Genomic DNA, 57,671 nt, shown 5'->3' with positions numbered 1-57,671 from the left:
AAATCCGTTCTTCCGGCATTGGCAAGGCGCCATGACGGGCCGACCGGATCTGGTTGAATTCGGCCTCTACAATTACCGTGGCGGCGGCGGGTCCGTCTGGTTCTCGCCGTTGGCGCCGGCCCGCGCGGAAGATTTCAAGAAGCAGGTTGGCCTGGTCAAGACAACGCTGGCCGAGTTCGGATTCGATTACCTGGCCGGTTTTCTTGTCGGGGGACGGCATATGGAGCATGTCTGCGAGATTGCCTTCGACCGGACCGACGGCGAGGAGATGCAGCGCGCCTATCTTTGTTATGACAAACTGCTGAGGGTCAATGCAGAGGCCGGGTACGCGGTCTACCGGACGAACACTGCCTTCATGAACAAAGTTGCCGATATTTATGGACCGGCACAAAAGAAGTTCAATCAAACCTTGAAACGGGCTCTCGATCCGAACGGCGTCATTGCGCCCGGCAAGTCTGGCATATTCGTGTAGAGCGGCGATAGCTCACCGGAGCGGCGCCGCAGGCAGACCTGAAGAACCCTCGTGATCCAATTTTTGGCTTCTAAAGCTCCCGCTGAAAGAGATCGAAGTGATGAAAGCAACTGCGACTTTGGAGCTGCTGTGGACCCCGTCCGAGGACAAGATCGTCGGGTCTCGCTTGTGGGATTACATGAGTTGGCTTGATGAGCGCCAGGGTCGCGAGTTCGAGGACTACGAGGACCTCTGGCGCTGGTCGACGAGCGACCTGAACACCTTCTGGGGATCGATCTGGGACTATTTCGACGTGCGGGCAGACGGCGACCCGACCCCCGTGCTGCAATCGGACGCGATGCCCGGCGCCGATTGGTTTCCGAATACCCGCCTGAACTATGCCGAGCACATCTTCCGCGCTGCTCGGCCCGAATCGCCTGCGCTCGTTGTGCTCAGTGAAACGGGCGAGGCCCGGGAGGTTAGCTGGGAAGCTCTGCGAAAACAGACGGCTGCGCTGGCGGCAACACTGCGTCGTCTCGGCATCAAGCGGGGTGACCGCGTCGCGTCCTACCTGCCCAATCGTCCGGAGACGGTCGTTGCGCTTCTGGCGTGCGCCAGCATTGGCGCCATCTGGTCCAGCTGCTCCCCCGAGATGGGGCGAACCATGGTGCTCGATCGTTTCGGCCAGATCGAACCGAAAGTTCTGTTTGCGGCCGACAGCTACACCTATAACGGCAAGACCCACGATCGCGCGCCTATCGTCGAGGATTTGCGCGAGGGGCTTCCGAGCGTCGGTCACATCATCCATGTCCCCGGCCCGCTCGCGGCGGAGCGGCCGATCCGATGGCGCAACGTGATGAGCTGGGGCGATGCCCTCAGCGGCGACGCCGAATTGCAATTCGATCGAGTGCCGTTCTCGCACCCGCTCTGGATCGTCTATTCCTCGGGAACGACGGGCTTGCCGAAGGGAATCGTACACGGCCACGGCGGTATCGTCGTTACCCATCTCAAAACCATGTCGCTCCAGCACGACCTGCGTCCCGGCGAACGCCTGATGTTCCTGGCAAGCACTGGATGGATCGTGTGGAACCTGCAGGCCGGCGCGCTGCTGACGGGTGCCTCGATCGTACTGTACGACGGCAATCCGGCCTGGCCGGACAATCGGGCGATCTGGAAGCTGCTGGATGCGTACGGCGTCACGCATTTCGGCTGCGGCGCCGCGTTTCTCACCAACTGCATGAAGGACGGCTTGCGCCCAAAAGAATTCGTCGCGCTGGAGAAGCTGCGGTCGATCAGCTCGACCGGCTCGCCGCTGCCGGCCGAGGCCTATCGGTGGGTCTACGACGCGATCAAATCAGATCTTTGGCTTGCGTCGATCAGCGGCGGTACCGACATAGCTTCGGGCTTCGTGAGCTGCAGTCCTGTGCTGCCGGTCCATGCCGGAGAAATCCAATGCCGTGAACTCGGCGTCGCAGCATTCGCCTTCAACGAGGCGGGTGAATCGGTCATCGACGAGGTCGGCGAGCTCGTCATCGTCAAGCCGATGCCGTCGATGCCGGTTTTCTTCTGGAACGATGAGGGCGGCCGACGCTACCGGGAGAGCTACTTCGAGCAGTTTCCCGGCCGTTGGCGACAGGGCGACTGGATCCGTTTTTCAGCCGCCGGGACCAGCCAGATCTACGGTCGCTCCGATACCACCATCAACCGGTTTGGCATCCGTATCGGAACCGCGGAGATCTACCGCGTTGTCGAGGACATCGCAGAAATTCGCGACAGTCTGGTTGTCGATCTCGAGTATCTCGGGCGAGAATCCTACATGCCGCTCTTCGTCGTGCTGCAGCCGGGGCTCATGCTCACCAATGAACTCAAGGCGAGGATCGCCACCCAGATCCGCACCTACGGATCCGCTCGCCACGTGCCGAGCGAGATCTTCCAGGTCGAGGAGATCCCACGCACCCTGACCGGCAAGAAGATGGAGCTTCCGGTGCGCAAGCTGCTGCTTGGCACTCCCGCCGAAAGAGTGGCGAGCCCGGATTCCATGGCGAACCCGGCGAGCTTCGAATACTTCGTCCGGTTCGCGGAACAGTTGAACCTGCCGCAGCGGGTGTAGGGCGGGAATGGCACTGCGATGATGATGTCGCATTGCGACATGCAGTTTGTGTCAGTTTTTTGCAAGCCGGATCGATTTGTGCAGGCGGCGGTATCCAGCCTCTCCTAAATTTCTTCGATAAACGCTGCGCAAGAACGACGCGGAATTCTTGGGGGAGACGCGCATGGCATTGTCCAATGCTGGCGAGCGACCTCGCATTGGCTTGCGAACAGCTAGACATCCCAGGGGATGGCATAGGCTGTTCGATTAGGGAGGCGCTGATGATGTTCGAGAGGTTCTCTGTCGAGGGCTATGGCGCGATTGTCACGGGCGGTGCCAGCGGCATCGGTCTCGCTTTTGTCGAAGCACTGGCCGATAGCGGTGCACGGGTCGCGATCCTTGATATGGACTCGGTCTCTCTGGGTAAACAGGTGGACCGGCTCTTCGCAAGAGGTTTGGACGTTCGAGGTCACAAGCTTGATGTGACTGATCGCAAGGCGGTCGATCAGGTCTTCGCAGAAGTCGCAGCAGAATACGGACGCCTCGACGTGGTTTTTGCCAACGCGGGCATCGATCCCGGAATTGGCTTTTCCAACCCGGACGGCAGCCCGTCCGAGGCAGGTGCTATCGAAAACTACGAGGACGAGCGGTGGAACAGAAACATTGAGGTTAATCTCAATGGCATCTTTGCCACCATTCGCGCTGCCGCGCGCCACATGAAACGAGGCGGAGGAGGCGGGAGCATCGTGGTCACGACATCGATCGCCGCCTACTTGAATGAGGGCATGATAGGGGCGGCCTACATGGCCGCGAAGGCGGGAGCAGCACATCTGGCGCGCAACGCTGCTCTCGAACTGGCCCCACACAAAATCCGCGTGAACGCAGTCGCGCCCGGGTTCATCGTCACGAACATAGGAGGTGGGTGGCTAAAGCAACCCGAGGTCCAGAATTCAATAGGAGCCACGATCCCGATCGGCCGCATTGGAGACGCTGACGACCTGAAGGGATTGGCTCTTTTCCTGGCGTCCCCCGCGTCCAGCTACATTACCGGTGCGCAAATTCCGATTGATGGCGGTGTGAGCCTCGGAAAGAGGCTCGCTTGAATCGGCGGCGAATGCTGGAAGGCGGCCGCGGACGCTGTCAAAGACGCTCATGCTCGAGAAGGCGCGATGACGTCGAGGGGCGTGCGCAAGGAATCAGGAGCACCATCGAATGAAAGATATCGAAGACAAGGTCGCGTTCATCACGGGAGGCGCGAGTGGGATCGGGTTCGGAATGGCCCGCGCGTTCCTGCAACATGGGGTGAAGGTCGTTATCGCGGACGTCCGTCAATCGCATCTCGATGCGGCGGCTTCCGCCCTCGATCGCTCCAACAAGAACTACCATCTGATCCGTCTGGACGTTACCGACCGCGAGTCAATGGCGCGGGCCGCGACGGAGAGCGAGAAGGTATTCGGCAAGGTCCACATACTCTGCAACAATGCAGGCGTATCGAGCATGGTGGCTATGGAAGACGCGAGCTTCGCGGATTGGGATTTTGTCATGAACATCAACGTCGGGGGCGTCGTCAACGGCGTCGCGACGTTCGTTCCCCGGATTCGGGCGCATGGAGAAGGTGGTCACATCGTCAACACCTCCTCGATGGCCGGCATCCTCGCGCTTCCAAATCCCGGCGGCATCTACTCGACATCCAAATTCGCGGTGCGCGGCCTGACGGAGTCCTTGCGAATGGCGCTCGGACCTCACAACATCGGCGTTTCGCTCCTTTGTCCCGGCCTGGTTCGCAGCAATCTCGTCGACACGACGCTTGCCCTCAACACGTCCAGTTCTGCTCAATCGGCGGGCGGCCCGTTCGCGGCCGGCGGTTCGCCGTTGGAAGCCGGGATGGATCCTCTCGCCGTAGGCGAACGGGTGGTCGAAGGAATCGTCGGGAACGAGCCATACATTCTTCCGCACGGGGAATTCAAAGACGAAGTCGCAGAATCGTTCGGAGAGATACTTCAGTCGTTCCCCACCGATCGAGACGTCGATCCGAAACGGCAACAATTCGAGGCGATGCGCCGGCAAGCGACGACGGAGGCCAAGCGCTTGGCTGCAAGCATTGGTTAGAACTTCGATCTGGCACGCGAAGGCCGCGCCGATCTCCGTTGGACGCCCGCTCGCAGCCGAGTAATTCGACAGACGTCGCAAGAATCGGGGGAAAGCTATGCCCCGGACAAACAGCCGCTCTCAGCGCGGCCTATCAGGGAGGTGTCGATGCGAAGCGCTATCGCAGCTGCAGGGCTGTACGTGGTCTGGTCCGCTCTCGCGGCGCCGGCTGTAGCGGAAGACGAGCCCGGCATCACCGCCACCGAGATCCGCATCGGACAGACCATGCCCTATAGCGGGCCAGTGTCCGCCTTCGGCATCCTCGGCAAGGGCGAAGTCGCATATTTCAAGATGGTGAACGACCGCGGCGGCATTAACGGCCGCAAAGTCAACCTGCTCTCGCTCGACGATAGCTACGTGCCACCCAAGACCGTGGAGCAGACGCGCCGGCTGATCGAGAGCGACCAGGTTTCGTTCATCTTCTCGACAATGGGCACCGCGCATAACACGGCGATCGCCAAATACCTGCAGGGCAAGAAGGTACCCCAGCTGTTCGTCGCCTCGGGCGCCTCGAAGTTCGGTGACCCTACGCAGTTTCCCCTGGGGCTGATGGGCGTGATGGCGCCGTTCCGGAACGAGGCCCGCATGTATGCGCGCTATGCGTTGCAGAAGAAACCCGAAGCGACCTTCGCGGTGCTGGCGCAGAACGACGATTTCGGGCGCGACTACCTCGCCGGGCTCAAGGACGTGCTCGGTGATCGTTACGAGACGGCAGTCACGGCGGCGACCTACGAGCCGACCGAGCCGACGGCCGACTCCCAGATCGTGAAGCTCAAATCGACCGGCGCGGATGCGCTCGTGATCGCCGCGACGCCGAAATTCGCTGCGCAAGCGATCCGCAAGACTTACGAGATCAACTGGCGTCCGATGACGTTCCTGACCAATGTGTCGGTATGGATGTCCTCCGTGATGGAGCCCGCCGGGCTCGACGCCGGCACCGGCATCATCTCGAGCGCCTATGTCAAGGATCCGCTCGATCCGGCCTGGGCGGACGATCCCGGGGTGAAGGGATGGCGCGACTACATGGCCAAATACGTGCCTGACGGTGACATCCGCGATTCCAACTACGTCAACAGTTACAACAACGGCATGGTGCTGGAGCACGTGCTCAAGGCGGCCGGCAACGACCTCAGTCGCGAGAACATCCTGCGGCAGGCGCTGTCGATCAAGGACCTGGAATTGCCGATGCTACTGCCCGGCATCAAGGTCAATACCGGCGAGAGTGACCATCTGCCGGTCGAGCAGCTGCAGTTCATGCGCTTCACCGGCAAGCAGTGGGAGCGGTTAGGCGAGGTGCTCTCCACCAAGTAGCGTCGATATCGAACCGGATGCAATGATGTCGAGGCAGGTTGGTCCGCGGGTGTTGCCATTGCGCTGCAGCAACGATGGGAGCGATCGTATTGAAAATTGAGGGCCATTGGGTTTTACTCCGCGGCACCGAAGCTTCGAGCCCTTGGTCTGTCGGATGCAGGCGACGTCGAATTTTGGGGTGCAGGAGACGCACGGGATCCTGAACCGCTTCCAGGCCGAATTCCGCGGCTCGAGCGAAGGGCTCGGCTGGTCGTCCGCATTTGCCTCGGTTCAGCGCGAAAGGCCGTTTGAGGGGCACTTCCACGCACTTTCAGACAATCTGATGGTGTTACATCGGGGCGGCCCGGTCGACATCACGTATGTGATGGACGGCAAGTCGGTTGCCCGGCACATCCCGCGCGGTGGGGTTTTCTTCCTGCCGGCCGGCCATGCATGCAACGTGCTCCTGCGCGAACCGCTGGAATCCACCCATATCTATCTGCGTTCCGCCCTTTTCGCCGGCCCTGACGGGTCGTCAGGCGTGATCGGCGGCCTCGCGCCGATGCTCGGCGATCAGGACGCTGTGCTGGAGCATCTTGCCTCGGCGATCGGTGATACCATCACCGGTGGTTTGCCGGCCTCCTCGCTGTTCGTCGATCCGATCGCGCAAGCGATCGCCAACCGTTTCGTGGCGATCAATTTCCACAAGCCGAGCACGGAAGCCGGCAAGCATCCGAACCTGCTCGGTGGCAGGCAGATGGCACGCATTCGTGAATTCGTCGATGCCAATATCGATAGCGATATCCGTCTCGACCAGCTGGCGGAGCTGTGCGGTCGCAGCACCGAGTATTTCGTGCGGATTTTCAAGGCGACCAACGGCGTCTCGCCTTATCAATACGTGCTCAATTTGCGCATAGAGCGCGCCAGGGCGCTGCTTGCCGACGAGACCTTAAGTCTGGCCGAGATCGCGCTGGCTTGCGGCTTCTCCCATCAAGAGCATTTCACGCGGATGTTCCGCCGCTTTACTGGCATAACACCCGGACGATACCGACACAGCCACTAGATTTCGCTGATTGTGGCCGCGGCTGTCGAAGGCCCGATCCGGCCCTGCATTATTTTTCCGGTTTTGTGCAGATTTTCTTCGGTTTCGTGCAGGCCCACCGCGCTAGGCCGACCCTAACTTCCTCCCAACGACATCAGATCGCCGGTTCGCCGGCTTGGGAGGATTGCCATGAGCATCGCGCTGGCCGATGCCGGAGGCGCGTCCGTTGCGACGGCCGGTGATGCCGGCAAGGGTGCGTTTGCCTACTGCTCGCGGCAATATCGCGTCCTGTTCGGTACCGGCACCTCGGCGCGAATCGGCGAGGAGGCAGAGCGCCTCGGCATCAAGCGGGCGCTGGTGCTAACCACAAGCGAGCAGCACGACCTCGGGCGGCGGCTCGGCACGGGCCTCGGTAACAGGCTCGCCGGGCTGTTTGCCGGCGCACGCATGCATACGCCGGTTGAAGTCACCAACGAAGCGCTTGGGATTGTGGAATCCCGCGACATCGACGGGCTGGTCGCGATCGGCGGCGGCTCGACGGTCGGACTCGGCAAGGCGCTCTCGCTGCGCACGGGGTTGCCGCATATCGCGATGCCGACCACCTATGCCGGCTCCGAGATGACGCCGATTCTTGGCGAGACGAGCAACGGCATCAAGACCACGCAGCAATCCCAGGATCTGGTGCCTGATACTGTCATCTACGATGTCGATCTCACCGTGAGCCTGCCGCTGCATATCTCCGCCGCGAGCGGCCTGAACGCAATCGCTCACGCGGTGGAGGCACTCTATGCGCCAGACGCCAATCCTCTGACCTCGCGGATGGCGGAGGATGGCATCGCCGCGCTCGCCCGCGCGCTGCCGCGCATCATGGTGGCGCCCGCCGATCCCGGCGCCCGTCGCGATGCGCTCTATGGCGCCTGGCTGTGCGGCATCTGCCTCGGCGCGGTCGGCATGTCGCTGCACCACAAGCTCTGCCACGTGCTGGGCGGCATGTTCAACCTGCCGCATGCCGAAACTCACGCGATCGTGCTGCCGCACGCCGCCGCCTACAACGCGGCTGCCGCGCCTGAGGCCATGACTCGCGTCGCGCGGGCACTGCACAGCGCCAATGCTCCGCAGGGCCTGTTGGACCTTGCCCGGCAGCTCGCGCTGCCGCGCGCGCTCGCCGACATCGGAATGCCCGAGGACGGCATCGCACGCGCCGCGGAGATGGCGGTGCGCAACCCCTATGCCAACCCCAGACCGATTGATCGCCCCCCGATCGAGCAATTGATCGCGGCAGCCTGGCGCGGCGATGCGCCCGCGCAGGACTGAATCTCAGGGATCCAAGGACAACACCATGGCCAATTTCAACGAGCATAACCTCACTGACGAGGTGATCAGCAGCTTCGCCAACACGCCGAACAAGCGGCTGAAGTTCCTCATCGAGGAGACGGTGAAATCGCTGCACGATCTGGTGCGCCGCACCGAACTCACCTTCGAGGAATGGAATCAGGCGATCGAGTTCCTGACCCGCACCGGCCAGACCTGCACGCCGCTGCGCCAGGAGTTCATCCTGCTCTCCGACGTGCTCGGCGTCTCGATGCTGGTCGACGCCGTCAATCACCGCGAGCGCGAGGGCGCGACCGAGACCACGGTGCTCGGCCCGTTCTATGTCGGCGAGCACCGCGTTACGCCGCACGGTGGCAATATCTCCGAGGGTATCGACGGTGAAGTGATGTTCGTGCAGAGCCGCGTCACCGACCTCGCCGGCAAGCCGCTCGCCGGCGCCGAGATTGACGTCTGGCATGCCGATGACGATGGCTTCTACGATTCGCAGAAGGCCGATTACGCGAGCCACGGTCCGTCGCTGCGCGCGCGCTTCGTCACCGATGCCGACGGCCGCTTCTCGTTCCGCACGATCTTGCCGTGCAGTTATCCGATCCCGACCGACGGCCCGGTCGGCGCTCTCATCACCGCCACGCAGCGGCATCCGATGCGCCCCGCGCATGTGCACTTCCTGGTCAAGGCCGAAGGCTACGAGCCGCTGATCACCCACGTCTTCCTCGATGGCGACCAATATCTGCGAAGCGACGTGGTGTTCGGCGTCAAGGACGAGCTCATCGCGCGCGTCGAGCCGCGCAACGAAGCCGCGCTGCCGAACGGCGAGCGGGTCTCCGGCCCGTGGCACCTGATGACTTACGACTTCCAGATGAAGCCCGGCGCAGGGCTGGTGCCCCGGCCGATGATGGCCGCGGAATGACGATTGCAACCAACAACACGACGAAGGAGAGAATGATGACCAGCAAACCGATCGAGACCGACGTGCTTGTCGTCGGCAGCGGCCCGGCCGGCGCGACGGCGGCGGCGCTGCTCGGCATGTACGGCGTCAGGCACATCTTGGTGACGAAATATGGTTGGCTGGCTGACACGCCGCGCGCCCACATCACCAACCAGCGGGCGATGGAGGTGCTGCGCGATCTCGGCCTCGAGGACAAGGCGGTGGCGCAGGCGGTGCCGCAGCATCTGATGGCCAATAACGTGTTCTGCGAAAGCCTCGCCGGCGAGGAGTTCGGCCGGCTCTATTCCTGGGGCAATCATCCCTCCCGCAAGGCGGATTACGATCTCGCCAGTCCGACCCGGATCTGCGACCTGCCGCAGAATTTGCTCGAACCGATCCTGATCGAGGCCGCCGGCCAGCGCGGCACTTCGCTGTGCTTCAACACCGAGTTCGTCGACCTGGTGCAGGATGCCGACGGCGTCACGGCAACGGTAAAGGATCGGCTATCCGGCGAGACCTACCAGATCCGCGCGAAGTATCTGATCGGCGCCGATGGCGGCCGCAGCCGGGTTGCCGAGGTGATCGGGCTGCCGATGCAGGGTCAGATGGGCCGCGCCGGCAGCATGAACATCATCGTGCAGGCGGACTTGAGCAAATACGTCGCGCACAGGCCGAGTGTACTCTATTGGGTGCTGCAGCCTGGCGCTGAGATCGGCGGCATCGGCGCCGGCCTGATCCGCATGGTGCGGCCCTGGAATGAATGGCTGATCATCTGGGGCTACGACATCGAGCAGGGCGAGCGCAAGCTCAGCAATGACGAGGCGATCTCGATCGTGCGCAATCTCGTCGGTGATGAGACGCTGGAGGTCAAGGTTCGCTCGACCTCGACCTGGACCGTGAACGAGATGTATGCCGGCCACTACGCGTCCGGCCGCGTGTTCTGTGTCGGCGATGCCGTGCACCGCCATCCGCCGACCAACGGCCTCGGCTCCAATACCTCGATCCAGGACTCCTATAATTTGTGCTGGAAGCTGAAGCTGGTGCTCGAGGGCCATGCTTCGCCGTCGCTGCTCGAGACCTATTCGGCCGAGCGCCAGCCGGTCGGCAAGCAGATCGTGACCCGCGCCAACAAGAGCATCGGCGACTTCCCGCCGATCTTCGAGGCGGTGGGACTTGTCGCCTCGACCGACCCGATTGAGGCGCGCAAGGCGATCGCCGCGCGCAAGGCGCCGACCGCCGAGGGCAAGGCGCGCCGCAAGAAGCTCTATGAGGCCATCGCCAACAAGAGCTACGAGTTCAACTGCCACGGCGTCGAGATGAACCAGCGCTATGGCTCGACCGCCGTGGTGTCCGACGGCACGCCGATGCCGGCCTTCAGTCGCGATCACGAACTTTATTATCAGGCCACCACCTGGCCCGGGGCGCACTTGCCGCACGTCTGGGTCGAGCATCGGGGCCAGCGCAAATCGACGCTCGATCTTGTCGGCAAGGGCCGTTTCACGCTGCTCACCGGGATCGGGGGCGATGGCTGGAAGGCGGCGGCTGCCGCGATCGAGAAGGCCTACGGCCTGCCGGTCGATGTCGTCACCATCGGCCCGCAAGGCTGCGATGCGCTCGACATTTATGCCGACTGGTATCGCCAGAGCGAAGTCGACGAGGACGGCTGCGTGCTGGTGCGTCCCGACATGTATGTCGCCTGGCGCGCCAGAGAGGCGGCCGTGAATGCCCCAGACGTGCTGCTCGACGTGTTCGGCCAGATCCTCGGCCGTAGCGCCAAGGCGCAGGAGAAGTCCGTCGCCGCCGCATGATGCGACGCTGCGCGGATAATGTTCCAGAACGGAATGAACGGCAGCCGGCTTGAAGACCGGCTTGCCTCAAGGGAGGGGAAAATGACCAACGACCTGTTGAATATAAAGTCTTTCGATCGCCGCCGTGTGCTGCAGGGCATCGCCGGTGGGCTCACAGCCGCAGGCACGACGACTTTGTTCGCGCCGGCGGTGCGGGCGGCCAACAAGCCGATCAAGATCGGCTATGTCTCGCCGAAGAGCGGTCCGCTGGCGGCCTTTGCCGAAGCCGACGATTTCGTGCTCGGCGAGTTCAGAAAGTTCATCAAGGATGGCGTCAAGGTCGGATCACAGACCTATGCGGCCGAGGTGGTGACCAAGGACAGCCAGTCGAATCCGAACCGAGCCGCTGAAGTGGCAAAAGAGCTAATCACCCGTGACAATGTCGGGCTGATCGTGGTCGGCGCCACGCCCGAAACCAACAATCCGGTGGCGACGCAGTGCGAGCTCGAGCAGGTGCCGTGCATCTCGAGCGTGGCGCCGTGGCAGACCAACTTCATCGGCCGGCAGGCCAATCCGGGCGATCCCAAGAGCTGGAAGCCGTTCGAATACACCTTCCACTATTTCTGGGGGCTGGAGGACGTGATCGGCGTCTTCACCAGCATGTGGAGCCAGGTCGCGACCAACAAGTCGGTGGGCGCGCTATTCCCCAACGATGCCGACGGCAACGCCTGGGGCGACACCACCATCGGCTTCCCGCCCGTGCTGGCCAAGCAGGGTTTCAAGCTCACCGATCCCGGCCGCTTCCAGAACCTCACCGACGATTTCAGCTCACAGATCGCCGCGTTTCGTGGTGCCGATGCCGAGATCGTCACCGGCGTGATCATCCCGCCCGATTTCACCACGTTCTGGAACCAGGCACGACAGAAGGGGCTGAAGCCGAAAGTCGTGTCGGTCGCCAAGGCGCTGCTGTTCCCGGCGTCGGTGCAGGCGCTCGGCAAGGGCGGCAACAACATCTCGACCGAGGTGTGGTGGACGCCGACGCATCCCTACAAATCGAGCCTCAGCGGCGTCAGCGCTGCCGATCTCGCCAAGGGATATGAGCAGGCCTCCGGCAAGCAATGGACCCAGCCGATCGGCTTCGTGCATTCGCTGTTCGAGGTCGCAATCGACGCCATCAAGCGCTCCGGCGACCCAGCGGATGGCGCGGCGTTCGCGAAGGCGATCGGCGCCACCAGGCTCGATACGATCGTCGGCCAGATCGAGTTCGGCTCCAGCGCCGTGCCGCCGTTCGCCGCGAAGAACATCGCCAAGACGCCGCTGGTCGGCGGCCAGTGGCGGCTCAGCGACGACAAGTACAACATGGTGATCACGGACAACAAGCTGGCGCCGCAGATTCCGCTCGGCGGCGACATGCAGGCGCTGAGTTAGCGCAAGCCAGCTGCTTCATCGAAGGAAGAGGATGCGTGGCGTCGCTGCGCATCTCCTCTCCGCCGAAACCAGATGTGGGCGAACCATGCTCGAACTCCATGCCATCTCGAAACGGTTCGGCGCCATCGTCGTTGCCGACGCGATCGGCCTGTCGCTGTCCTCGGGCGAGGCGCTGGGCGTGATCGGGCCGAACGGCGCCGGCAAATCGACCCTGTTCAACCTGATCACCGGGCTGCTGCGGCCCGATGCCGGCCGCATCGTTCTCGATGGCGTCGACATCACGGGTCTCTCGCCCGAGGCGCGCTGTCGCGCCGGCATCGGGCTCGTTCCAGATCCCGCAGCCGTTCGACCATCTCTCGGTGTTCGAGAACCTTGCGGTCGCCGCGCTGTTCGGCGGCGGCCTGTCGGAGGCGGATGCGATCCAGCATTGCGGCCGCATGCTCGATCTGACCGGCCTCGAAGCCAAGGCCAATCGGCTCGCGGGCAGCCTGCCGCTGCTCGATCGCAAGCGGCTCGAACTGGCGCGGGCGCTCGCCACCCGGCCGCGCACGCTGTTGCTCGACGAGATCGCGGGCGGCCTCACCGATGCCGAATGCCGCGAACTGGTCGAGACCATCCGCACCATCCATGCCGAAGGCATCGGCATCATCTGGATCGAGCACGTGGTGCATGCGCTGCTCGCGGTGGTGCAGCGGCTGGTCGTCTTGAACTTTGGCAAGGTCGTCGCCCAGGGCGCACCAGTCGAGGTGATGCGCTCGCGCGAGGTGCAGACCATCTATATGGGCGTGCCGGCATGACCGCGCTGCTCAATGTCACGGCGCTCGATGCGTTCTACGGCGACTTCCAGGCGCTGTTCGGCATCGACTTCGAACTGAACCAGGGCGAGGCGGTCGCAGTGATCGGCGCCAACGGCGCCGGCAAGTCGACCATGCTGAAATCGCTGGCGGGGCTGGTGAAGAACCGTCCCGATGCGATCCGCTTCGAGGGACGGGCGATCGGCGATGCGTCCGCCGCGAGCATCGTCCGGCTCGGCCTCGCCCTGGTGCCGGAGGGCAGGCAATTGTTTCCCTCGCTCAGCGTCGAGGAGAATCTCCTGATCGGCGCCTATGGCGGCGAACGCAGCGCGCCGTGGGATCTCGCCGCGGTCTACCGCATGTTCCCGGTGCTGAAGGAGCGGCGGCGCGGCGCCGTCACCGCGCTGTCGGGCGGGCAGCAGCAGATGGTGGCGATCGGCCGCGCGCTGATGTCCAACCCACAGGTCCTGCTGTGCGACGAGATCAGCCTCGGCCTCGCGCCCATCGTGGTGGAGGACATCTACCGCATGCTGCCGCAGATCCGCTCCGGCGGTACCGCCGTCGTGCTGGTCGAGCAGGACATCGCCCGCGCATTACGGGCTTCGGATCGCTTCTACTGTTTGCAGGAGGGACGGGTGACGCTGAGCGGACGGCCGGGGGATGTCGATCAGGACACCATCCGCGCGGCCTATTTCGGAGCATGAGGGAGCGATGAGCGGGTTCGACACCATCATCGAAGGCGTGCTGCTCGGCGGCGTCTATGCGCTGTTCGCGCTCGGCCTGTCGCTGATCTTCGGCATCATGCGCCTGGTCAATCTGGCGCATGGCGATCTGATCCTGCTTGCCGCCTATCTGGTGCTCAGCGCCACCACCGCGCTCGGTCTGCCGCTTGCGGCCGCATCCCTGCTGGTCGTCATCACGATGTTCGTGCTCGGCTTCGTGCTGCAGCGGCTGGTGCTGGAGCGGGTGCTCGGCGACGACATCCTGCCGCCGCTGCTCGTCACCTTCGGCCTGTCGATCGTGATTCAGAACGGACTGCTGCTTGGCTACGGCGCCGACAGCCGCCGGCTGCAGGCAGGCGCCTTCGAATCCTCGTCGGTGGCGCTCGCCCCCGGCCTGAGCGTCGGGCTGGCGCCGCTGACCGCGCTGGTGACGGCGGTTGCCGCCGTCGCGCTGCTCCAGCTCATCTTCTATCGCACCTCGCTCGGCCGCGCCTTCCGCGCCACTGCGGATAATCCCGCGATCGCGCAGTTGATGGGCGTCAACGAGCGCAATGTCTACGCCATCGCGGTCGGACTGTCGCTCGCTGTGTCGGTGATCGCCGCTGTTGTGCTTGGTATTCGCGCCAGCTTCGATCCGTCGATCGGGCCGGCGCGGCTGCTCTACGCATTCGAGGCGGTGATCATCGGCGGGCTCGGCAGCCTGTGGGGGACGCTGGCGGGCGGCATCGTGCTCGGGCTGGCTCAGGCGATCGGAGGGCGGATCAATCCGGAATGGCAGATCTTGGCTGGCCATCTCGCCTTCCTTGTCGTGCTGATGGTGCGGCCGCGAGGCCTGTTCCCGGCGAGGCGGCCATGAGCGTCGAAAGCATCCATATCCCGGCAAGCCGCGAGCAGCGCCCGGTGGACGCGCCGGTGTGGCAGGTTCGGGTCGGCACACGGCTGTCGCATGTCGCGGCCGTCGCCGGCATCGCGTTGATCGTGGCGCTGGCCGCGCTGCCCGCGATCGCCTCGCGCAACCTGATCCAGGATCTGATCTTCGTCTTCACCATGCTGACCTTGGCACAGCTCTGGAACGTGCTGGCCGGGTGGGGCGGGCTGGTATCGGTCGGGCAGCAGGCGTTTGTCGGGCTCGGCGCCTATGCGCTGTTTGCCGGCATCGTGATGGCCGGGCTCGATCCGGTTGCGGCGATCCCGCTGGCCGGACTGTTCGCGGCGCTGGTCGCGGCGGTGCTTGGGCCGCTGCTGTTCCGGCTGGAAGGGCCATATTTCGCGATCGGCAGCTGGGTCGCCGCCGAAGCGCTGCGGCTGATCTGCGCCCAGTTCAAGTCGCTCGGCGGCGGCACCGGGATGTCGATCTCGCCGGGCGAACTGTCGCGGATGGTCGGGCTGAAGACGGTGCAGGCGCTGCTTGGCCTGCGCCCGGCGGCCGCGCGCGACGTGCTGGTTTATTGGCTGGCGCTGCTGCTCGCCGTGCTGGTCACGCTCGGCATCTACGCCTTCATGCGCTCGCACCACGGCCTTGCGCTGGCCGCAAGCCGTGACAACGCAGCGGCGGCGCGCAGCGTCGGCGTCCGCACCGCGCGGACTCGCCACGTGCTGTGGATCGCAGTCGCGTTCGCCACCGGCATGGTCGGCGCCGTGGTTTATTTGCAGAAGGCGCGTATTTCGCCTGATGCGGCCTTCAGCGTCACCGACTGGACCGCCTATGTCATCTTCATCGTCGTGATCGGCGGGGTGCGCACCATCGAAGGTCCGATGGTCGGCGTGCTCCTGCTGTGGGGACTCGTCACCTATCTCGCCCAGTATGGCAGTCTCTATCTGGTCGTGCTCGGCACGCTCGCCATCCTGATCATGCTGTTCATGCCCAACGGCGTGTGGGGCGCGGCAGCTCGACGCTGGCAATTGCAGCCGTTCCCGACCCAGCGCTGGCTCGGCCGCAGCGAGTCCGGCCCAATGCCATTATGACCAACGGATAGATATTCGACATGACAGCAACAGCCTCCGTTTGAACAGGCCGTGCACCGTGGCTCAACCATTGCGCGATATCATCTACCCTGCGCGCATCCCGGGGTAGTCATTTCGATACCAAAGGCCGTCAGGCTCCTTCAGAACGCCGTCGTCGAGCAGGCGGGCTATCGCGATTTCGTGTTCGAGCGCAGCCGAACGCCAACCACCTCTTCAGGTCGTCGGGCAAAACACCCCACCACCTCCGTCAACCCCTCCTTACAAAAATATTCCACTTTACCGAAATTCGGAAATATCGTATATATCGCGCCATCCCGGCTCATCCTTGAGGGGCGGTCTCGAGTCGTCTTGATTGCGAGCCGGGCTTGCGGTGGACGCGGGCAGCGTTGGGCGCGAGAGGAGCGGGCAGGGCGGGTAGTCCCTGTGAGCCCGAGACCTTCGCGCAGACGAACGGCGCTGTCAGGTTCGTCTCGCCTGCATGCTTCCGGCAACGTCGACAAGGCCGGACGATCATGCGGCGAACGCGCGAACCCCAGCGTACGGCAAAACCGTGTGGTCCTGGCCGTCGTCGCTACGGTCAAGCTTTCGCGGAGGTGTGGGGAGCCCAACCGGGTGAAGCGCATCGTCAATCCGCGGGGCGAGGGAGGCCAGAAGGAATTCGGCTCCCGGGAGAGCGCGGCATAAGCCGTCAAACCACTGCGCAGGGAAGGCCGAGTGTTTGGCCACACCTGTATGCTGCTGTGCGGTTCTTCCTGCGCTACATCTTCGCGCAGCGGACCGCGGGTGCGAGGTCGGCACCCGGTCTTCCCTGCGCCCTCTCGGCTCTACGAGGGCGGAACGATGAGCAAGGCTCGGGCGAATATGCGCCGCGAGAACATAAGCGCGCGTCTGCGGTTGCGCTGCCGTCCAAGATTCCTGTTGTCCCCGGACTCCGACGCCTTTAGCATCGCTCAAAACGGGCATCGGGACGAAATTCGCCGCGAGGACATCATGCGCTGCATCAGTCCATTGCTGCTGGCCGCTTGTGTGCTGGGATCGCTGCAGTTCGCATCAGTGGAACCTGGTCATGCGCAGGGAATTCCGCAAAACATTCCGAGGAAGGATCTGCTGATCCTGGAAAACCCGGAAGGCACCGTCAAGAACGCCGGCTGGTTCAACATCTGGGTGATCAACGCCAACTCGCAGTCCAACGGGCTGCAGCAGGCCGCGCTTGATACGCTCTGGTACATCGATCCCGAGAGCGGTCTCGACGGCGTCTGGGACAATTCGCTGGCCGCCGACAAGCCGCAATACAATGCCGACTTCACCGAAATGACGGTTAAGCTGCGCAGCGGCATCTTCTGGAGCGACGGCGTCGAATTCACCGCCGACGATGTCGTCGCAACCGTGACGACCCAGATCAAAAATCCGGCGATGCGCTTCAGCGCAGTGTTGACGAGCAACGTCGCCTCGGTCGAGGCGCCGGATGCCCACACCGTCGTGTTCAAGCTCAAAAAGCCCAATTCACGCTTCCACGCCAACTTCACGGTGCGCTGGGGCGCGGTGTGGATCCTGCCCAAGCACGTCTTCGACAAGGTCGAGGATCCCGTCAAATTCGACTTCAACAAGCCGGTCTCGCTCGGCGCCTATGTGCTGCATAGCTACGATCCCGACGGCAAATGGTACATCTGGCAGCTTCGCGATGACTGGCAACGCACCACGCTGGCGCGCTTCGGCAAGCCGGGTCCGAAATATCTCGCTTATGTCGATCCCGGGCCGCCCGACAAGCGGGTGATCGCGCAGCTCAACCATGAGCTCGACGTCATCCACGACATCGCGCCGGAAGGCATGTTCGCCCTCGCCAAGCAGAGCAAGACGACGCGGGCCTGGTTCAAGGGATTCCCTTACGGCCATCCCGATCCGACGCTTCCCGCCGTCATCTTCAACACCCAGAACGAGAACTTCAAAAATCCGGACGTGCGCTGGGCGCTGGCGCTGTTGATCGACATCAAGGCCGTGGCCATGGCGGCCTATCGCGGCGCTGCCACCATATCGGCGATCGGCGTGCCGCCGACCGGAACCCATCCGGCCACCTATCACGCGCCGATGGAAGACTGGCTCAAGAGCTTCGAGATCGACACCGGCAAGCGCAAGATCAAGCCGTACGACCCGACCATCGGCAAGCAGATCGCCGACATGCTGCGGCCGTCCATGGGCGAGCAGATTCCGACCGATCCGGCGGAGATCGCCAAGGCGTTCGGCCGGGGCTGGTGGAAGACCGATCCGGTCGCGGCGCAGGAGCTGCTGGAGAAGGCAGGCTTCAGCAAGCGCGGCGGCGCCTGGGTCACGCCGGACGGAAAACCCTTCAGCGTCCGAATCATGGTCGAAGGCGATCTGCGTCCGGTGATGACGCGCGCCGGAACGATGATCGTGCAGCTGTGGAAGCAGGCGGGCATCGATGCCAAGATCGACGTCGCGCAAGGCACGCTGCCGACGCGGCGTGCCGCCGGCGATTTCGACAGCTTCATCGGCTGGAGCGTCGAGACCTGGGGCGGCCACCAGGACCTGTCCTATTTCCTCGACAGCTGGCATTCGCAATTCGTCGCCGAGCCGGGCAAGCCGCAGCCGCTGCGCAACTGGCAGCGCTGGTCCAATCCCGCGCTCGACAAGATCATCGAGGAGATCCGCACCGTCGGCTTTGACGATCAGAGGTCGATCGAGCTCGGCAAGGACTACGTCAAGCTCGCGGTGAAGGAGATGCCGACCATTCCGCTGATGGCCTACAACGTGTTCACCGCGATGGACCAGACCTACTGGACCGGCTTTCCGACATCGGAAAATCCCTACACCAATCCCGTGCCGAACTGGGGCAATTCGCGTTACATGTTCGTGCGGCTGAAGCCGGCAAGTTAGGTCGCGATGACATTAAGGCGACCGCATCTGCCAGAGCGACCTTGCCGAGCGTCCCGGGTGCTGCCATGAGCGGGTACGCCGGCTATGTCGGCCGCCGGCTCGCGCAGTTCGTGCTCGTCGTCTTCATCGGCATCAACATCGCCTATGTCGTGACGCATGCCTCGCCGATCGATCCCGTCGAGCAATCGATCTCGGCGGTGACCTCCTTCGGCAACACCGCGCCCGATGCGATCGAACAGATGCGCAAGTCGTTGCGAGAGCTCTATGGTCTCGGCGGCACGCCCGTTCAGCAATATCTGGCGTTCTGGAAGCGGATCCTGAGCGCCGATTTCGGTCCGTCGCTGTCGGCATTTCCGACCCCGGTCGGCACCCTGATCGGACGCGCGCTGCCCTGGACGGCGGGCCTGCTCACGGTTTCAATCCTCATCGCCTGGGTGCTTGGCAATCTGCTCGGAGGACTTGCCGGCTATTACCGGCAGAGCCGCGGGCTGAAGCTGATGGGGGTGATCGCCATGGGCCTTCATCCGATCCCCTATTACATCCTGGCCATGCTGCTGCTGATCCTGTTCGGTTTCATCTGGCCGGTGCTTCCGATCAGTGGCGGGGCGACGATGAATCTGCCGCAGACCCTGACACCCGAATTCGTCTGGAGCGTGCTGCAGCACGCGATCCTGCCGGCGCTGTCGCTGATCCTGATCGGCGTGGGCAGCTGGTTCCTCGGCATGCGTTCGCTGGTCGCCAATGTCCTCGCCGAGGACTACGTCGTCTACGCCGAGCTTGCCGGCGTGAAGTCCTGGCGCATCCTGACATCCTACGTGATGCGCAACGCGCTGGTGCCGCAGGTCACGGGCCTTGCGATGTCGCTCGGCGGAATCTTCAACGGCGCCGTGATCACCGAAAAGGTGTTCGGCTATCCCGGGCTCGGCTCGTTGCTGGTCGATGCCGTCTATGCCGGTGATTACGGCCTGGTCCTCGGCGTCACCACCATCTCGATCCTCGGCGTATCGGTCGGCGTGCTCGCGATCGATCTGCTGTATCCGCTGCTCGATCCCCGGGTGAAGGTCAGCTGATGGTCGTCTTTCTCCGCGACCTGCTGCGCTACAGGGCCGAATTCCGCATCGGGCTCGTGCTGGTTGCCGTCGTCCTGCTGCTGTCGGTGCTGGCGAACTTTTCGCCCTATCCGCCCGACAGCGTCTATGTGGTGCCGCCGGACCTGCCACCGTCGTTGACATATTGGTTCGGCACCACGTCGCGCGGCCAGGACGTGTTCTGGCAGTTGAGCTTCGCCATCAGGAACACGTTGCTGTTTGGCGGTACGGTGGCCCTGGTCAGCCGCCTGGTTGCGCTCGCGGTCGGGCTCGTCAGCGGCTACAAGGGCGGCTGGATCGATCGCGCCCTGATGTCCGTGAACGACACCTTCATCGTCATCCCGCTGCTGCCGATCCTGGTGCTGTTCTATTTCGTGATGCGCGACCGCATCTCCTGGCTGATGCTGGCGCTGATCATGGCCTGTTTCGGCTGGGCCTATGATGCGCGGCTGATCCGCTCGGTGGTGATGAGCCTGCGGCAGCGCGAGTTCACCCAGACCAGCATGTTCTCCGGAATGAGCACGCGGCAGATCCTGACCGAGGAACATCTGCCCTATGTCCTGCCGATCCTGTTCTCCACGACCATGAACAACATGGTGTGGTCGATCGGGCTCGAGGTGACGCTTGCGGTGCTCGGCTTCACCGACATCAACATCCCGACGATCGGCGGCATGATCTATTGGGCCAACCAGCACACGGCGATGGTTGCGGGCATCTGGTGGTGGATCGCGTTTCCGACCATCGCGGTGATCATGGCGTTCATAGGGCTGTTCCTGCTCGCGGTCTCGGTCAACGCCCATATCGATCCGAGAAGCCGGCTCTGGAACGTGGGAGAGGCTTTGTGATGCACGCGAGCGTCGAGCAGCCGCACGGGGAGCAGGATGTGCAGCCGCTTCTCGTCGTTCGCGACCTGCAGGCCTATTACCGGACCAGCCACGCCGGCGTCAGGCGTGCCATCCGTGCGGTTGACGGTGTCAGCTTCGCCGTGCGTCGCGGCGAGATCTACGGTCTCGCCGGGGAATCGAGCTCGGGCAAGACCACGCTGATCAAGAGTATCGCCGGCGCGATCAAGCCCCCGCTCGAGATCGTCGGCGGCAGCATGGAGTTTGCCTTCCTGCCCGGCTATGGCGGATTGCACCGTGCGCCGCCGGTGGAATTGGAGCGGATTCGCTGGCGGCATCTATCCTACATCATGCAGGGTTCGATGAACGTGCTGAACCCGGTGCGTCGCATCCGATCCTCGTTTATCGATTTCGCCTATCCGCATATCGGCGGCAGCCGAAAGCAGTTCGAGCAGCAGGTGGTCGCCCATCTGGCGCGCGTGAGACTCGATCCGTCGGTGCTTTCAGCCTTTCCCCACGAGCTCTCGGGCGGGATGCGGCAACGCGCCGCGCTTGCGCTGGCGACGATCTGCCGTCCCGGATTTATCATTGCCGACGAGCCGACCACCGCGCTCGACGTGGTGGTGCAGAAGGAGGTGCTGGGCATGATCCGCGGCATTCAGCGCGAGACCAGCTCCTCGGTGCTGTTCGTCACGCATGACATGGGCGTGCATGCGCATATCACCGACCGTCTCGCCATCATGTATGCCGGGCGCCTCGTCGAGGAGGCCGCGACGGCGGAAATCTTCCGCAACCCGTTGCATCCCTACACCCAGAACCTCATCTCGAGCCTTCCGCGCATCGGCGAGGACGCGCCGCGCGCGGGGCTTGGCGGCGCGCCGCCAAATCTGGCCGATCCCCCGTCGGGTTGTCGCTTCCATCCGCGATGCCCGCTCGCACGCGAGATTTGCAGCCGCGAGGTTCCTGTCATGCGCGAAGCGACCGCCGGGCATCGCGTGGCATGCTTCGCCGTCAACGGGGACGACAGGTCATGAACGATCTGCTGCTCGACGTCATGGAGGTCAGCAAGACCTTCGTCCGCGGAAGGCTGTTCTCGCGGGAGAAGATCGTTGCGGTGGACAAGGTGAGCTTGCAGCTTGCCGCCGGGCGGCCGGAGATCCTGGCGATCATCGGCGAATCCGGCAGCGGCAAGACGACGCTTGCCCGGATGATCCTGAACATGGTGACGCCGACCAGCGGCAGATTGCTGCTCGACGGCACCGACCTTGCGGCCATCAGCAGCAGTGCCGGCCGCCTCGCGTTCATGCACAAGGTGCAGCCGATCTTCCAGAATCCGTTTGAATCCTTCAATCCCTTGAAGCGGGTTGAGCGGTATCTGCTTATGACGCGACGTCGATTTGCGGCCGCGGCAGGGGAGAGCACGGCTGCGACGGCCGTCGATGCGGCGCTGCACAAGGTGGGCTTGTCGCTTGAGGAGGTGAGCGGCAGATACCCGCATGAGTTGTCGGGAGGACAGCTGCAACGCGTCGCGATTGCCCGTGCGCTGCTGGCCGAGCCGAAATTGATCGTGGCGGATGAGCCGGTCTCCATGATCGACGCGTCCTTGCGCATGTCCATCGTCAATCTGTTCAAGACGTTACGGGACGAACTGGGGATATCGATCATCTATGTCACGCACGATCTGGCGACCGCCTACTACATCAGCGATCGTATCATGATCATGCATAAGGGCAGCGTCGTCGAAAGCGGTGATGCGCGAGCGGTGCTGAGGGCGCCGCGGCATCCCTGTACTCGCCAGTTGCGCGAAGCCGCTCTGTTGCCTCAAATTGCCGGCGGCGGCGCAAATGCCTCCGGTACGACCCAAGTCATTTGATCCAGGACATTCGAAGGCAGGGTATGAGAAAAGCTAGAGTTCTGATGGATCGGGATTTTGCCATCGCCCACACCGATCCTCGCTTGTTCGGGGCCTTCGTCGAACATCTCGGACGGTGCGTCTATGGCGGCATCTACGAGCCGGGCCATCCGACAGCAGACGACAAGGGATTTCGCGGCGACGTGCTCGCGCTGGTGAAGGAGCTTGGCCCGACGATCATCCGATATCCCGGCGGCAATTTCGTCTCCGGCTACAATTGGGAAGACGGGGTCGGCCCAGCGGAGAAGCGGCCGGTGCGGCTCGACCTCGCATGGTTCAGCACCGAGCCCAACAGCTTCGGCACGAATGAATTCATGGACTGGTGCAAGGCTGCCGATGTCGAGCCGATGCTGGCGGTCAATCTCGGCACGAGGGGCGGCGAGGCCGCGGCCAACCTCGTGGAATACTGCAATCACCCGGGCGGATCGGCCTGGTCGGATCTGCGCCGCTCTCACGGCTGGGAGAAGCCGCACGGCGTCAGGTTCTGGTGCCTCGGCAACGAGATGGACGGCCCTTGGCAGATTGGACACAAGAGCGCGGCCGCGTACGGGCCGGTGGCGCTCGAAGCCGCCAAGATGATGCGGTGGGTGGACCCGAAGATCGAACTCGCGGTCTGCGGCTCTTGCGGGCGCAGCATGCCGACGTTCGGCACCTGGGAAGACACGGTGCTCGATCAAACCTTCGATCATGTCGACTACGTTTCGCTGCATACGTATCTCAACAACTATCGGCGAGACAGCGCAGCCTTTCTCGCCAGCCCCGACCTGATGGACCGCTTCATCGACGAGGTCGTCGCATTGGCGGATGCCGCGGCGGCGCGACGTCGATCCGACAAGCGCCTGATGTTGAATTTCGACGAATGGAACGTCTGGTATCGAACCCGCCGCAATCGGGCCGATCGGGTCAAGGAGGGCTGGCCCGTAGCGCCGCCGATTCTCGAGGAGATCTACACGATGGAGGACGCGCTGGTTTTCGGCGGCGCCTGCATCTCGCTGCTCAACCATGCCGATCGGGTGAAAGCGGCCTGCCTGGCGCAGCTCGTCAATGCCATCGCGCCGATCATGACCGAGACCGGCGGAGCCGCGTGGCGCCAGACCATCTTCTTCCCGTTCGCGCACATGAGCCGCTTCGGCCGTGGCAAGGTGCTACGCATCCAGGTCGAGTCGGACACCTACGACACCACCTACTATGATCCCCGGGGACCTCTGGAGCTGACCTTTCCGATCGCCAATGTGCCGTACCTCAAGATGGCTGCCGTCGCGGGAGAGGCCGGCACTGTTTCGCTGTTCATGCTCAACCGCGACCTCAACCAGGAGATCGAGGTTAGCATCGATGCACGGAATTTCGGCGGGCTCGCCGTGGCTGATGCCTTTCAATTGTGTCACGACGATCTTCAGGCGACGAACACCAGGGACGCGCCGGCGCGGGTGAAGCCTCAGCCGTTGCAGGGCGTGAGCATCGTTGGCGCGCAGTTGCGCGCGGTGCTCGCGCCGGCGTCATGGAACGTGGTTCATCTGTCGGCGGGCTGAGGTTGGCGAGCGGACACTGCCTATTGCGCGACGACCGGACCTCCGCGCGACTCCAGGACCTGGCGAATGGCATGTGCCAGATCCGCCGGCCGGTACGGCTTGCTCAGCAGGGTGATATCAGGGTCGAGCCGACCGTCATGCATCATGGCGGCTTCCGGATAGCCCGACATATAGAGCACGGGCACGCCGGGACGCCGCTGGAGCACGGCATCGGCAAGTTGGCGGCCGTTCATGCCGCCGGGCATGACGACATCGGTAAAGAGCAGATCGAACGCCGTGCCCAGGTCGACGAGAGCGAGGGCCTCCGGACCATTGGGGGCCGCGATCGTGCGATAGCCGAAGCTCTTCAGCTGCGCTTCGACATAGTTGCGGACCAGTTCGTCGTCCTCGACCAGGAGGATGGTTTCCCTGCCGCGCTGCAGCTCGCCCTTCGTCACTACGCGTGTGGAGGCTGCGGCCTGGGTCGAGCGCGGCAGGTACAGGCTGAAGGTCGTCCCTGATCCTTCTTCGCTGTCGATTCGAATATGTCCGCCGGACTGCTTGATGAAGCCATACACCATGCTCAAGCCGAGGCCTGTTCCCTTGCCAAGCTCCTTGGTCGTGAAGAACGGTTCGAAGATCTTGTCCCGGATTGTCAGCGGAATACCCGAGCCGGTGTCGCTCACCGTCACCAGGACGAAGTCGCCGAGCGCATTGTCCGGTCCTGGATTGTCGGGGCCAAAGCTCACATTCGCGGTGCCGAACGAGATCTTGCCTCCGCCCGCCATCGCGTCGCGGGCATTGACGGCGAGGTTGATCAGGGCGGTCGAGAGCTGGCCCGGGTCGATCAGCGCATGCCAGCAATCGGTCTGCAGCGTCGAGCCGACCTCGATGTGCTCGCCCAGCGTTGGCCGCAGCAGCTTTGCGGTATCGACAATGAGATTGTTGACCTCGACGTTGCGGGGTTGCAGCGGCTGCCTGCGCGCGAAGGCGAGGAGCTGCATCGTCAGATCGGCGCCGCGGGTGGCGGCGTCGTCGATCATATGTGCAATGGCGAGGAGGTCGGGCCGATCCGCAAGATCGTCGATCAGGATCTGGATGGTTCCGGTGATCACCGTCAGGATGTTGTTGAAGTCATGAGCGACGCCTCCGGTGAGCTGGCCGACGGCGTCCATCTTCTGCGCCTGGCGCAACTGCTGCTCGAGGCGCAGCCGCTGGCTGATGTCGCGTCCGATCACGATGATCAGCTCCTGGCCACCCGTCGAGACGTGAGCGGCAGACATTTCGACATCGAGGCCCTTGTCGTCGGCGCCGTCCAGGCGAAGCTGCAGCAGACCCGTCGAATCCCGCGCCAGCAATCTGGCGACCTCGGTTGGGTCGGCAGCAACGAGCATGGATCGGAACGGCAGGCCGATGATCTGCTCCCGCGGCCGTCCCAGCATCACACCGGCAGTGCGGTTTGCCTCGATCACAAGGCCGCTTTGGTCAAGCACCAGGATTGCGTCATGCGCCTGCTCCATGAGCAGGCGGTATTTTTCCTCGGCCTGCTTTCGCGCGGTGAGGTCGAGCACGAACGAGACGCACTGATCGGACGACCCGGCCAGCGAGGCGGACCCGATCAGGACAGGAACGCGGCTGCCGTCTTTCCTGATGAACTCCTTCTCCCGCGAGGCGGTCTGCCCCGATGTCCTGAGCTGTTCGACCCGCTGCGTGTCTTCGTCGCGATATTCCGCCGGGGTCATGTCGTTCCAGCGGATGGCCTTCGAGACCAGGTCCTGCCTGGAATATCCGGTCATGTTCAGGAAGGCGTCGTTGGCGTAGCTGATGTCGCCGCTGCCCTCCCAGAACAGGATGCCGATAATATTGGAATCGACGAGCCGGCGGATGCGCGCCTCGCGCTCCTGAAGATCGCGATAGAGCAGCGTGTTCTCCAGAGAGATCGCGGCCTGTGCCGCCAACAGGTCCAGCACCGCCACCCGATCCGGCGTGAAGGCGTGCGTCGTCAACGTGTTCTCCAGATACAGCAAGCCGATCAGCTTGGCTTGTTTCAGCAACGGCAGGCAGAGCATGGATCTCGGGTGTCGGCGACGCACATAGTCGTCACCGTAGAGCGGATCGGGCCGCGTTGCGTCGTCGACGATGAGGGGCTTTTGCGCGCGAATGACGTAGCGCAGCAGGGCCTCCGGACAATCCGGTGTCGAGAGCGAGGTTTGACGCATCGCGACCGTGAACGCGTCGCCCCTGGATTGGCCCTCCGCCTCGATAAGGAAGTCGTCGTGCCGCGACAGGACCAGCAGGCCGCGGTCGGCACCAGCGTTCTGCAGAACGATCTTCATCAGTGTCTCGATCAGCTTCGGCAGCTCGATTTCACTTGAGACGGCCTGAGACGCCTTCACCACGGTGGTAACGTCCATCTGCTGGATGGTCGGCCGGCTGCCGGAGCTGGTATCTTCGGCGACGTGGAGGCGCGGATAGAGGTGTTCGAGCTGCCTGACCTTTGGCTCGGCTCCCCAGCGGATAAATCCGTAGTGGGCATCGCGCAGATAGGCATTGGCGATCTTGTCGAAGCCGCGCGTCGTGTAGAATCGTCCGGCGAGCTCGTTTGCGATGGCTTCATTGTGAGGAAAGCCGTTTGCATGCGCCTCGGCGATCGCCCGGTCGTAGTATCGCATCGCATCGACCTCGCGACCTTCGATGCGGGCGATTTCAGCCGAGATGAGGGCGGCCCGGTCGGCGAAGTCTTCCGGGCTGATCTCGTCCAATTGCTGAAGCTCGCGGTGGTGGCGGGTCAGAGCGTCGTGATGCCGGGCTCGTTCGGCTGGGATGGCGACTTCGCAACACGCGGCCTCGGCCAAGGCCGCATAGAAGTGAAAGTCAACCCGATCGAACAGGGCTTTCGAGGTCCACAAGAGCTTGTCGGCCTTTGCTGCGGCGGCGACGGCGGCGGGATCGTTGGCAAGCACGCGTGCCTGCAGCTTGCGGGTCCAGTACCAGAATCCGGCCTGCTCCAGGTATGGCTCGGTCTCGAGACGACGTTCAAACTGCGTCTCGTTGAAGCCGGCGTCATCGAAGCTGCCGAATTTCGCGGTGAGGCCGCGCAGCGACCGGATGAGCTGCAACTGCCCAATAATTCGATCCGCAGCAAGATCGACGTGCGCCCGGCGTGCGTAATCGAACCCCGCTTCGGCCTCCAGCTGCACTTCGGCAAGCGGATCGCCGCAAGCGAGAAGGTGCGTCAGGTGATGATGGCGGGTGAAGCTCGCATAGTTCACGTCGCCGACTTGCTGCGCAGCGTCGAAGGCGCGCTTCAGCCACGGGCGTCCTGTCCTCACATCTCGCGTCCAGCTGCCGAAGCCGAGATAGACGCGGGCCTTGAACCGGTCCAGTCCGTGCGTCTCGACCAGATCGAGGCCGAGCCGGGCAAAGCGATAGCCGGCAGCGTAGTCGCCAAAGTCGGGACCGAGCACGGTGGCGAGCACGATGTAGGCGAGGCACGAGGCATCGGAGTTGCCGTATTGCAAGCTGAGATTGGCCATGCGTCCGATGATCAGGCGTCGCAAGCTCTCATCGATGTACCAGGCCGGCGAAACCAGCACCGTAAGGACATCCATCGTTCCGCGCGCGACCGGATCAGTCATCTGCGGCAGATCGAGCAGGGCCTCGATCGGGCGGTCGCCGATCGCCTGCCACATCCGCTGATATTCTCGCTGGACTTCATCCGGCGTTGGATGCTCGGACCAGTCGATGCCGACGCGTCGCAGATAGTCGAGCGCGGTCTCGACGTTGCGATCGCTTGGCTCCATCCGCAGCCGGGTGACCGCCGCGAGATCGGGCAGGGTGGCCGCTCGTTCCGCCAATTCGGCGAGGCGCGTGTTCGCCGTCGCGTGGTCGCCTGTGAGGAATTCGCATTCGGCGCGCTGCAGCGCCAGCGCGAAGCTGAGCGTGTAATGTTGCTCCCAGCGATCCTCGGGCAGCATGGCTTCGCCTGCCGCGAAGTGAGCGTGCGCCATGGCGAAGGCCGTTGCGGCCTTGGCGCGGCGACCGGCGAGCAGATTGAGCTCCGCCAGCCTGACGCGCTCCTCCGGTGCCGTGATCAAGGCTGCGCCGCGGTTGAGCTGGCTGACGATCTCGAAGACGTCTTCCTCGATCGTTTCAGGCGCGGCTCTCGCTGCGAACAAGCGGCCGATGCGCAGATGCGCCGCGGCCCGTCCTTGCTCCGGAATCAGTGCATAGGCCGCCTCCTGAAACCGGTCGTGGACGAAGCGATAGGCGCCAGCTTGCGGCTCGACGAATTCCTGGCGAACGGCGGGCCACAGATCGGCGTTGACCTGATCATCGGAGGCGTCGAGCACGATCGAAAGCACTGCCACCTCGGCGACATTTCCGAGGCAGGCCATCTGCTGCAGAGCCGTGCGTGTCGCCAGGGGCAGCCGGGTGAGCTTCCCCAGCATGAGGTCGATGACGTTGTCGGTGTATCGCTTGGCGTGAATCCGCTCGAGGTCCCAGGCCCAGCGCACGGCATCATGGTCGAACGCAAGCAGGCCTTCGTCGACCAGCGAGAACATGAACTGGATGGCGAAGAACGGATTGCCTGCGGTCTTCTCGTGCACGAGCTGGATCAGCGGCGCAGCGTGACTCGGCTCGCAACGGAGCGTGTCCGCCAGCAACTGGCCGAGGTGCCTGCGACCGAGCGGCGCGAGCTTGATCTCCACCAGCCCTCGTCCGCGCGCCTTGATGGCCTCGCGCATGCGCATGACGGGATGAGCGGAATCCACCTCGTTGTCCCGGTAAGCACCGATCAGCATCAGGTGCTTCAGCTCTGACCGCGTCAGGATGTCCTCGAGCAGCTCGAACGTCGCCATATCAAGCCATTGCAAATCATCGAGGAACAGCACCAGGGGATGTTCGGCCCGCGCAAACACGCCGATGAACTGTTCGATCACGCGGTGAAAGCGGCTTTGCGCGTGCTGGAGCGGCAGCTCGGTGACAGGCGGCTGCTCGCCGATGACGGCCTTCAGCTCCGGAACCAGATCCACGACGAGCTGTCCGTTCGGACCAAGCGCGCCGAGCAGGGCCTGGCGCCACTCGCTCAGCTCGGCGTCGCGTTTGCCGAGAAGAGGACGGACGAGGCCCTGGAATGCCTTGGCGAGCGTGGCGTAGGGGATGTCGCGTTTGTGCTGGTCGAATTTGCCTGACGCAAACAGGCCGTGCGACGGCACCAGCACCTTATGCAGCTCGTTGACGACGGATGACTTGCCGATGCCGGAATATCCGGCGATCAGCGCAAGCTCCGGCGCGCCGCTCTTGGCGATGCGTTCGAACGAGGCAAACAACGTCTCGCACTCGGATGTCCTTCCGTACAGCTTCTCGGGTACGAGAAGTCGGTCCGGCGTGTCGTGCTGGCCCAGCGGGAAGTCGTCGATGGAACGCCGAAGCTCCCATTCTGCGAGGCAGCGTTGCAGATCCCGCTCGGCGCCGCCGGCGGTCTGGTAGCGCTCCTCCGCCATCTTGGAGAGCAGCTTCATGATCAGCCTGGACACCGTGCCGGGCACGTTGCTGCATCGCTTGGCCGGCGCATCGGGCTCCCTTGCGACATGACAATGCACCCATTCCATCGGATCATCAGCGGCGAATGGCAGCGAGCCGGTGACCATCTGGTAGAGCGTGACGCCGAGCGAGTAGAGATCACTCCGCGAGTCGATCGAGCGGTTCATGCGTCCCGTCTGCTCGGGAGAGATGTAAGCGAACGTACCGGCGATCTGCTCGTGCGCTGCCGCGGACAGCCGTTCGCGGGGGCGGCGTGTTGCGAATCCGAAGCCGGTGAGATGCACGCCGCCATTGTTGCGGCTCACCAGGATATTTGCCGGTTTGATATCCTTGTGCACCAGGCCCTGTTGATGGACCTTGCCCAGCGCGGCGGCGATCTGGATCGCGAGACGCAGGAAGCTCCCCGTCTCCATGGGCGCGTCGGTCAGCCAGGTCAGCGGCTCGCCGCCGCGATCCTCGAGGATGAGAATGGTGCGGCCGTGATCCTGCAGCAGCTCGAGCGGCTTCGCCGCCCAGGCACCATCCAGTTCGTCCTTCAGCGCAAATTCGTGAGCCAGCCGGTCGAGGCTTTGCGGGCTTGGATGTTCCGCGGCCGGAACGACGGCCAGCACGACCTGCCGTTCACCGTCAATGCGTTCGCGGGAGGTGCGGCACAGCAGAATCCCGTCTTCGTCGCAGAGAACCTGCGGAGCGTGGGCCCAGCCGGTGCCCATAAACGACGAGAGATTCATATCCGTAGACCGTGCCGTCGCCGGGTTCAGGTCCGAACCGTAACAGGCTCGCCCGGTCCCCCACCTCATCCTCCACAAGACTGCCCCGATGCGGCAACTCGCGCCGTTGTCGGTGCTTTAGTTTCCGCGTGCGGGACGCATGAAGGGCAGGACGCACGTGCAACGCTTGGCACGATAAGGCTGGCCCCTCACGCCGTCATTCCGGTACCCGGTTCGATCGACGCAGGCCGGACACCGTTAAATCGTATCATTTGCCTCAATCTCGTCAACGGACGGCCGACGAGACTTCGCAGTCCATTCGCGCACGCCGGCATGCAACAGAGGTCTGCTGCGGGTGACATCGCAACCTAAAGGAGAGAACAGGCGTCGGTGCTGGGCTGAAGCGACAGTTCAGTTTTTTCAATTGGTTAGATGTTGGTGCCGGCCGAGCTCTCGGACCAGCTGAAAACGTCAGGTCCGGATCACGAGGGCAGAGCACTTGCGAAATCCATCGTGTCTCGATGGGTTTCGTTACGCTCGACTAACCTATGTGCTCCGATACCAGCTCGCAATATTCCACGTCGTGACGTCCCACCCCGAGATATCAGTCATCAGGCCATTGACGGCGCCGCCGACGATGTAGCGTGAGAGCAGCGGCAGGAAGATGTTGGCCTCGCAGAAAATCTCGTCGACCTTGATCAGCAGCGCGGCGCGCTTGACTGGATCGAGCTCGTTCTGCGCGGCCTTGTAGGCCTTGTCGGCCTCCGGGTCGGACCAGCGCGAGACGTTGCGGCCGAGCCATTTGTTGTCCTTGCTCGCGATTTCCCAGGAGACGCACTGGTTCAGGAACCGCTCCGGATCAGGCTGGGGCTGCGTCGCATTGTACATTTCCATGTCGCAGTAGAATTTCGAGTAGGTGTCCGGATTGCCGACATCCGAGGAGAAGAACACCGACGCCGTGATCGATTTGAGCTCGATCTCGATCCCGGCCTTCTGGCAGGCCTGCTTGATGATGGCCTGCGCCTTCTGGCGCGGCGCGTTGATCGAGGTCTGGAAGACGTATTTCAGCTGCTTGCCGTCCTTCGCGCGGATGCCGTCGGCGCCGATCTTCCAGCCGGCCTCGTCGAGGATCTTGTTCGCCTTCTCGATGTTGAATTCGTATTTCAGCTTGCCCGATTTGAACTGCGGCGGCTGGTTGACGAAGCTCGCCGTTGCGACGGCGGCGCGGCCGTAGATGAACTTCTGGATTCCTTCGCGGTCAATCAGCAGGTTGAGTGCCCGGCGCACGGCCGGATCGGACAGCGTCGGGTGCTTCGTCCTGGTGCTGGATCGTTCGCCGTCAACCTCGGTCCAGGGGTCAGTGGTGTTGAGGATGACGAACTCGATGCCGCCGGCGGTGGTGTACTCGACCTTGCCTTTGCCACCGGTCTCCATGCGCTTGAGGATCTCGTCCTCCACCAGCAGATTCCAGGCGTAATCGTATTCGCCGGTCTGTAGCACGGCGCGCGCGGCAGAGACTGCATCTCCGCCGCCCTTGATTTCGAACGTGTCGAAATAGGGCTGGTTCTTGACGTGATAATCAGGATTGCGTTCGGACCGGAGCAGATCGCCCGGCTTGAACTCGACGAATTTGTAGGGACCAGTGCCGACCGGCTTCAGATTGCCCGGCGCGTCGCGCGATTTCGCACCGGCATAGTCGCCGAAATGATGCTTCGGCAGGATCTGGCCCACCGAGCCGACGAAGGGATCGGCCCAGAACGGGGTTGGCGCCTTGAAGATCACCTTGATGGTGTGGTCGTCGATCTTCTCGACAACGATGTCCTTGTATGAGCCGGTGGTGTAGGCGGCCGTCGCCAGATCGGCGGCATAGGTCCAGGTGAAGACGACGTCGTCGGCGGTGAAGGGCTTGCCGTCATGCCATCTCACGCCCTGCTTGAGCTTCCAGATCACGCTGGTGCCGTCAGCCGAGAGCCCGCCATTCGCCTTGGTCGGGATCTCGGCGGCGAGACAGGGGATGAGATTGCCCTCCTTGTCCCAGCCGGCGAGCGGCTCGAAGAAGATGCGTGAGGCGACCTGGTCCTTGGTGCCCAGCGCGAAATGCGGATTGAGCAAGGTGGGCGCCTGCCAGACCAGCATCCTGAGCGGACCGCCACCGCCGGCTTTCGTCGGCTTGTAGGCCAGTGTGGCATTAGCCATCGCCACGTCGTTCCAGAGCAGGATCTGGCTCGCAATTGGCGCCGCGATCCCCGTTGCGGCCAACGTCCGTATGAAGGAGCGCCGCGACAGCGTGCCCTGCTTCACCTCCGCGATGAGCCCGCGGATGTCGTTTTCGTCCATCGGATGACCTCCACCTGCCACAACAACAGTCGTCACCGGCGGAACCATCATGTTGCATCGTCGTGTGGGCAGCAATGCCGACAATGGTGGAAAGCGGTGCGACGAAATGCCGAGCCAGGACCGCGGATAGTGTCCATCCAGAGAACGAGAAGACGCATCTCCAAGTTCGAATGCAGCCAGAAGATCGATGCCGGTGCCCCTTGCTCCGTCATTGCGAGCGCAGCGAAGCAATCCAGAATCCCTCCGCGGCGACAGTCTGGATTGCTTCGCGGCGCTCGCAATGACGCGGTTGGAAGCCGCGTGCTTCAAAAGGCCTGCGATCCGCGGGAGGTGGCCATGCGCGCGGTTCCGCGCATCGGTATTCCGTTGCCCTGTACGCGCGGGCCTCACTATATTGGCGAACGATGCAACCGGAGCGGCCTGCGCGGCCCTCCGCGATTGAGGGCCACGCGATGGACGATACGATTGGCTTCCCCGACCCCGGCCTCGATTTGTCGGATGGCTTCAAGCCGCACACCTCGCATTGGGGCGTGTTTTCCGCACGCAATGGCGCGGCCGGGCTGGAGGTGAGAGCCTATGGCGGCGACCCCGATCCGAGCGGAATCATCGACAATTTCCCCGGCGCTCTGCGCCATCAGGCCCGTATTGCGCAGCCCGCCATCCGCAAGGGTTGGCTTGCGCGTGGGCCGGGGCCCGATCGCAGGCGCGGCCGCGACGAATTCGTCTCCGTCAGCTGGGAGAAGGCGCTGGACCTGCTCGGCGACGAGCTCGCGCGTATCCGCGACACGCGCGGCCCCGGCGCCGTGTTCGGCGGCTCCTATGGCTGGTCGAGCGCGGGCCGCTTCCATCACGCGCAGAGCCAAGTGCATCGTTTTCTCAACATCGCGATGGGCGGCTATGTCCGCTCGGTGAATTCCTATTCGTCCGGCGCGTCCTCCGTGCTGCTGCCGCAGATCCTGGCGGGCTATGAGGACATCACCAAGCGCAACGTCACCTGGGAGCAGATCGCCGAAAAGACCGAGATCGTGCTCGCATTCGGCGGCATGGCGCTGAAGAACTCGATGGTGGCCGGCGGCTCGATCAGCAAGCATGTCGAACGCGGTGCGATGCAAGCGGCGCGCAAGCGCGGCTGCGAGTTCATCCTGATGAGCCCGCTGCGCGAGGATTTGCCGGCCGAGGCCGGTGCCGAGTGGATGACATGCACGCCCGGCACCGACACCGCACTGATGCTCGGCATGGTTCACACGCTGGTCAGCGAAGGCTTGCATGACCAGGCTTTCCTCGATCGCTACACGGAAGGCTGGCCGGTGTTCCTGCGCTATCTCACCGGCGAGAGCGATGGGCAGCCCAAGCATGCCGAATGGGCTGCCGCGATCTGCGGCGTCGACGCGAGCGCGATCCGGACCCTGGCGCGGCGCCTTGCCGGCAAGCGCGCGCTCATCACGGTCTCGCATTCGCTGCAGCGCGCCGAGCATGGCGAGCAGCCGGTCTGGATGGGCATGGTGCTGGCGGCAGCGCTCGGCCAGATCGGCCTTCCCGGCGGCGGCTACGCCTATTCACTGGGCGCAATCGGCTATTACGGCCGCCGCGTCAACGACGTGCCGGGACCGACGCTCGGGCAGGGACGCAACGGTGTCAGGGATTTCATTCCGGTGGCGCGCATCGCCGACATGCTGCTCAAACCCGGCAGCACTTACCGCTACAATGGCGAGACGCGCACCTATCCGGACATTCGCCTGGTCTATTGGGCCGGCGGCAATCCGTTCCATCACCACCAGGACATCAACCGCCTCCGCAAGGCTTTTGCGAAGGTCGACACGCTGGTCGTGCACGAGCTCGCCTGGACTGCGACCGCGCGCCATGCCGACATCGTGCTGCCCTCGACCATGACGCTGGAGCGCGAGGACATCGGCTATTCCAGCAACGATCCGCTGATGGTCGCGATGCACCGCATCGCCGAGCCGTTCGGGCTGGCGCGCGACGACTACGAGATCTTTGCCGATCTCGCCGATCGCCTCGGCGCCCGCGAGCCTTTCACGGAAGGGCGCAGCTCGCGGCAATGGCTGGCGCATCTCTACGAGCCGACCCGCGCCTCGCTCGCCAAGCGCGGGCTTGAGGCCCCGAGTTTCGAAGAATTCTGGAAGCGCGGCAGCCTGGTCGTGCCGCAGCAGCCCGACGACGGCGGAAGGTTGCGCAGCTTTCGCGAAGATCCGGTGGCGCATCCGCTGCCGACGCCGAGCGGACGCATCGAGATTTACTCGGCGAAGATCGCCGGCCATGGCGATGCGGATTGTCCCGGCCATCCGGTCTGGCTCGAGAAGAGCGATATGCCCATGCCCGCTGCGCCCTGCTTCCTCGTCGCCAACCAGCCGGTGACGCGACTGCACAGCCAGCTGGATTTCGGCGGGCATTCGCTCGGTGCAAAGCACCGCGGCCGCGAGGTCGCGCGGATGAATCCGCGCGATGCAGATGCGCGCGGCATCAAGGAGGGCGAGATCATCCGCCTGTTCAACGCGCGCGGCGCGTGCCTCGCCGCGGTGCATGTCACCGACGGCATCGCGCCCGGCGTCGTGCAATTGCCGACCGGCGCCTGGTATGATCCGATGGACCCTGAGGACGACGCGCCGCTCTGTGTGCACGGCAATCCGAACGTGCTCACTCGCGACGTCGGCACCTCGTCCTTTGCGCAGGGCTGCACCGGCCAGCTCACCACGGTGGAGGTGGAGAAGTTCACCAGCAACCTGCCGCCGATCCGGGCGTTCGATCCGGTGTAGCCACACAGGGCGGTGGACGTGCGACCGCGTCAGCGCGCGTTCGCGATTGTCAGCGCGGCGTCCACCGCATTCTCCAGGATCTCGTCGGACAATTGCCTGTCGTTGACGGCGCGCGACAATTGCAGCGCGCCGACCATGGTCGAATAGATCATGATCGCCTTGCGCCGCCGCTCTTCTGCGGTGCCATGCCTGATCTGCTTCGCCATCAGCCCGACGAGGTCGGAGACCTTGCCGGTAAAGGCATCGCGCGTTGCCTTGGGGTGCCGCGCGATTTCGGCGACCAGCGCGGCGGTCGGGCAGCCCGTGCCGGCGTGGTCGCGGTGACGTGTCGAGAGATAATCGCGGATCACGGTTTCGACCGCGACGCCATTCTCGAGATTGGCCTTGTGCCGCTCCTCGCGACGGATGAGGGCATCGGTCAGCACCTCCCGCACCAGCTCCTCCTTGGAGGCGAAGTGGGTGTAGAAGGCGCCGTTGGTCAGGCCGGCCTCCGACATGATGCCGGCGAGCCCAACCGCGGCGATCCCGCTCTCGCGGAACTGCGCCGAGGCGACATCGAGGATGTGCCGGCGGGTCTCGTCCTTGTGTCCCTTGTCGTAGCGCATGGACCTCAGCTCCCTCCCGACGTCCGCCCAAAGACACGGCCACGGGATCGTGAGCGATTCTCTATTGCATTACGATCATAATAATACATTATGGTCATAATGCAATGGCTGCCGTCGGGAGCCCCGGAACAGAACAGGACCTGAGCAATGTCAGTCGAGGACGTCGCCGCGCAGCCCTTGTCCGCCCTTGAGGCCCCTGTGCGCAGCGCGGCAGCGCCTCGACCCGTGGCGACGACCGCCGACCAGCGCCGTGCCGCGCTTCTGACCGCGCCGATCCTGCCGACGCTGCTCAAGCTCGCCGCGCCGACCGTGACCGTGCTGGTGGCGCAAACCGCGGTAAATATCGCCGAGGCCTATTATGTCGGTTATCTCGGCACCGATGCGCTGGCGGGTGCCGCGCTGGTGTTCCCGATCTTCATGCTGATGACCATGATGTCGAATGGCGGGTTCGGCTCCGGCGTCGCCTCGTCGGTGGCACGCGCGGTCGGCGCCGGCCGTCGCGACGACGCCGACGCGGCGCTGTTCCACGCGGTCGTGCTTGCGATCATTGCTGGAGGGGTGTTCACGCTTGGCGTGCACTTCGGCGGCCCGGCGCTGTTCCGAACGCTCGGCGGCCGCGACGGCGCGCTCGATGCCGCCGTCACCTATTCCAGCTATCTGTTTGCCGGAGCGATTCCTGTGTGGATCGTCAACCTCCAGGCCGCCGCGCTACGCGGCTCCGGTAACGTCAAGGTGCCTGCGCTGGTGACGCTGATCGGCGCCATCGTGACCATTCCGGTCTCGCCGCTGCTGATCTTCGGCTTCGGCCCGGTGCCGAGCCTCGGCATCGGCGGCGCCGGCATCGCCTTCGGTCTCTATTACGGCGCGGCGATGCTGTTCCTGCTGCGCTACATGTCCTCGGGCGCCTCCGGGCTGCGGCTGCACGTCGTGCCGCTGCGCGCGAAGATCTTTGGCGACATGCTCAAGGTCGGCATTCCCACCGCCTTCAATGCCGTGCTGACCAACCTCACCGTCATCCTCGTCACCGGCGCGGTCGGCCTGTTCGGCACCTCCGCGCTTGCCGGCTACGGCATCGCCTCGCGGCTCGACTACATCATGATCCCGCTGCTGTTCGGCCTCAGCACCGCGACGCTGACCATGGTCGGCGTCAACATGGGCGCGGGCCAGATTGCGCGAGCGCAACGGATCGGCTGGGTCAGCGGCGCCGCGGGCATGATCATGACCGGCTCGATCGGCCTGATGGTCGCGATTGTTCCGACCGCTTGGTTGCATCTGTTCAGCCATGACGCCGGCGTCGTGGGCGAAGGCATGACCTATCTGCGCATCGTCGCGCCGGCCTATTCGGCGCTGGGATTCGGCTTTGTCGCCTCGTTCGCGGTGCAGGGCACCGGCCGGGCGCTCGGTCCACTCGCCGGCTCGTTTGTGCGCATCCTGATTGCGGCCGGTGGCGGCTGGATCGCGGTGGCAAGCTTCGGCGTGGAAATGGCAGGGCTTGCCATCATGGTCACGGTATCGCTTGTCGCCTACGCCGCGATCTGCGTGTGGATCATGCTGTCGCCGTCGACCTGGCGTGCCGAGCCGCGCGCCTAGGAAGGCTTGCACCAGCCCCAATTTGCGTTCATTTCCCATTTGCCGGCGAACGGAGAAGTGTTGCCCGTCGTCGGCGGTCAATATGGATATTCATTTCATTGATTTCGTCTGGCGGAGAAGCGAATACGGTTCCCATCGATAAGTTATGGAGACCAAGATGTCGCTTCGCCCCACCCTGATCCTCGCTACCGTGCTCGCCGCGTGGACGGCAGCAAGCTCAGCCGAGACCATCAAGATCGGCGTGACGCCGGGTCCGCATGCGCAGATTCTAGAGGCGGTAAAGCCGATCGCCGCCAAGCAGGGCCTCGACATCCAGCTCATCGAGTTCTCTGATTACGTGGTGCCGAACGCCGCGCTCGATGCCGGCGAGATCCAGGCCAATTCGTTCCAGAACCAGCCTTACCTGGACAACCAGAAGGCCGATCGCGGCTACAAGATCGAGGCGGTTGGCCTCACCGTGAACTTCCCGATCGGCGTCTACTCCAAGAAGCACAAGGCCTTCGCTGACATTCCCGACGGCGGCAAGGTCTCGATCCCCAACGATCCGACCAATGGCGGCCGCGTCCTGCTGCTGTTGCGCGACAAGGGCGTGATCAAGCTGAAGGACGGTGTCGGCTTCAAGCCGACCGTGCTCGATATCACCGAGAATCCGAAGAAGCTGAAATTCATCGAGGTCGACGCGGCGCAGGCGCCGCGCGCGCTCGATGATGTCGACGCCGCCGCGATCAACACCAATTATGCAACCCAGGCGGGCTTGGATCCGGTCAAGGATCCGATTCTGCGCGAGGACCCCAAGGGTCCCTACGTCAACCTGATCGCAGTGCGCAGCGCCGACAAGGACAAGCCCTGGGTCAAGATCCTGGTCGACAGCTATCACACGCCCGAGGTGAAGGAGTTCGTCCTCACCAAGTTCAAGGGCGCGGTGCTGCCGAGCTGGTAGGCAGCCTGCTTAGCCAAAGGTCTGGCGCAGGGGTGCGATCCCGGCGGGCAGCCTTGCGCTTTGCCCGCTTGTCTCCAGCGCCGGCAACCGACATCATCGGGATCCATCCTCGCCCGACAGGGGTCGTATGAAACGTCTTGCAAATCTGAAACGCCTGGGATTCTTCACGCGACTGCTCGATGAGGCCCCGCCGGCCGAGCGCTATCGCTTCGCCGCCGAGCAGATCGTACGCGCCGAGAAGGCCGGTCTCGATTCCGCGTGGATCGCGCAGCACCATTTTCACGAGCGCGAGGGCGGCCTGCCGTCGCCCTTCACCTTCCTCGGCTATATCGCCGCCCAGACCTCGCGCATCCGCCTCGGCACCGGCATCGTCACCCTGCCGCTGGAGAGCGCGGTGCGGGTGGCGGAGGACGCCGCAGTGCTCGATCTGCTCTGCAACGGCCGCTTCGAGCTCGGGGTCGGCACCGGCGGGAACCCGTCGGCCTTTGCCGCCTTCGGCCTCGACGGCGCCCAGCGCAACGAGATCTTTGCGCGCAATCTCGAGGTGGTCCGCACGGCGCTGACCGGCAAGCCGCTCGAGGGCGGCGACACGCTCTACCCGCAGCGGCCGCAACTGGACAAGCGCATCTGGCAAGCGACCTTCTCGGTCGCCGGCGGGGCCCGCGCCGGCAAGGCCGGCGACGGCCTCTTGCTGTCGCGCACCCAGCCGCGGGCCAAGGACGCGCCAAACGCGACGCTGGCCGAGATCCAGAACCCGATCATCGACGCCTATCTCGCAGCGCTGCCGCCGGGCACTGAACCGCGCATCATGGCCTCGCGCAGCATGTTCGTCGCCGACGATCATCGCGAGGCAATGCGGCTCGCCGATATCGGTCTGCGCCGCGCGCTGCCGCAATTCATGAAAAGCGGGCATCTTCCCCCCGGCGAGACGCTGGGGGAGATGATCGCGGCGTTCGACACCCATGTCGGTGGCGCCGATGAGGTGATCGCTTCGCTACGTACCGATGCGACGCTGGAGCGGATCACCGACCTCGTCTTCCAGGTCCATTCCGTCGATGCGCCGCACCCCTACGTGCTGCGCTCGATCGAGCTCGTGGCCGACAAGGTCGCGCCGGCGCTGGGTTGGACCAGGACCGCGCCCGAAGTAGCCCTGGCCGGCTAGTCGGGCTTTGATGGATTTCACGAGGCTTCATGATGAGTACGCCTGATATCATCGACACGCTCGCCGGGATCAAGCCGGGATCGGCGCTGGATGCCATCCGCGCCAAGCGCCTGCAAGCGCGCGAGAACGCGCAGAAGAGCTATCTCTCCCTGTTCGAACCGATCGACGCCGGCGAATTCTCGCTGCTCGAACGCACCGCGATCGCGGCCTTCGTGACCGGGCTCCATGGCGAGTCCCCGGTTGCCAGCTTCTATCGTGACAAGCTTGCGGCGACCGCCGGCGGCGCGGCTCTGGTCAAGACCATCGACACCGAGATCGCGCGGGGCAAGACCTCGGGGCCGTATGGCTCGTTTCCGGCGGGCCCGCTGTCGGTCGAGAATACGGCAGGCTTGATTTATCGCGTTGACGCGGCGAGCAAGTCCGCGCTCGGTCCCCGGCTCGTCGCGGCGCTCGAACATGCGCATCTTTTGGTGTTCCGGCCGCGCGATGCGGCGGCCGCCGACATGAAGGCGCTGCAGGCGGCCGGCTGGTCGACCTCCGGCATCGTCACCTTCTCCCAACTCGTCGCGTTCCTGTCGTTTCAGGTGCGCGTCGTCAGCGGCTTGCGCACGCTTGCAGCAGTGAACGCATAAGAGGAGGCCACTATCATGAGCGCCACCGTCAATCCGCCCAATGTCTTCACCCAGGATGAGCTCGGCTGGGTCTCCTGGATCGAGCCGCTGCCCGAGGCCGAGCTCACCGAGCGGCACTATGCCGGTCTCGTCGACCGCGCCCGCGCCAAGTCGGAATACTTTCGTCTCCTGGTGCGCGACCCCGAAGTGCTGGAAGCCCGCACCAAGACCGACAAGGACATCTTCTACAACGTCGCCGACGGCCTGCCGCGCGCCGAGCGCGAGCTCGCGGCGGCTGCGACCTCGCGCTACAATGGCTGCATCTATTGCGCCTCGGTGCATGCGCGCTTCGCCAGCACCTATTCCAAGCGCCGTGACGACGTGCAGAAGCTGCTCGATGAAGGCGTCAAGGCCGATCTCGGCGAGCGCTGGAACGCCGTGGTCAAGGCCTCGGTGGCGCTGGCGTCGACGCCGATCGCGTTCGGCCCCGACAACGTTAGGGAGCTGCGCAGTGCGGGTCTCGACGATGCCGAGATCGTCGACGTCATCAACGGCGCCTCGTTCTTCAACTGGGCCAACCGGCTGATGCTGTCGCTCGGCGAGCCCTCGAAATAGGCAATCTCACCGGCACAAGACTTGCTGCTTGTTTGTAACACCAGAGCTTTCAACACCTGACTGGATGGAGCCGCACATGAGCAACATCAATCGCCGAACCCTGGTCAAAAGCTCGCTCGCCATGATGGCGGGCGCCGCCTTCTCGCGCGCAGCCTTCGCGGACGCCGATCCGATCCTGCTCGGCGTCAGCGGTCCGCTGACGGGGCCGAATGCACAATATGGCACGCAATGGAAGCAGGGCTTCGATCTCGCGCTGGACGAGATCACGGGCGCCGGCGGCATCAACGGCCGCAAGCTTGCCTATACCTTCGAGGACAGCCAGAGCGATCCGCGCCAGTCGGTGGCGATCGCGCAGAAGTTCGTGTCCGATCCCCGCATCGTGCTTGAGCTCGGCGATTTCTCCAGCCCCGCCTCGATGGCGGCCTCGCCGATCTATCAGCGCGGCGGCCTCGTGCAGTTCGGCTTCACCAATTCGCATCCCGACTTCACCAAGGGCGGCGACTTCATGTGGAGCACGTCGGTCAGCCAGGCCGACGAGCAGCCGCTGCTGGCGCGCTATGCGGTGAAGAGCCTCGGGCTGAAGAAGCTTGCGGTGCTGCATCTCAACACCGATTGGGGCCGCACCAGCCGCGACTATTTCAACAACGCCGCCAAGGAATATGGCGCGGAGATCGTCGTCACCGAAGGCTATATCGCCGAGGAGCGCGACTTCCGCTCCACGCTGGTGCGGGTGCGCGATGCCAATCCGGACGGCCTGGTGCTGATCTCCTATTATTCCGATGGTGCGCTGATCGCGCGCCAGGCGCGTCAGGTCGGGCTGAAGCAGGTGATCTGCGCCGCCAGCTCCGTCTACTCGCCGAAATTCCTGGAGCTTGGCGGCGACGCCGTCGAGGACGTCCATGTCGGCACACGCTATTTCCCGGAGGACAAGCGGCCCGAGGTGCAAAACTTCATTGCCGGCTTCAAGAAAAAGTACAACGGTCAGGAGCCCGACGCGTTCAACGCCTACGCCTATGATGCGATGAACATGGCGGCCGCGGTGATCAGGATCGGCGGCACCGACCGCAAGGCGATCCGCGATGCCTTCGCCAAGGTCAAGGACGTCCCGAGCGTGATTTTCGGCACCGCGACCTTTGACGTTGCCACCCGTCGCATCAAGGGCGCCATGAACGCCGAGCTGGTCGTGCGCAACGGCAAGTTCGCGCTTTGGGACGGCAAGCCCACCTGACCTGACGGCCCGGAGCTCTCGCTCCGGCCTTTCTCCCTTCATTAGGAACCCTGCGTGTCTTCCTGGCTCGACTACACCATCAACGGGCTGATCGTCGGTAACGTCTACGCCCTCGTTGCAGTCGGGCTCGCGCTGATCTTCGGCGTCAGCCGGCTGATCAACTTTGCGCAGGGCTCGATCTATCTCGTCGGCGCCTATATCGGCTGGGTCGCGGTGGTGCAGCTGCACACGCCGCTGCCGCTGACCATCATCTTCGTCGCGGTGGTGGCGGCGCTGGTCGGGTTGATCATCGAGCGCTTCGGCCTGCGGCCGCTGCAGAACTCGGTGCGGATCGCGCCGCTGCTGGCGACCATCGGCATCAGCTTCGTGCTCGACCAATTGGTCATGCTGACCTTCTCGCCCAATCCGCGCGCGCTGCCGAGCCAATTGCCTGATGTCCGCTTCCAGGTCGGCGGCGGCACGATCGGGCCGCTCGATCTCCTGATTGCCGGCGTCGGCATCTCCAGCGCGCTCTTGCTGTTCGTGTTCCTGCGCTACACCAAGCTCGGCTGGGCGGTGCGTGCCGCCTCGCAGGACCGCGACGCCGCGATGCAGATGGGCGTCGACGTCAACCGCGTCAATCAGACCGTGTTCGGCATCGCGGCCGCGCTCGGCGGCGTCTCCGGCCTCCTGGTCGGCATGTACTACAACCAGATCGACACCGCGATGAGCCTGCAGGCGACGCTGAAGGGCGTCGTCGCTGAAGTCGTCGGCGGTGCCGGCAACGTGCCGGGCGCCGTGGTCGGCAGCATGCTGCTGGGCCTGGTCGAGAGCTACGGCGTCGCCGTATTCGGCACCAGCTATCGCAATCTGTTCGCCTTCCTGCTACTGGTCGTCGTGCTGGTGCTGCGGCCGAATGGCCTGTTTGCCAGCGCCCGGCAGGCGCCGCCCGAGCCGCTCACCGGCACGTTCATTGCGCCGAGCCGACCGTTGCGCATTCCGCGCTGGGCCTTGGCCGTCGCGGTCGCCGCGTTCGCGATCCTGCCGCTGCTGCCGGTGTCGTTCTACGTGCTCCAGACCCTGATCAACGCCTGGCTGCTCGGCATGCTCGCGCTGAGCCTGACGCTGGTCGCCGGCACGATCGGCCAGGTCTCGCTCGGACACGCCGCGCTGCTCGCGATCGGCGCCTATACCTCCGCGCTGCTGTCGCTGACGCTCAACGTCCCGGTCGGCCTTGCCATCATCGCCGGCGGCCTGATGAGCGCCGCGCTCGGCACGATCCTGATCTCGCCGTCATTCCGCTTGCGCGGCCACTACGTCTCGATCGCGACGCTCGCCATCGGCGAGATCGTGTCGCTGGTGATCCTGAACTGGGAAAGCGTCACGCGAGGGCCGATCGGCATTTCCGGCATCCCGCCGCTGTCGCTGTTCGGCTACGATCTGATCAGCCCGGCCTCGGTCTACTGGTTCGCATTCGCCGTCATGGTCGTGCTCGCGTTGCTGCAGGCGCGCCTGCTCGGTTCGCATCTCGGCCGCAGCTTTCGCGCCATTCGCGATGATGACATCGCGGCGCGCGCCTATGGGCTCAGCCTGAACCGCTACAAATCGCTCGCCTTCATCTTCGGCGGCTTCGCCGCCGGCCTCAGCGGCGGCATCGCCGCGCATCTTTACTCCTATATCAACCACGAAACCTTCAACACGCAGCAATCCATCCTGGCGCTGACGGTCGTGATCCTCGGCGGCCTCGGTAATGTCGTCGGTGCCATCGTCGGCGCGGTGGCGCTGGTCGGTATCCCCGAAATGTTCCGCATCGCGGCGGAGTACCGCATCCTGATCTACGGCATCGTGCTGCTGCTGCTCGTGCGATTCAGGCCGCAGGGCCTGTTGGGAACGATCTGATGGTGGAAGCGCACGCACCGCTGTTGTCTCTGCGCGGGCTGACGCGTCGCTTCGGCGGCCTCACCGCCGTTGACGGCATCGATTTCGATCTCGCCAAGGGTGGACTCGTCAGCATCATCGGCCCCAACGGCGCCGGCAAGACCACGCTGTTCAATCTCGTCACCGGGCTCGACCGGCCGGATGCGGGCCAGGTTCGCTTCGAGGGACAGGACATCACCGGCCTCTCGCCGGAGCGGCTCGCCGCGCAGGGCATCGCGCGCACCTTCCAGCTCGGCCGTGTCTTCGGCAATCTCAGCGTGATGGACAACGTCCTGATCGGCGCCCATACGCGCCTGCGTGCGGTGAAGCCGGCCGTGCCTGTGATCGGCCCGTTGCTGGAATTGGGTCTGGCGCTGCTGCGCCCTTCGAGCGTCAGGCAGGAGGAAGAGCGGCTGCGCGAAGAGGTCAAAGCCATCCTCGCCCGCTTCGGCGAGCGCCTGTTGCCGCGGATCAACCAGCCGGCCTATAGCCTGTCTTACGCCAACCGCCGCCGTGTCGAGATCGCGCGTGCGCTCGCGCTCAAGCCGCGCCTGTTGCTGCTGGACGAGCCGACCGCCGGCATGAACCCGAGCGAGACCGCGGAAATGCAGGCCCTCGTCGCCGAGCTGAAAGCAGGGGGGCTGACCATCCTGCTGATCGAGCACAAGCTCGAGATGGTGATGCAGCTCTCCGATCGCGTCATCGTCATGGACGAAGGCAAGAAGATCGCGGAAGGGCCGGGCGAGGTGGTACGCAACGATCCCAAGGTGATCGAGGCCTATCTCGGCCACGGGCTAGCAGGGGCGGCGGAGCAGGAGAGTGCGGCATGACCACGGGCGCAGCCGAACCGCTGCTGGCACTGACTGACGTCAACACGTTCTATGGCCAGGCCCAGGTCCATTTCGACCTGTCAATATCAGTCGGCCGTGGCCACATTGTCTGCCTGCTCGGCGGCAATGCCAGCGGCAAGTCGACGACCATGAAGATCATCCTGGGTCTGGTGAAGCCGCGCTCGGGCGAGGTGACGTTTGACGGCGCCTCCCTGATCGGCCTCAGCACGCCGCAGATTGTCCGCCGCGGCATCGCCTCGGTGCCCGAGGCGCGGCGGCTGTTCGCGGATATGAGCGTGCGCGAGAACATCCTGATGGGCGCCTTCGTGCGCAACGACCGCGACGCCGTGGCGCAGGATCTCGACAATATGCTGACGCTGTTTCCGAAGCTCGGCCAGCGGCTGTCGCAGCGCGCCGGCTCCTTGTCCGGCGGCGAGCAGCAGATGGTGGCGATGGCGCGCGCGCTGATGAGCCGGCCGCGCCTGATCGTGATGGACGAGCCGACCATGGGCTTGTCGCCGCTTTATGTCGACCGCGTGCTGGAATTGATCCGCACCATCAACCAGGACGGCGTCTCGATCTTCATGGTCGAGCAGAACGCCAGCCTCGCCCTCGAGATCGCGCACGAGGCCTATGTGCTCCAGACCGGCAAGATCGTGCTCTCGGGCCCGGCGCGCACGCTGAAGGACGATCCCCGCGTTCGCGACGCCTATCTCGGCGGGTCTGAGGCGGCGTAGGGCGCTATGCCTCTACACCGTCATGGCCGGGCTTGACCCGGCCATCCACGTCTTTCTTTGCGCCAAGAACGTGGATGCCGCTACAAGCCCGGGCATGACGACGTCGTCGGGCTAGTCAGTGTGATCATTTTCTGAAAAGATCATACTGCAACGAGGCGCGCGGCGGGATTAGTTTCGTGACGAAGTCTATGCGGACGATTGAGTCCGGAATGGTGCTGCTGTTCGGCGGGCTCGTCGCCGCCAACATCGCCGCGTGGATCTGGGCTTTCGCGGCGTTCGGTGACCGGCCCGCGGTGATGGCGACGGCGCTGCTCGCCTGGGTGTTCGGCCTGCGCCACGCCGTCGATGCCGACCACATCGCCGCCATCGACAACGTCGTGCGCAAGCAGATGCAGGCGGGCGATACGCCGCGCAGTGTCGGTCTCTATTTCGCGCTCGGCCATTCCACCATCGTCGTGGTCGCAACCATGCTGCTTGCGCTCGGCGTGGTCAGCCTTGGTGGCGACAGCCTGCTCAAGGATATCGGCAGCCTGATCGGCACCTCGGTGTCGGCGCTGTTCCTCCTGCTGATCGCAGCGATCAACCTCGCCATTTTCGCGCGCCTGTGGCGGACGTTTCGCGCCGCGCGCGAGCAGGGCGACCACGACGCCGCAGGTTTGGAGGCGCTGCTCGGCCATCGCGGCTTTCTCGCGCGCCTGCTCGGCCCGATGTTCCGCCTGGTGACGAAGCCCTGGCACATGTTTCCGCTCGGATTGCTGTTCGGTCTCGGCTTCGATACCGCGACCGAGATCGGCCTGCTCAGCATCTCCGCCACCGAAGCGGCACGCGGTGCTTCGCTCGCCGACATCCTGGCTTTCCCCGCGCTGTTCGCATCGGGCATGGCACTGGTCGATACCGCCGATTCCGCGCTGATGGTCAGCGCCTATCGCTGGGCCTTCGTCGATCCCATGCGCAAGCTCTGGTACAACCTCACCATCACAGGCGCCTCCGTCGCGGTCGCGCTGTTGATCGGCGGCATTGAGGCGCTCGGCCTGATCAGCGACCGGCTTGGACTTGACGGCGGCGTGTGGGCGCTGGTCGATAGTCTCAACGCGTCGCTTGCCAATGTCGGCTTCGCGGTGATCGCGCTGTTCGTGATCGCCTGGCTGGTTTCGAGCCTGCTCTACCGCCGCATGTTCGCGGCGGCTTGACGGCGTCAAACCGACGCTGCGCTCGGCATCTGCTCGGCCGGTTGGTCGTCGCCGTGGGGATCACCCGGTGCGGTCGCCCAGGCCAATTCCACCAGCGTCACGATCCTGCGTCCGCCGCCGTCGAGCTGGACCACGATCAAGCCCTGCTCCTCCATATAGCCGAGCAGACGCTGCGCCCGGCGCAGCGAGTGCGAGCCATAGGCGCGGGCGATCGCGGCATCGCCGGGGCAGGGCCAGCCTTCCTTGGCGGCGCGCGCGATCATCATGAACACGCCCTGCATGTCGTCGGGCAGGATCGAGGCGCGCAAGCTCACCTCCTGCCAGGCATCGTCCTCGGCGATGTCGGTGCCGAGCCCGGCGCGCGCATGCGTCAGCATGCGGCGGAATTCGGTGAGGTCAGGCACGGACGCGCCGAGGCCTTCGATGCGGCAGCGAACCACGAATTCCTGATAGAGCACGCCGATGGCGCGGAAGCCGGCATCGGGCGCCGCCAGCACGGCGCGCAGCGTCCGGTCCACGCGCTCGCGCCGTTCGGCGAGCTCCTCGGCGCTGACCGGCACCTTGATCTCTTCGGTGCTGATCTCGGGCGCTGCCGCCTTGGCCGCGCGGAGCTGCTCCAGCAGGTCGGGCGCCGGCCGGCGCTGCGGCCGGCTCGCATCCGGCGGCGGCGCGGCCAGGATCACGGCGCGCGCATCTTCCAGCATAGCTTCGGGCAGCGGCATCAGCCGCGGGGTTGAATTGCGCGGGGATGTTTCGGTCGGGCCGATGTTCAGCCGCAGCGGGCGGCGCGACAGCGCAGGCCCCAGCGCCATGAACTGTCCGCGTTCGAGATCGCGAAACGCTTCCGCCTGCCGCCGCTCCATGCCAAGCAGATCGGCGGCCCGCGCCATGTCGATGTCGAGGAAGGTCCGGCCCATCAGGAAGTTCGAGGCCTCGGCCGCGACGTTCTTGGCGAGCTTGGCCAGGCGCTGCGTCGCGATGATGCCGGCAAGGCCGCGCTTGCGGCCGCGGCACATCAGATTGGTCATGGCGCCGAGCGAGAGCTTTCGCGCTTCGTCCGACACCTCGCCCGCGACCGCCGGTGCAAACAACTGTGCCTCGTCGACCACGACCAGCATCGGGTACCAATGGTCGCGCTCGACGTCGAACAGGCCGCCGAGGAAGGCGGCCGCGCGCCGCATCTGGTTCTCGGCGTCCAGCCCCTCGAGATTGAGCACGGTGGAGACGCGATGCAGCCGGGCGCGTTCGCCGGCGACCTGCAGGCCGCGCTCGGTGTGATCCTCGGCCTCGATCACGAGGTGGCCGAAGCGCTCGGCCAGCGTGACGAAATCGCCTTCGGGGTCGATGATGGCTTGCTGCACCCAGGGCGCGCTCTGCTCCAGGAGGCGCCTGAGCAGATGCGACTTGCCGGAGCCGGAATTGCCCTGCACCAGGAGACGGGTCGCCAAGAGTTCCTCGAGGTCCATGGCCGCCCCGGCGCCCGCCGTGGTCAGCCCCATCTCGATCGCAACCGTCATGTCCCCGACTCAAAGCCCTGTCATTCGCGGCAAGGGCTTATCAACCGAAGCGAGATGCGTCGAGCGAAACAGCCGGGAACACGCCGCGTTGCCCACGGCGGAATTTCTGCTGGGATTTGAAAGCCGTAGGCCTGCGGGCGGGAACGACGGGCGGGATCGGCGCGGCATCCAGATTTCGGCCAAGCCGCAATTAGGTCGAGAATTAACCCGCCGGCCCGGTCCGTGACGGAATATTCCCTCCCTCCTTGTATGCATTATCCCAGTTGCCATCCCCGATCGGTTTGCCTTACATGCTGCAACGCACCCGCTGATCACAGCCGGGGCCCAAAAATCACACAAGATATCGAGGGGACGACCATGGCGCGCAACGTACTGATTTTGGGAGCTTCCTACGGCTCCCTGCTGGGCACCAAGCTCTTGATGGCCGGGCACAACGTGACCCTGGTCTGCCGCGCCAAGACTGCGGAGCTGATCAATCGCGACGGCACCGAGGTCCGCATCAAGCTGCGCGACGAAGCGGTGCACCGCGCCATCTTCTCGCGCGGCCTGCCGGGCAAGCTGGATGCGGTGACGCCGCAGAATGTGGACGTCTCGCGCTATGACCTTGTCGGCCTTGCGATGCAGGAGCCGCAATACACCAACCACACGGTTCGCATGCTCATGGTCAAGATCGCCGCGGCGAAGCTGCCCTGCTTGTCGATCATGAACATGCCGCCGCTGCCTTATCTCAAGCGCATCCCGGCGCTCGCCGATATGGATCTGGAGGAGGCTTACACCAATGCGCAGGTGTGGGAGCGGTTCGAGCCCGGTCTGGTGACGCTGTGCTCGCCCGATCCGCAGGCCTTCCGTCCGCCGGAGGAAGCGGCGAACGTGCTGCATGTCGGCCTGCCCACCAACTTCAAGGCCTCGGCCTTCGCCGACGAGACGCACAACAAGGTGCTGCGCGAGCTCGAGGCCGACATCGATGCGGTCACGCTCGACGGCAAGGACGTGCCGGTGAAGCTGAAAGTGTTCTCATCCCTGTTCGTGCCGCTGGCGAAATGGTCGATGCTGCTCACCGGCAATTACCGCTGCATCACGCCGAACGAACCGCAGTCGATCCGCGACGCCGTGCATGGCGATCTCAAGCGCTCGCAGACGATCTACGACCATGTCGACGCCATCGCCCGTCGCCTCGGCGCCGATCCCGCGGACCAGGTCCCGTTCGCGAAATACGCCAAGGCCGCCGAGAGCCTGCTCAAGCCGTCCTCGGCCGCGCGGGCGGTCGCGAGCGGCGCGCCCTTCATCGAGCGCGTCGACCTGCTGGTGAAGCTGATCTCGCATCAGCTCGGCGCGCCCAATGCCGAGATCGATCGCACGGTGGATACCGTCGACCAGAAGCTGAACGAGAAGATCGTGCAGGGCGGATCGGGCGCGCAGTAGCGGCCACGGACTCTCCCCATCGTCATTCCGGGGCGATGCGCAGCATCGAGCCCGGAATCCATCGGGCCCCAGGTCACGCTGTGAAATGGATTCCGGGCTCGCGCCAAGAAGCGCGCCCCGGAATGACACGGAGAGGCCGGCGTGTGTCGCTCTCTGTCAATCCACGTGCGCAAAAATATTCCACTTTACCGAAATTCGGAAATGTCGTAGGTTTCGCCCATCCCGGCTCATCCTTGAGGGGCGATCGTATGCCGTCACGTTTGCGAGCCGGGGACGCGGTGGACGCGGCAGCGTCGGCACGAGAAGGTGCGGGCAGGGCGGGTAGTCCCTGTGAGCCCGAGACCGCGTGTGGATGAGCGGCGCTGTTCGTTCGTCGTGCCAACATGCTTTCGGTGCGTGTGCACACTGCCGAAAGCCCCTGCGGCACCAAGCGAACGCGCGTACGGCAAAACCGTGTGGTCCCGGCCGTCGTCGCTACGGTCAAGCCTTTGCGGAGGTGTGGAGCGTCCAACCGCAAAGGCGTGTCTGCGATTGGAGCTGCTCGCCACAGGCGACGCTATCGTAGGGTGGGCAAAGCGAAGCGTGCCCACCACAAGCACATGGTGGGCACGGCGCTTGGCTCCTTTGCCCACCCTACGACACTGATTGAGAGGGTAGAGAGTTCAAGCAAAGCTCGGGCGAGATGAGCCGCGAGAATGCGAAGGCGTGTCTGCACCTACACACTGGCTGTCATCGCCCGCGAAAGCGGGCGATCCAGTATTCCAGAGGCGGATGTGATTGAGCCGAGAAGCCGCGGCGCACTGAATTCCCCGCCTGCGCGGGGAATGACAGCGTCATTTGGAGAACCGATGCCGCCGCCTCATACTCTCTCGTGCCCCGGATGTAGCGCAGCGTCCCCGACGATGGCATCGTCCGGTACGGGGCGCTGCAGAGCCGGGGCCCACATCTCCGAGCAATCCGTCGCGTGGGTCCCGGCTCTGCGCAGCAGCGTTGCCAGGACGATGCTACGCATCGCCAAGGCTGCAGCGCGTCCGGGACACGCAAGCCAACTGCCTCACCCCTGGCTTGCCACGCGCGCGCGATCGAAATGCTCCTCGATCTTGGGGCGGTCGCGGGTGCGTTCGAAGCTGGTGCACAGCAGCTCGGTCTCCTCGAGCGAGACGGGGGCGCGGTACAGGCGGCACATGAACTCGGCGGTGGCGCGGGCCTTGCCCGTGGCGGGGCTGCGCTCGGCCAGGAACATGCAATCGCGGCAGATGCTGGCATCGAGCCGCTGATGCGCCGCATCGAGATGATTGAGGACCTCACGGAGCGAGTCGCGCAGCCTGATGCATTCCTCGGTGCCGAGCGCATTGACCGCATTCAACACGTGATTGATCGGGTCATGCTGGTTCAGGCATTTCTCACCCTGCGCCGTGACGTCCAGAACGACGGAGCGCTTGTCCTCCTGCGACGGCTTCCGGACCAGAAAGGACTTGCTCTCCAGCGTCTTCACGATCTGCGACGCGGTCGCCCTGGTCGCGCCAATGAAGCCGGCGAGCGCAGATGGCGTACGCGAGAAGCGATTGGCGCGGCCGAGAAAGCGCAGCGCCATCCACTCCCGATCGCGCAATCCGTGTTGATTTCCTTCGAAGTACCAGGCTCTGGCCGCCTGAACCAGCAGTTCGACTGCTTCGCGTGCCAACGGCATAAAATTCCTACCTCACCCCGGGGATCGCGTGTGCGGCGCCCCGAAGCCGCTTTCCACCATGGCGCACGAATATCTCGCGCAAAGCCGGATGCTCAGCCGTGTCCGATGAATGCCTCATGCCCACCACAAAGGCTTGGATGGCGAGACATTCGCCCAGGACCAATGAGCGTCGCAGGATGCTGCGCAAGAAACGGTGCCGCCGATGCCATTCCAACCAAAAGGTCGTCGAACGCAAGCCCGAGTTGCCGTCACCTCTGGACGATGGATCGGAATTGCTCAACCGAAGCCCCTGAGTTCAAGTCACACGCAGACGTTTCTTTTGTTCCGTCGAAACGATGAATGAGCTTCTCAACAAAATCAAGTAGTGAGACTACGCGAGAGCGGATGTCGCTGCAGACCCATGTATTGTTCAAGTCAATCTCGCTCGTCAGGACACATGAAGGTGAACGCAATACTCGGTCAAACAAGCCAGATGCACGTAGTTCTACGCATGTTGGATTGCACGCATATTGCTGTCTGTCGTTGATGCAGTTTGATCGAAGCTTGTGCAGGACGGGCGAGATGCAACACGAGAGTCATCCACAACTTCCGCGATCTGCTTCGGGAATTGCCAAGGCAGTATCAGGGGAGCTTGCAGAGAATGCACGTGGCGGTTGTTGCTGGACTATGCGTGGAGCATCATCCGCGTGTCATCTTCCACGACTATACCGATCGTCTCGTCCCAACTGGCGCCGCTAACACCGCTGGCGCACAAACGCCTATGCAGTTTGTGCCACGACATGCGGCACCACGTCAGGATGCGGGGGACGTGGACCCGACACGGGCAGAACGCCGTGCCGCTAGTCGCCCTTGAGCATGTCCCTGAGCTCGCGGAACGGATCGGCGCTCGGCGGCGCCGAGGCGTCCTGGCGCATGGCCTGGTAGATCCGCGGCACCATGTCGACGGCCTGGTCGAGCCCCGAATCGCGCCCGGTTTGGTACCCGCCCATCAGGCGAAGATCGCGCGTGTCCTCGTATTTGGCGATCAGGGTGCGCAATTTGCTCACCAATTCCCGCTCCTCGGGATCCCACACGTTGTGCGCCAGCCGCGAGACCGAGGCCAGCACGTCCACGGCCGGATAGCGTGCCTGGTCGGCGATGTGCCTGGACAGCACGATGTGCCCGTCCAGTGTGCTGCGGATGGTGTCGGCGATCGGCTCGTTGTGATCATCGCCGTCGACCAGCACGGAGTAGATGCCGGTGATGGTGCCGGATCCGTCCTCGCCGGGCCCGGCGCGCTCCAGCAGGCGCGGCAGGTCGGTGAAGACGGTCGGTGCGTAGCCACGGGCCACCGCCGGCTCGCCGGCCGCCAGCGCGACCTCGCGGGCGGCATGGGCGAAGCGGGTGATCGAATCGACGATGAGAAGCACCGATTCGCCGCGGTCACGGAAATATTCGGCCACCGCCATCGCCGTCTTCGGCGCCAGCCGTCGCATCATCGGGCTTTCATCGCCCGTCGAGACGATGGTGACGGCACGGTTGCGGTCGTTGCCGAGCACGTCCTCGATGAATTCGCGCACCTCGCGGCCGCGCTCGCCGACCAGCGCCAGCACAACGCTGTCGAAGCCCTGGCTGCGGGCGAGCATGGCGAGCAGCGTCGATTTGCCGACGCCCGAGCCGGCAAAGATGCCTACGCGCTGGCCGGCGCAGATTGGCGCAAACAGGTCGATGACGCGCACGCCGGTGCGCAGCGGCTTGTGGACGCGCGCCCTCTTCATCGCCGGCGGCGCCTCTGCCTCGGCCGAAACGGCCCTCGACCCTGGCCTGAGCGGCCCCATTCCGTCCAGTGGCACGCCCAGCGCATTGATGACGCGGCCCTTCCAGCTCGGATCCGGCGCGAACGACAGGGGCGGCATGCGATAGGCGACCGAGCCGAGCCCGCCGGCGAAGTGCCGGTCGAACGGCTTAGCCACGATGCCGTCGCTGTCGATCCGCACCACCTCGCCGATCTGGGGCTTGGCCCCGGTATTGACGCCGATCAGCTCGCCGAGCTTGACCGAACGCGACAGGCCGGAGACACGAAAATGCGTCGGCGCGATCTCGGAGATCGCGCCGCTGACGCTTGCCAGAGGCGTGCTCTGCTCGAGCTCGAGCAGCGCCCACTCAAGTTGCCGAAGAGCGTTCAAGGAAACCGTCCACCCAATTACGCGCGACGCGCAAGCCGCCGCTCAAATCTACTTGCCGGGATCGCCCAGCGTCTGGATTGCGTTGCGGAGCGTGCTTTCGGTGCCGTCGATCAGCGAGTTGGTGCTGTCGAAGGCGCGCGAGGCCGACATCAGCTTGGTCAATTCCATCATCGGATTGGCGCTGGAGCCCTCGACATAGCCCTGCTTGAAGCCATCGCGGCTGAAATCGGCGATGGCAGTCGCGGGCCGGTCGGGCGTGACGCCGGAATTGCCGTAGCGATCGAGAGTGGCATCGGAAGGGATATTGAACAGGCCGATGGTGCCGATCTCGTTGTTGTCCTGGGTAATCGCGCCGCTGCGCGAGATCGAGACCGGTCCGCCGTTCGGGTCGAGCGTGAGCTGCGCACCGCCGGAATCGATGACGGGGAAACCCGACACCGTCTGAAGGTCGCCATTGGCGGCGATCTGAAGGCGGCCGTCGCGGGTATAGACCGTGCCGTTGGGGCCGGCGAAGGCGATCCAGCCCTGTCCGACCACGGCGACGTCGAGCGGGTTGCCGGTCTCGGTGATGTTGCCGGCCTCGCGCGAGATGATGTTGTCGCCGGGCGAGGAGAACGCGACCGGGTTGGCGCCGGCCTTGGAGAGCACCGTCTCGAATTTCACGACATCGGTGCGAAAGCCCGATGTGTTGACGTTGGCGACGTTGTTGGCGATCGTCTGGAGGCGTTTCTCGAGCGCGACCTGCGCCGACAATCCGACATAGAGGGCCGATTGCATGGCTTACCTGTTGAACCTGATATTCTGAAGCGTCGTGAGCATATCGGTGTCGAGACCGGCCGACGATGTCGAGGCGCCGGTGATCAGCACCAGCGCGGGGTTGGTCGAGCTATCGTTCTGGACCTGGGTCGCATCCCACATCGCCGCGAAGCGCTGCACGAATTTGGTGACCTTGGCCGGGTTCTTGAAATCGGCGAGGTCGATCTTGTCCGTGATCATCTTGGCCTGGATGTCGATGTCGGACGAGCTGATCGTCGACGACCAGCCCTCTGCGGTCTGCACCACCTGGGTCAGGGCCTTGTCGGCGAGGATCTGGTAGGGGCTCGTGATCGAGGCGGCCTTGCGCGTGAAATACAGGGCGAGCCGGAGGCCCTCATTCTGGTCGCCGGCGTTCTGCTCCAGCGTCTGGGTGGCATAATGACTGGTCGTGCCTGATGTGGCCGCTGTGCTCTGGGTCGCGGCGGCGCCGAGCGCTGCGAAGTTGAAGGCGGCGGCGAACTCCCGGTAGCGGCTGTCGCTCAGCTTGTTGGCGAAGGTGTTGGAGGTCGCGATGCCCTCGGTCAGCACCTTCCGCATGAACGCCTTGGCGTAGATCATGTCGTCGAGGCCATAGGCCTTCATCGCGTAGGAGTAGAGCCTATAGTTGTTGAGGAAATCGTCGATGGTTTTCACCTTGCCGATATTGGCAAGATAATAGGCGGTGTCGCGGCTCACGTCCGGCTGCTGCTCGACCTGAGTCAGCGACTTGCTCATGTCCGTAGTCAGCCTGGTGTAATCCGCGATGGTGGATAGCATGGCCCGCGCCCCTCTGGTCGCCGCTGCGACCCCGTCGCAAGCTGCCGCGAATTGCTTGCGCGGGGCTGGCGAGGGCGGAAGGACGCGCAAGCCAGCCTCGCGCAAGCGTCGCCGACTAGATGTTCCCGATGGGATCGGCGATGGAGCGGCGCGTTGGGCAGTTTCGTGGGGATTGTCATCACCGTGGCAGCACTGCTTGGCGGATTTGCCGCCATGGGCGGGCACCTGGCCGTGCTGATGCAGCCGTGGGAGTTCGTGATCATCATGGGCACCGCGGTCGGCACCTTCATCGTGGCCAATCCATGGAAGACGGTTGTCGACACCGGCGTGGCCTGCATGCAGGCCGTCACCGGCGCGGTGCCTGGCCAGCGCTATTACCTTGACCTGCTCGGCGCGCTTCATGCCTTGATGCGCGAGTTGCGCGGCAAGGGCCGCAACGAGGTCGAGGCGCATATCGACGATCCCTCGTCCTCCGAGATCTTCAAGGCGTTCCCGAGCGTGCTCGGCGATCCGTCTTTGCTCCAGTTCATCTGCGACTATGTGCGCCTGATCATCATGGGCAATGCCCGTACCCATGAGATCGAGGCGCTGATGGACGAGGAGATCCACACCATCGTGAAGAGCAAGCTGACGCCCTATCATGCGCTGGTGGTGGTGTCCGAGGCGCTGCCCGCGCTCGGCATCGTCGCGGCGGTGCTCGGCGTCATCAAGGCCATGGGCGCGCTTGACCAGTCGCCGAAGCTGCTCGGCGGCTTCATCGGCGCGGCGCTGGTCGGTACCTTCGCCGGCATCTTCCTGTCCTACGGCATCATTTCGCCCTTCGCGCTGAAGATCAAGATGACGCGCGAGAAGAAGTGCCGGCCCTACATCATCGTCAAGCAGACCCTGCTGGCGTTCATGAATGGCGCCATGCCGCAGATCGCCGTCGAGCACGGCCGCAAGATGATCGCGAGCTCTGAACGGCCGTCGATCGACGTCGTCGAGAACGAGACGATCGCGGGACCCAAGGCCGTCGTGACTGACGCTGAACCCAAGGCGGCACGCGCATGACGATGGAAGACGTCGAGATCGATCAGCGCAAGCAGCTGCCGAACTATCTGCTGGACGCCGCCGGCATCTCGATCGAGCGCATGCCGATGCTCAATGTGATCTTCGATCGCATGGCGGCATCGTGCACGGACAGCCTGCAGCCGATGGCTGGCACGCCCTGCTATTTCTCGGTCAACGGCATCACCAACGACCGTGTCGGCGACATCATCAAGGACTATGAGGGCAATGCGGTCGCCGCCGTGCTCTACGCCGAGCAGTGGGACTCCCGCGTCATTATCATGCTCGACCGTGACTTCGTGTTCACGATGGTCGAGGCGATGTTCGGCTCCGACGGTGCCGAGCCGCCGCTCGATGTCGAACGCACTTTCTCGAACATCGAGATCCGCCTGGTTCAGGCGCTGTTCGACCGGTTCGCCAAGGCGCTGCAGGCGGCTTTCGCCGGCACCTCCAACGTCACCTTCCGCGTCGAGCGGGTCGAGACGGCGATGGCGTCGCTGGCGATCGGGCGCGCCAGCAACATGTCAATCTGTGCGAACATGATGGTGCAGGCGCTTTATCGCGGCGGTCAGATGTTCCTGATCATTCCGCACTCCGCGCTCAACCCGCTCAGGCAGAAGCTTGCCCATGTCGTCGTCAGCGAAGGCGGCGCGGCCGATCCGCGCTGGCGCGAGCAGATGGAGAGCGAGGTTCACCGCACCGAGGTGACCCTGAGCGCGGTGCTCGACGAGAAGATGATCACCCTCGAGGACGTCGTCAAATTCAAGATTGGGCAGGTCCTGGAGCTTGAGGCGACGCCGCGTACGCTGGCGCGGCTCGAGAGCAACAACCAGGTGCTGTTCTGGTGTCAGATCGGCCAGCTCGATGGCTACTACGCCATGCAGGTGGCAGATCCCGTCGATCAGAAGCGGGAGTTCGTCGATGATATCCTATCTCGTTGATGCGGTGCTGCTGATCGCGCTGGCCTTCACGAGCATGCGGGTGACCCGGATGCACCGCGAGCTCGCGAAGCTGCGCAGCTACCAGGGAGAGTTCTCGACCATCGTCCACGAGACCGCCGGCGCCTTCGACACCGTCATTACCGCGGCGCATGATTCCACGGCAAATCTGGGCCGGCTTGCCAATGTGCTGAGCGCAAAGATCGATCAGGCCCATGAGGCGATCGCCGCACTCGATGCACGCAGCGGGCTGCAGGGCGCCGTGACCGTGAATGGTCCTGAGGCCAACACGCACTAGAGCATGATCCGGAAAAGTGTGAAGCGGTTTTC

The 57,671-nt window shown here is 64.3% G+C and carries 43 protein-coding genes and 1 pseudogene (1 of these 44 only partly in view); 36 read left to right on the top strand and 8 right to left on the bottom strand.

Features of this window, described 5'->3' with window-relative positions; translation table 11 throughout:
* The 21 genes and pseudogenes from HYH07_RS24485 to HYH07_RS24395 all read left to right on the top strand — a co-directional run.
* On the top strand, positions 1 to 472 hold the 3' portion of the coding sequence (locus tag HYH07_RS24485; protein WP_220004905.1) for an FAD-binding oxidoreductase. 824 nt of this gene lie to the left of the window's left edge; only the last 472 of its 1,296 coding nucleotides appear in the window; the start codon falls outside the window, past its left edge; the stop codon is at positions 470 to 472.
* Between the two features lie 100 nt (positions 473 to 572).
* Complete coding sequence (locus tag HYH07_RS24480) at positions 573 to 2,561, top strand: acetoacetate--CoA ligase (protein WP_220004904.1); 1,989 nt, start codon at positions 573 to 575, stop codon at positions 2,559 to 2,561.
* A 260-nt stretch (positions 2,562 to 2,821) separates the two neighbouring features.
* Positions 2,822 to 3,643, top strand: a complete 822-nt coding sequence (locus HYH07_RS24475) for an SDR family NAD(P)-dependent oxidoreductase (protein ID WP_220004903.1) — start codon at positions 2,822 to 2,824, stop codon at positions 3,641 to 3,643.
* A 109-nt stretch (positions 3,644 to 3,752) separates the two neighbouring features.
* Positions 3,753 to 4,649, top strand: coding sequence for an SDR family oxidoreductase (locus HYH07_RS24470; protein ID WP_220004902.1), 897 nt, complete (start codon positions 3,753 to 3,755; stop codon positions 4,647 to 4,649).
* Between the two features lie 147 nt (positions 4,650 to 4,796).
* Positions 4,797 to 5,999 (top strand): ABC transporter substrate-binding protein, encoded by a 1,203-nt coding sequence (locus HYH07_RS24465; protein ID WP_220004901.1) that lies wholly within the window; start codon positions 4,797 to 4,799, stop codon positions 5,997 to 5,999.
* 154 nt (positions 6,000 to 6,153) lie between these two features.
* Entirely contained in the window at positions 6,154 to 7,041 is an 888-nt protein-coding gene (locus HYH07_RS24460; RefSeq protein ID WP_220004900.1) for a helix-turn-helix domain-containing protein, read from the top strand.
* Between the two features lie 168 nt (positions 7,042 to 7,209).
* Positions 7,210 to 8,334, top strand: a complete 1,125-nt coding sequence (locus HYH07_RS24455) for a maleylacetate reductase (RefSeq protein WP_220004899.1) — start codon at positions 7,210 to 7,212, stop codon at positions 8,332 to 8,334.
* A gap of 25 nt (positions 8,335 to 8,359) precedes the next feature.
* Positions 8,360 to 9,262, top strand: coding sequence for an intradiol ring-cleavage dioxygenase (locus HYH07_RS24450; RefSeq protein ID WP_220004898.1), 903 nt, complete (start codon positions 8,360 to 8,362; stop codon positions 9,260 to 9,262).
* A gap of 35 nt (positions 9,263 to 9,297) precedes the next feature.
* The gene (locus HYH07_RS24445; protein ID WP_220004897.1) at positions 9,298 to 11,088 is read left to right on the top strand and encodes an FAD-dependent monooxygenase; all 1,791 of its coding nucleotides are present in this window, start codon (positions 9,298 to 9,300) and stop codon (positions 11,086 to 11,088) included.
* An 81-nt stretch (positions 11,089 to 11,169) separates the two neighbouring features.
* Positions 11,170 to 12,495, top strand: coding sequence for an ABC transporter substrate-binding protein (locus tag HYH07_RS24440; protein ID WP_220004896.1), 1,326 nt, complete (start codon positions 11,170 to 11,172; stop codon positions 12,493 to 12,495).
* Positions 12,496 to 12,526: 31 nt separating this feature from the next.
* Positions 12,527 to 12,877: pseudogene (locus tag HYH07_RS36830) on the top strand (ATP-binding cassette domain-containing protein); the annotation flags it as partial.
* Complete coding sequence (locus tag HYH07_RS36530; RefSeq protein ID WP_409363910.1) at positions 12,762 to 13,292, top strand: ABC transporter ATP-binding protein; 531 nt, start codon at positions 12,762 to 12,764, stop codon at positions 13,290 to 13,292. The pseudogene HYH07_RS36830 and the gene HYH07_RS36530, both read left to right, overlap by 116 nt.
* Positions 13,289 to 13,993: an ABC transporter ATP-binding protein gene (locus HYH07_RS36395; protein ID WP_228749752.1), complete on the top strand. Its 705-nt coding sequence runs from the start codon at positions 13,289 to 13,291 to the stop codon at positions 13,991 to 13,993. The genes HYH07_RS36530 and HYH07_RS36395 overlap by 4 nt, the downstream gene beginning before the upstream one ends.
* A 7-nt stretch (positions 13,994 to 14,000) precedes the next feature.
* Positions 14,001 to 14,867 (top strand): branched-chain amino acid ABC transporter permease, encoded by an 867-nt coding sequence (locus tag HYH07_RS24430; RefSeq protein ID WP_220004894.1) that lies wholly within the window; start codon positions 14,001 to 14,003, stop codon positions 14,865 to 14,867.
* Positions 14,864 to 15,976, top strand: coding sequence for a branched-chain amino acid ABC transporter permease (locus HYH07_RS24425; protein WP_220004893.1), 1,113 nt, complete (start codon positions 14,864 to 14,866; stop codon positions 15,974 to 15,976). Before HYH07_RS24430 ends, HYH07_RS24425 begins: the two co-directional genes overlap by 4 nt.
* A gap of 990 nt (positions 15,977 to 16,966) precedes the next feature.
* A complete protein-coding gene (locus tag HYH07_RS24420; protein WP_220004892.1) occupies positions 16,967 to 18,868 on the top strand; it encodes an ABC transporter substrate-binding protein in 1,902 nt (633 codons plus the stop codon).
* 65 nt (positions 18,869 to 18,933) lie between these two features.
* A complete protein-coding gene (locus HYH07_RS24415; protein WP_220004891.1) occupies positions 18,934 to 19,938 on the top strand; it encodes an ABC transporter permease in 1,005 nt (334 codons plus the stop codon).
* Entirely contained in the window at positions 19,938 to 20,801 is an 864-nt protein-coding gene (locus HYH07_RS24410; RefSeq protein WP_220004890.1) for an ABC transporter permease, read from the top strand. The genes HYH07_RS24415 and HYH07_RS24410 overlap by 1 nt, the downstream gene beginning before the upstream one ends.
* 38 nt (positions 20,802 to 20,839) lie before the next feature.
* Entirely contained in the window at positions 20,840 to 21,832 is a 993-nt protein-coding gene (locus HYH07_RS24405) for an ABC transporter ATP-binding protein (RefSeq protein ID WP_220004930.1), read from the top strand.
* Positions 21,829 to 22,671, top strand: coding sequence for an ABC transporter ATP-binding protein (locus tag HYH07_RS24400; RefSeq protein WP_220004889.1), 843 nt, complete (start codon positions 21,829 to 21,831; stop codon positions 22,669 to 22,671). Before HYH07_RS24405 ends, HYH07_RS24400 begins: the two co-directional genes overlap by 4 nt.
* Before the next feature lie 23 nt (positions 22,672 to 22,694).
* The gene (locus HYH07_RS24395) at positions 22,695 to 24,239 is read left to right on the top strand and encodes an alpha-N-arabinofuranosidase (RefSeq protein ID WP_220004888.1); all 1,545 of its coding nucleotides are present in this window, start codon (positions 22,695 to 22,697) and stop codon (positions 24,237 to 24,239) included.
* 20 nt (positions 24,240 to 24,259) lie between these two features.
* Here the strand turns inward: HYH07_RS24395 and HYH07_RS24390 are convergent, their stop codons facing one another.
* Together HYH07_RS24390 and HYH07_RS24385 are read right to left on the bottom strand one after the other, a co-directional pair.
* Positions 24,260 to 30,496, bottom strand: a complete 6,237-nt coding sequence (locus HYH07_RS24390; protein WP_220004887.1) for an AAA family ATPase — start codon at positions 30,494 to 30,496, stop codon at positions 24,260 to 24,262.
* A 525-nt stretch (positions 30,497 to 31,021) separates the two neighbouring features.
* The gene (locus tag HYH07_RS24385; RefSeq protein ID WP_220004886.1) at positions 31,022 to 32,812 is read right to left on the bottom strand and encodes a peptide ABC transporter substrate-binding protein; all 1,791 of its coding nucleotides are present in this window, start codon (positions 32,810 to 32,812) and stop codon (positions 31,022 to 31,024) included.
* Positions 32,813 to 33,264: 452 nt separating this feature from the next.
* On the opposite strand from HYH07_RS24385, the gene HYH07_RS24380 reads away from it, so the two are divergent.
* Positions 33,265 to 35,586: a molybdopterin guanine dinucleotide-containing S/N-oxide reductase gene (locus HYH07_RS24380; protein WP_220004885.1), complete on the top strand. Its 2,322-nt coding sequence runs from the start codon at positions 33,265 to 33,267 to the stop codon at positions 35,584 to 35,586.
* A gap of 29 nt (positions 35,587 to 35,615) precedes the next feature.
* Here HYH07_RS24380 and HYH07_RS24375 read toward each other — a convergent pair whose 3' ends face one another.
* On the bottom strand, positions 35,616 to 36,191 hold the full coding sequence (locus HYH07_RS24375) for a TetR/AcrR family transcriptional regulator (RefSeq protein WP_220004884.1): 576 nt from the start codon (positions 36,189 to 36,191) through the stop codon (positions 35,616 to 35,618).
* A 147-nt stretch (positions 36,192 to 36,338) separates the two neighbouring features.
* Here HYH07_RS24375 and HYH07_RS24370 point away from each other — a divergent pair, with 147 nt between their 5' ends.
* From HYH07_RS24370 to HYH07_RS24325, 10 genes are all read left to right on the top strand, one after another.
* Positions 36,339 to 37,781 (top strand): MATE family efflux transporter, encoded by a 1,443-nt coding sequence (locus tag HYH07_RS24370; protein ID WP_220004883.1) that lies wholly within the window; start codon positions 36,339 to 36,341, stop codon positions 37,779 to 37,781.
* A 145-nt stretch (positions 37,782 to 37,926) separates the two neighbouring features.
* A complete protein-coding gene (locus HYH07_RS24365) occupies positions 37,927 to 38,721 on the top strand; it encodes a MetQ/NlpA family ABC transporter substrate-binding protein (RefSeq protein WP_220004882.1) in 795 nt (264 codons plus the stop codon).
* A 127-nt stretch (positions 38,722 to 38,848) separates the two neighbouring features.
* Positions 38,849 to 39,883 carry a putative FMN-dependent luciferase-like monooxygenase gene (locus HYH07_RS24360; RefSeq protein ID WP_220004881.1) on the top strand — a complete coding sequence of 345 codons (1,035 nt, stop codon included), beginning with the start codon at positions 38,849 to 38,851 and terminating at the stop codon, positions 39,881 to 39,883.
* Between the two features lie 32 nt (positions 39,884 to 39,915).
* Positions 39,916 to 40,515, top strand: a complete 600-nt coding sequence (locus HYH07_RS24355; RefSeq protein ID WP_220004880.1) for a CMD domain protein — start codon at positions 39,916 to 39,918, stop codon at positions 40,513 to 40,515.
* 15 nt (positions 40,516 to 40,530) lie between these two features.
* Positions 40,531 to 41,109: an alkylhydroperoxidase domain protein gene (locus HYH07_RS24350; protein WP_220004879.1), complete on the top strand. Its 579-nt coding sequence runs from the start codon at positions 40,531 to 40,533 to the stop codon at positions 41,107 to 41,109.
* 76 nt (positions 41,110 to 41,185) lie between these two features.
* A complete protein-coding gene (locus HYH07_RS24345) occupies positions 41,186 to 42,337 on the top strand; it encodes an ABC transporter substrate-binding protein (RefSeq protein WP_220004878.1) in 1,152 nt (383 codons plus the stop codon).
* Between the two features lie 54 nt (positions 42,338 to 42,391).
* Complete coding sequence (locus HYH07_RS24340; RefSeq protein ID WP_220004877.1) at positions 42,392 to 44,215, top strand: ABC transporter permease; 1,824 nt, start codon at positions 42,392 to 42,394, stop codon at positions 44,213 to 44,215.
* Positions 44,215 to 45,063, top strand: coding sequence for an ABC transporter ATP-binding protein (locus HYH07_RS24335; protein WP_220004876.1), 849 nt, complete (start codon positions 44,215 to 44,217; stop codon positions 45,061 to 45,063). The genes HYH07_RS24340 and HYH07_RS24335 overlap by 1 nt, the downstream gene beginning before the upstream one ends.
* The gene (locus HYH07_RS24330; protein WP_220004875.1) at positions 45,060 to 45,800 is read left to right on the top strand and encodes an ABC transporter ATP-binding protein; all 741 of its coding nucleotides are present in this window, start codon (positions 45,060 to 45,062) and stop codon (positions 45,798 to 45,800) included. Before HYH07_RS24335 ends, HYH07_RS24330 begins: the two co-directional genes overlap by 4 nt.
* Before the next feature lie 209 nt (positions 45,801 to 46,009).
* Positions 46,010 to 46,990 carry a HoxN/HupN/NixA family nickel/cobalt transporter gene (locus HYH07_RS24325; protein WP_220004929.1) on the top strand — a complete coding sequence of 327 codons (981 nt, stop codon included), beginning with the start codon at positions 46,010 to 46,012 and terminating at the stop codon, positions 46,988 to 46,990.
* A 5-nt stretch (positions 46,991 to 46,995) separates the two neighbouring features.
* Here the strand turns inward: HYH07_RS24325 and HYH07_RS24320 are convergent, their stop codons facing one another.
* Positions 46,996 to 48,507, bottom strand: coding sequence for an ATP-binding protein (locus HYH07_RS24320; protein ID WP_220004874.1), 1,512 nt, complete (start codon positions 48,505 to 48,507; stop codon positions 46,996 to 46,998).
* Positions 48,508 to 48,864: 357 nt separating this feature from the next.
* Between HYH07_RS24320 and HYH07_RS24315 the strand changes: the two genes are divergently transcribed.
* Positions 48,865 to 49,929 (top strand): ketopantoate reductase family protein, encoded by a 1,065-nt coding sequence (locus HYH07_RS24315; RefSeq protein ID WP_220004873.1) that lies wholly within the window; start codon positions 48,865 to 48,867, stop codon positions 49,927 to 49,929.
* 1,054 nt (positions 49,930 to 50,983) lie between these two features.
* Here the strand turns inward: HYH07_RS24315 and HYH07_RS24310 are convergent.
* The 4 genes from HYH07_RS24310 to HYH07_RS24295 all read right to left on the bottom strand — a co-directional run bounded on the left by HYH07_RS24310 (position 50,984) and on the right by HYH07_RS24295 (position 55,356).
* The gene (locus HYH07_RS24310) at positions 50,984 to 51,619 is read right to left on the bottom strand and encodes a MarR family winged helix-turn-helix transcriptional regulator (RefSeq protein ID WP_220004872.1); all 636 of its coding nucleotides are present in this window, start codon (positions 51,617 to 51,619) and stop codon (positions 50,984 to 50,986) included.
* A gap of 839 nt (positions 51,620 to 52,458) precedes the next feature.
* Entirely contained in the window at positions 52,459 to 53,784 is a 1,326-nt protein-coding gene (gene fliI / locus HYH07_RS24305) for a flagellar protein export ATPase FliI (RefSeq protein ID WP_220004871.1), read from the bottom strand.
* Positions 53,785 to 53,832: 48 nt separating this feature from the next.
* Entirely contained in the window at positions 53,833 to 54,561 is a 729-nt protein-coding gene (gene flgF, locus HYH07_RS24300; RefSeq protein ID WP_220004870.1) for a flagellar basal-body rod protein FlgF, read from the bottom strand.
* Positions 54,562 to 54,564: 3 nt separating this feature from the next.
* Positions 54,565 to 55,356, bottom strand: coding sequence for a DUF1217 domain-containing protein (locus HYH07_RS24295; protein ID WP_220004869.1), 792 nt, complete (start codon positions 55,354 to 55,356; stop codon positions 54,565 to 54,567).
* A 153-nt stretch (positions 55,357 to 55,509) separates the two neighbouring features.
* Between HYH07_RS24295 and motA the strand changes: the two genes are divergently transcribed.
* Genes motA through HYH07_RS24280 form a run of 3 tightly spaced genes read left to right on the top strand, consistent with a single transcriptional unit; the run spans position 55,510 to position 57,639 of the window.
* Entirely contained in the window at positions 55,510 to 56,406 is an 897-nt protein-coding gene (gene motA / locus HYH07_RS24290) for a flagellar motor stator protein MotA (RefSeq protein ID WP_220004868.1), read from the top strand.
* Positions 56,403 to 57,344, top strand: a complete 942-nt coding sequence (locus tag HYH07_RS24285) for a flagellar motor switch protein FliM (RefSeq protein WP_220004867.1) — start codon at positions 56,403 to 56,405, stop codon at positions 57,342 to 57,344. Before motA ends, HYH07_RS24285 begins: the two co-directional genes overlap by 4 nt.
* On the top strand, positions 57,325 to 57,639 hold the full coding sequence (locus tag HYH07_RS24280) for a hypothetical protein (protein ID WP_220004866.1): 315 nt from the start codon (positions 57,325 to 57,327) through the stop codon (positions 57,637 to 57,639). Before HYH07_RS24285 ends, HYH07_RS24280 begins: the two co-directional genes overlap by 20 nt.
* Positions 57,640 to 57,671 lie beyond the last annotated feature (32 nt).

The organism is Bradyrhizobium sp. BR 10261 (assembly GCF_019455395.1).
Lineage (GTDB): Bacteria > Pseudomonadota > Alphaproteobacteria > Rhizobiales > Xanthobacteraceae > Bradyrhizobium > Bradyrhizobium manausense.
The sequence above is the reverse complement of the archived record's forward strand: the minus strand, read 5'-3'. Positions and strand labels throughout refer to the sequence as shown.

Excerpts from the sequence above, each read along its gene's own strand:
- HYH07_RS24315 (WP_220004873.1), top strand. The coding sequence starts at position 48,865 with ATGGCGCGCAACGTACTGATTTTGGGAGCTTCCTACGGCTCCCTGCTG.
- HYH07_RS24360 (WP_220004881.1), top strand. The coding sequence starts at position 38,849 with ATGAAACGTCTTGCAAATCTGAAACGCCTGGGATTCTTCACGCGACTG.
- HYH07_RS24460 (WP_220004900.1), top strand. The coding sequence starts at position 6,154 with ATGCAGGCGACGTCGAATTTTGGGGTGCAGGAGACGCACGGGATCCTG.
- HYH07_RS24475 (WP_220004903.1), top strand. The coding sequence starts at position 2,822 with ATGATGTTCGAGAGGTTCTCTGTCGAGGGCTATGGCGCGATTGTCACG.
- HYH07_RS24325 (WP_220004929.1), top strand. The coding sequence starts at position 46,010 with ATGGTGCTGCTGTTCGGCGGGCTCGTCGCCGCCAACATCGCCGCGTGG.
- HYH07_RS24390 (WP_220004887.1), bottom strand. The coding sequence starts at position 30,496 with ATGAATCTCTCGTCGTTTATGGGCACCGGCTGGGCCCACGCTCCGCAG.
- HYH07_RS24410 (WP_220004890.1), top strand. The coding sequence starts at position 19,938 with ATGGTCGTCTTTCTCCGCGACCTGCTGCGCTACAGGGCCGAATTCCGC.
- HYH07_RS24310 (WP_220004872.1), bottom strand. The coding sequence starts at position 51,619 with ATGCCGTTGGCACGCGAAGCAGTCGAACTGCTGGTTCAGGCGGCCAGA.
- HYH07_RS24365 (WP_220004882.1), top strand. The coding sequence starts at position 37,927 with ATGGAGACCAAGATGTCGCTTCGCCCCACCCTGATCCTCGCTACCGTG.
- HYH07_RS24440 (WP_220004896.1), top strand. The coding sequence starts at position 11,170 with ATGACCAACGACCTGTTGAATATAAAGTCTTTCGATCGCCGCCGTGTG.
- HYH07_RS24295 (WP_220004869.1), bottom strand. The coding sequence starts at position 55,356 with ATGCTATCCACCATCGCGGATTACACCAGGCTGACTACGGACATGAGC.
- HYH07_RS24335 (WP_220004876.1), top strand. The coding sequence starts at position 44,215 with ATGGTGGAAGCGCACGCACCGCTGTTGTCTCTGCGCGGGCTGACGCGT.
- HYH07_RS24420 (WP_220004892.1), top strand. The coding sequence starts at position 16,967 with ATGCGCTGCATCAGTCCATTGCTGCTGGCCGCTTGTGTGCTGGGATCG.
- HYH07_RS24385 (WP_220004886.1), bottom strand. The coding sequence starts at position 32,812 with ATGGACGAAAACGACATCCGCGGGCTCATCGCGGAGGTGAAGCAGGGC.
- HYH07_RS24320 (WP_220004874.1), bottom strand. The coding sequence starts at position 48,507 with ATGACGGTTGCGATCGAGATGGGGCTGACCACGGCGGGCGCCGGGGCG.
- HYH07_RS24430 (WP_220004894.1), top strand. The coding sequence starts at position 14,001 with ATGAGCGGGTTCGACACCATCATCGAAGGCGTGCTGCTCGGCGGCGTC.
- HYH07_RS24455 (WP_220004899.1), top strand. The coding sequence starts at position 7,210 with ATGAGCATCGCGCTGGCCGATGCCGGAGGCGCGTCCGTTGCGACGGCC.
- HYH07_RS24425 (WP_220004893.1), top strand. The coding sequence starts at position 14,864 with ATGAGCGTCGAAAGCATCCATATCCCGGCAAGCCGCGAGCAGCGCCCG.
- HYH07_RS36395 (WP_228749752.1), top strand. The coding sequence starts at position 13,289 with ATGACCGCGCTGCTCAATGTCACGGCGCTCGATGCGTTCTACGGCGAC.
- HYH07_RS24285 (WP_220004867.1), top strand. The coding sequence starts at position 56,403 with ATGACGATGGAAGACGTCGAGATCGATCAGCGCAAGCAGCTGCCGAAC.
- HYH07_RS24445 (WP_220004897.1), top strand. The coding sequence starts at position 9,298 with ATGACCAGCAAACCGATCGAGACCGACGTGCTTGTCGTCGGCAGCGGC.
- HYH07_RS24450 (WP_220004898.1), top strand. The coding sequence starts at position 8,360 with ATGGCCAATTTCAACGAGCATAACCTCACTGACGAGGTGATCAGCAGC.
- HYH07_RS24480 (WP_220004904.1), top strand. The coding sequence starts at position 573 with ATGAAAGCAACTGCGACTTTGGAGCTGCTGTGGACCCCGTCCGAGGAC.
- flgF (WP_220004870.1), bottom strand. The coding sequence starts at position 54,561 with ATGCAATCGGCCCTCTATGTCGGATTGTCGGCGCAGGTCGCGCTCGAG.
- HYH07_RS24350 (WP_220004879.1), top strand. The coding sequence starts at position 40,531 with ATGAGCGCCACCGTCAATCCGCCCAATGTCTTCACCCAGGATGAGCTC.
- HYH07_RS24370 (WP_220004883.1), top strand. The coding sequence starts at position 36,339 with ATGTCAGTCGAGGACGTCGCCGCGCAGCCCTTGTCCGCCCTTGAGGCC.
- HYH07_RS24330 (WP_220004875.1), top strand. The coding sequence starts at position 45,060 with ATGACCACGGGCGCAGCCGAACCGCTGCTGGCACTGACTGACGTCAAC.
- HYH07_RS24345 (WP_220004878.1), top strand. The coding sequence starts at position 41,186 with ATGAGCAACATCAATCGCCGAACCCTGGTCAAAAGCTCGCTCGCCATG.
- HYH07_RS24355 (WP_220004880.1), top strand. The coding sequence starts at position 39,916 with ATGAGTACGCCTGATATCATCGACACGCTCGCCGGGATCAAGCCGGGA.
- HYH07_RS24465 (WP_220004901.1), top strand. The coding sequence starts at position 4,797 with ATGCGAAGCGCTATCGCAGCTGCAGGGCTGTACGTGGTCTGGTCCGCT.
- HYH07_RS24470 (WP_220004902.1), top strand. The coding sequence starts at position 3,753 with ATGAAAGATATCGAAGACAAGGTCGCGTTCATCACGGGAGGCGCGAGT.
- HYH07_RS24375 (WP_220004884.1), bottom strand. The coding sequence starts at position 36,191 with ATGCGCTACGACAAGGGACACAAGGACGAGACCCGCCGGCACATCCTC.
- HYH07_RS24395 (WP_220004888.1), top strand. The coding sequence starts at position 22,695 with ATGAGAAAAGCTAGAGTTCTGATGGATCGGGATTTTGCCATCGCCCAC.
- HYH07_RS36530 (WP_409363910.1), top strand. The coding sequence starts at position 12,762 with ATGGCGTCGACATCACGGGTCTCTCGCCCGAGGCGCGCTGTCGCGCCG.
- HYH07_RS24280 (WP_220004866.1), top strand. The coding sequence starts at position 57,325 with ATGATATCCTATCTCGTTGATGCGGTGCTGCTGATCGCGCTGGCCTTC.
- HYH07_RS24415 (WP_220004891.1), top strand. The coding sequence starts at position 18,934 with ATGAGCGGGTACGCCGGCTATGTCGGCCGCCGGCTCGCGCAGTTCGTG.
- HYH07_RS24400 (WP_220004889.1), top strand. The coding sequence starts at position 21,829 with ATGAACGATCTGCTGCTCGACGTCATGGAGGTCAGCAAGACCTTCGTC.
- HYH07_RS24380 (WP_220004885.1), top strand. The coding sequence starts at position 33,265 with ATGGACGATACGATTGGCTTCCCCGACCCCGGCCTCGATTTGTCGGAT.